The 57,671-nt window shown below is 66.9% G+C and carries 43 protein-coding genes and 5 pseudogenes (1 of these 48 running past the window's edge); 30 read left to right on the top strand and 18 right to left on the bottom strand.

Annotated features, from left to right (window positions below):
- Together QFZ47_RS00240 and deoC are read right to left on the bottom strand one after the other, a co-directional pair.
- Positions 1–100 (bottom strand): annotated as a pseudogene (locus QFZ47_RS00240) (aldehyde dehydrogenase family protein) (it extends 2,310 nt beyond the left edge of the window).
- A 4-nt stretch (positions 101–104) separates the two neighbouring features.
- The gene (gene deoC / locus QFZ47_RS00235) at positions 105–1,148 is read right to left on the bottom strand and encodes a deoxyribose-phosphate aldolase (RefSeq protein ID WP_307653704.1); all 1,044 of its coding nucleotides are present in this window, start codon (positions 1,146–1,148) and stop codon (positions 105–107) included.
- A gap of 212 nt (positions 1,149–1,360) precedes the next feature.
- Here deoC and QFZ47_RS00230 point away from each other — a divergent pair, with 212 nt between their 5' ends.
- Positions 1,361–2,149, top strand: a complete 789-nt coding sequence (locus QFZ47_RS00230) for a DeoR/GlpR family DNA-binding transcription regulator (RefSeq protein WP_307653703.1) — start codon at positions 1,361–1,363, stop codon at positions 2,147–2,149.
- 263 nt (positions 2,150–2,412) lie between these two features.
- On the opposite strand, the gene QFZ47_RS00225 is transcribed toward QFZ47_RS00230, so the two are convergent.
- On the bottom strand, positions 2,413–3,126 hold the full coding sequence (locus tag QFZ47_RS00225) for a FadR/GntR family transcriptional regulator (RefSeq protein ID WP_307653702.1): 714 nt from the start codon (positions 3,124–3,126) through the stop codon (positions 2,413–2,415).
- Positions 3,127–3,336: 210 nt separating this feature from the next.
- Here QFZ47_RS00225 and QFZ47_RS00220 point away from each other — a divergent pair, with 210 nt between their 5' ends.
- From QFZ47_RS00220 to QFZ47_RS00125, 20 genes and pseudogenes are all read left to right on the top strand, one after another.
- Positions 3,337–4,212, top strand: coding sequence for an amidohydrolase family protein (locus QFZ47_RS00220; RefSeq protein WP_307653701.1), 876 nt, complete (start codon positions 3,337–3,339; stop codon positions 4,210–4,212).
- Between the two features lie 6 nt (positions 4,213–4,218).
- A complete protein-coding gene (locus tag QFZ47_RS00215) occupies positions 4,219–5,730 on the top strand; it encodes a sugar ABC transporter ATP-binding protein (RefSeq protein WP_307653700.1) in 1,512 nt (503 codons plus the stop codon).
- Positions 5,731–5,747: 17 nt separating this feature from the next.
- Positions 5,748–6,776: an ABC transporter permease gene (locus tag QFZ47_RS00210; RefSeq protein ID WP_307653699.1), complete on the top strand. Its 1,029-nt coding sequence runs from the start codon at positions 5,748–5,750 to the stop codon at positions 6,774–6,776.
- Positions 6,777–6,806: 30 nt separating this feature from the next.
- Entirely contained in the window at positions 6,807–7,754 is a 948-nt protein-coding gene (locus tag QFZ47_RS00205; protein WP_307653698.1) for an ABC transporter substrate-binding protein, read from the top strand.
- Between the two features lie 22 nt (positions 7,755–7,776).
- Positions 7,777–9,058: pseudogene (locus QFZ47_RS00200) on the top strand (L-fuconate dehydratase).
- A gap of 29 nt (positions 9,059–9,087) precedes the next feature.
- Complete coding sequence (locus QFZ47_RS00195) at positions 9,088–9,864, top strand: SDR family oxidoreductase (RefSeq protein ID WP_307653697.1); 777 nt, start codon at positions 9,088–9,090, stop codon at positions 9,862–9,864.
- A gap of 11 nt (positions 9,865–9,875) precedes the next feature.
- A pseudogene (locus QFZ47_RS00190) lies at positions 9,876–10,206 on the top strand (L-rhamnose mutarotase).
- 205 nt (positions 10,207–10,411) lie between these two features.
- A complete protein-coding gene (locus tag QFZ47_RS00185; protein WP_307653696.1) occupies positions 10,412–11,707 on the top strand; it encodes a hypothetical protein in 1,296 nt (431 codons plus the stop codon).
- Positions 11,708–11,931: 224 nt separating this feature from the next.
- Positions 11,932–14,604, top strand: coding sequence for a pyruvate dehydrogenase (acetyl-transferring), homodimeric type (gene aceE, locus QFZ47_RS00180; RefSeq protein WP_307653695.1), 2,673 nt, complete (start codon positions 11,932–11,934; stop codon positions 14,602–14,604).
- Between the two features lie 13 nt (positions 14,605–14,617).
- Positions 14,618–16,222, top strand: coding sequence for a dihydrolipoyllysine-residue acetyltransferase (locus QFZ47_RS00175; protein WP_307653694.1), 1,605 nt, complete (start codon positions 14,618–14,620; stop codon positions 16,220–16,222).
- A 13-nt stretch (positions 16,223–16,235) separates the two neighbouring features.
- Positions 16,236–18,014, top strand: coding sequence for a dihydrolipoyl dehydrogenase (gene lpdA / locus QFZ47_RS00170; protein WP_307653693.1), 1,779 nt, complete (start codon positions 16,236–16,238; stop codon positions 18,012–18,014).
- A gap of 8 nt (positions 18,015–18,022) precedes the next feature.
- Positions 18,023–18,820, top strand: a complete 798-nt coding sequence (locus QFZ47_RS00165; RefSeq protein ID WP_307653692.1) for an alpha/beta fold hydrolase — start codon at positions 18,023–18,025, stop codon at positions 18,818–18,820.
- A gap of 17 nt (positions 18,821–18,837) precedes the next feature.
- Positions 18,838–21,123: an NADP-dependent malic enzyme gene (locus QFZ47_RS00160; RefSeq protein ID WP_307653691.1), complete on the top strand. Its 2,286-nt coding sequence runs from the start codon at positions 18,838–18,840 to the stop codon at positions 21,121–21,123.
- A gap of 40 nt (positions 21,124–21,163) precedes the next feature.
- A complete protein-coding gene (locus QFZ47_RS00155; protein WP_307654344.1) occupies positions 21,164–22,546 on the top strand; it encodes a dicarboxylate/amino acid:cation symporter in 1,383 nt (460 codons plus the stop codon).
- A gap of 35 nt (positions 22,547–22,581) precedes the next feature.
- On the top strand, positions 22,582–23,916 hold the full coding sequence (locus tag QFZ47_RS00150; RefSeq protein ID WP_307653690.1) for an NAD(P)/FAD-dependent oxidoreductase: 1,335 nt from the start codon (positions 22,582–22,584) through the stop codon (positions 23,914–23,916).
- A gap of 54 nt (positions 23,917–23,970) precedes the next feature.
- Positions 23,971–25,155, top strand: a complete 1,185-nt coding sequence (locus QFZ47_RS00145) for an acetyl-CoA C-acetyltransferase (protein ID WP_307653689.1) — start codon at positions 23,971–23,973, stop codon at positions 25,153–25,155.
- Positions 25,156–25,195: 40 nt separating this feature from the next.
- Positions 25,196–25,951, top strand: a complete 756-nt coding sequence (gene phbB, locus QFZ47_RS00140; protein ID WP_307653688.1) for an acetoacetyl-CoA reductase — start codon at positions 25,196–25,198, stop codon at positions 25,949–25,951.
- Between the two features lie 10 nt (positions 25,952–25,961).
- Positions 25,962–26,615, top strand: coding sequence for a DUF6781 family protein (locus tag QFZ47_RS00135; protein WP_307653687.1), 654 nt, complete (start codon positions 25,962–25,964; stop codon positions 26,613–26,615).
- A 172-nt stretch (positions 26,616–26,787) separates the two neighbouring features.
- Positions 26,788–28,623, top strand: a complete 1,836-nt coding sequence (locus tag QFZ47_RS00130) for a sensor histidine kinase (protein ID WP_307653686.1) — start codon at positions 26,788–26,790, stop codon at positions 28,621–28,623.
- Positions 28,620–29,987 (top strand): sigma-54-dependent transcriptional regulator, encoded by a 1,368-nt coding sequence (locus tag QFZ47_RS00125; RefSeq protein WP_307653685.1) that lies wholly within the window; start codon positions 28,620–28,622, stop codon positions 29,985–29,987. The genes QFZ47_RS00130 and QFZ47_RS00125 overlap by 4 nt, the downstream gene beginning before the upstream one ends.
- Before the next feature lie 63 nt (positions 29,988–30,050).
- On the opposite strand, the gene QFZ47_RS00120 is transcribed toward QFZ47_RS00125, so the two are convergent.
- The 4 genes from QFZ47_RS00120 to QFZ47_RS00105 form a co-directional block, all read right to left on the bottom strand.
- On the bottom strand, positions 30,051–31,268 hold the full coding sequence (locus QFZ47_RS00120; RefSeq protein ID WP_307653684.1) for an NAD(P)/FAD-dependent oxidoreductase: 1,218 nt from the start codon (positions 31,266–31,268) through the stop codon (positions 30,051–30,053).
- Positions 31,269–31,334: 66 nt separating this feature from the next.
- The gene (locus QFZ47_RS00115) at positions 31,335–31,652 is read right to left on the bottom strand and encodes a non-heme iron oxygenase ferredoxin subunit (protein ID WP_307653683.1); all 318 of its coding nucleotides are present in this window, start codon (positions 31,650–31,652) and stop codon (positions 31,335–31,337) included.
- A gap of 8 nt (positions 31,653–31,660) precedes the next feature.
- A complete protein-coding gene (locus QFZ47_RS00110; protein ID WP_307653682.1) occupies positions 31,661–32,131 on the bottom strand; it encodes an aromatic-ring-hydroxylating dioxygenase subunit beta in 471 nt (156 codons plus the stop codon).
- Position 32,132: 1 nt separating this feature from the next.
- Positions 32,133–33,401, bottom strand: coding sequence for an aromatic ring-hydroxylating dioxygenase subunit alpha (locus tag QFZ47_RS00105; protein WP_307653681.1), 1,269 nt, complete (start codon positions 33,399–33,401; stop codon positions 32,133–32,135).
- A 127-nt stretch (positions 33,402–33,528) separates the two neighbouring features.
- Here QFZ47_RS00105 and QFZ47_RS00100 point away from each other — a divergent pair, with 127 nt between their 5' ends.
- The gene (locus tag QFZ47_RS00100; protein WP_307653680.1) at positions 33,529–34,443 is read left to right on the top strand and encodes a LysR family transcriptional regulator; all 915 of its coding nucleotides are present in this window, start codon (positions 33,529–33,531) and stop codon (positions 34,441–34,443) included.
- Positions 34,444–34,501: 58 nt separating this feature from the next.
- Here QFZ47_RS00100 and QFZ47_RS00095 read toward each other — a convergent pair whose 3' ends face one another.
- Positions 34,502–36,325, bottom strand: coding sequence for an acyclic terpene utilization AtuA family protein (locus tag QFZ47_RS00095; protein ID WP_307653679.1), 1,824 nt, complete (start codon positions 36,323–36,325; stop codon positions 34,502–34,504).
- Between the two features lie 193 nt (positions 36,326–36,518).
- Between QFZ47_RS00095 and QFZ47_RS00090 the strand changes: the two genes are divergently transcribed.
- The 3 genes from QFZ47_RS00090 to QFZ47_RS00080 all read left to right on the top strand — a co-directional run bounded on the left by QFZ47_RS00090 (position 36,519) and on the right by QFZ47_RS00080 (position 40,569).
- Entirely contained in the window at positions 36,519–38,141 is a 1,623-nt protein-coding gene (locus QFZ47_RS00090; protein ID WP_307653678.1) for an acyl-CoA carboxylase subunit beta, read from the top strand.
- A 31-nt stretch (positions 38,142–38,172) separates the two neighbouring features.
- Complete coding sequence (locus QFZ47_RS00085; protein WP_307653677.1) at positions 38,173–40,173, top strand: acetyl-CoA carboxylase biotin carboxylase subunit; 2,001 nt, start codon at positions 38,173–38,175, stop codon at positions 40,171–40,173.
- Between the two features lie 69 nt (positions 40,174–40,242).
- Positions 40,243–40,569, top strand: a complete 327-nt coding sequence (locus tag QFZ47_RS00080; RefSeq protein ID WP_307653676.1) for an NIPSNAP family protein — start codon at positions 40,243–40,245, stop codon at positions 40,567–40,569.
- 39 nt (positions 40,570–40,608) lie between these two features.
- On the opposite strand, the gene QFZ47_RS00075 is transcribed toward QFZ47_RS00080, so the two are convergent.
- From QFZ47_RS00075 to QFZ47_RS00060, 4 genes are all read right to left on the bottom strand, one after another.
- Positions 40,609–41,169, bottom strand: coding sequence for a carboxymuconolactone decarboxylase family protein (locus QFZ47_RS00075; protein WP_307653675.1), 561 nt, complete (start codon positions 41,167–41,169; stop codon positions 40,609–40,611).
- Positions 41,162–42,151: a tripartite tricarboxylate transporter substrate binding protein gene (locus QFZ47_RS00070; protein WP_307653674.1), complete on the bottom strand. Its 990-nt coding sequence runs from the start codon at positions 42,149–42,151 to the stop codon at positions 41,162–41,164. Before QFZ47_RS00070 ends, QFZ47_RS00075 begins: the two co-directional genes overlap by 8 nt.
- A gap of 23 nt (positions 42,152–42,174) precedes the next feature.
- Positions 42,175–43,278, bottom strand: a complete 1,104-nt coding sequence (locus QFZ47_RS00065) for a mandelate racemase/muconate lactonizing enzyme family protein (RefSeq protein ID WP_307653673.1) — start codon at positions 43,276–43,278, stop codon at positions 42,175–42,177.
- An 81-nt stretch (positions 43,279–43,359) separates the two neighbouring features.
- Complete coding sequence (locus tag QFZ47_RS00060; protein WP_307653672.1) at positions 43,360–44,442, bottom strand: LacI family DNA-binding transcriptional regulator; 1,083 nt, start codon at positions 44,440–44,442, stop codon at positions 43,360–43,362.
- 92 nt (positions 44,443–44,534) lie between these two features.
- On the opposite strand from QFZ47_RS00060, the gene QFZ47_RS00055 reads away from it, so the two are divergent.
- Positions 44,535–45,551 carry a LacI family DNA-binding transcriptional regulator gene (locus QFZ47_RS00055; RefSeq protein WP_307653671.1) on the top strand — a complete coding sequence of 339 codons (1,017 nt, stop codon included), beginning with the start codon at positions 44,535–44,537 and terminating at the stop codon, positions 45,549–45,551.
- 24 nt (positions 45,552–45,575) lie between these two features.
- Here QFZ47_RS00055 and QFZ47_RS00050 read toward each other — a convergent pair whose 3' ends face one another.
- The 3 genes from QFZ47_RS00050 to QFZ47_RS00040 are packed head-to-tail and all read right to left on the bottom strand — an operon-like array spanning position 45,576 to position 50,594.
- Complete coding sequence (locus tag QFZ47_RS00050; RefSeq protein ID WP_307653670.1) at positions 45,576–46,421, bottom strand: tetratricopeptide repeat protein; 846 nt, start codon at positions 46,419–46,421, stop codon at positions 45,576–45,578.
- 30 nt (positions 46,422–46,451) lie between these two features.
- Entirely contained in the window at positions 46,452–48,824 is a 2,373-nt protein-coding gene (locus QFZ47_RS00045) for an MBL fold metallo-hydrolase (protein WP_307653669.1), read from the bottom strand.
- 24 nt (positions 48,825–48,848) lie between these two features.
- Entirely contained in the window at positions 48,849–50,594 is a 1,746-nt protein-coding gene (locus QFZ47_RS00040; protein ID WP_307653668.1) for a prolyl oligopeptidase family serine peptidase, read from the bottom strand.
- A gap of 291 nt (positions 50,595–50,885) precedes the next feature.
- Between QFZ47_RS00040 and kdgD the strand changes: the two genes are divergently transcribed.
- The 3 genes and pseudogenes from kdgD (at position 50,886) to gudD (ending at position 54,190) form a co-directional block, all read left to right on the top strand.
- Positions 50,886–51,797 (top strand): 5-dehydro-4-deoxyglucarate dehydratase, encoded by a 912-nt coding sequence (gene kdgD, locus QFZ47_RS00035; protein WP_307653667.1) that lies wholly within the window; start codon positions 50,886–50,888, stop codon positions 51,795–51,797.
- Positions 51,798–51,826: 29 nt separating this feature from the next.
- A complete protein-coding gene (locus tag QFZ47_RS00030) occupies positions 51,827–52,789 on the top strand; it encodes a Bug family tripartite tricarboxylate transporter substrate binding protein (protein ID WP_307653666.1) in 963 nt (320 codons plus the stop codon).
- Positions 52,790–52,833: 44 nt separating this feature from the next.
- Positions 52,834–54,190 (top strand): annotated as a pseudogene (gene gudD / locus QFZ47_RS00025) (glucarate dehydratase).
- 331 nt (positions 54,191–54,521) lie between these two features.
- Here the strand turns inward: gudD and QFZ47_RS00020 are convergent.
- Together QFZ47_RS00020 and QFZ47_RS00015 are read right to left on the bottom strand one after the other, a co-directional pair.
- The gene (locus QFZ47_RS00020; RefSeq protein WP_307653665.1) at positions 54,522–55,439 is read right to left on the bottom strand and encodes an alpha/beta fold hydrolase; all 918 of its coding nucleotides are present in this window, start codon (positions 55,437–55,439) and stop codon (positions 54,522–54,524) included.
- 128 nt (positions 55,440–55,567) lie between these two features.
- Positions 55,568–56,368 carry an SDR family NAD(P)-dependent oxidoreductase gene (locus QFZ47_RS00015; protein WP_307653664.1) on the bottom strand — a complete coding sequence of 267 codons (801 nt, stop codon included), beginning with the start codon at positions 56,366–56,368 and terminating at the stop codon, positions 55,568–55,570.
- 107 nt (positions 56,369–56,475) lie between these two features.
- On the opposite strand from QFZ47_RS00015, the gene QFZ47_RS00010 reads away from it, so the two are divergent.
- Positions 56,476–57,423: a GlxA family transcriptional regulator gene (locus tag QFZ47_RS00010; RefSeq protein ID WP_307653663.1), complete on the top strand. Its 948-nt coding sequence runs from the start codon at positions 56,476–56,478 to the stop codon at positions 57,421–57,423.
- Here QFZ47_RS00010 and QFZ47_RS28835 read toward each other — a convergent pair.
- A pseudogene (locus QFZ47_RS28835) lies at positions 57,387–57,600 on the bottom strand (integrase core domain-containing protein); the annotation flags it as partial. The gene QFZ47_RS00010 and the pseudogene QFZ47_RS28835 sit on opposite strands and share 37 nt — an antisense overlap.
- Positions 57,601–57,671: the final 71 nt, after the last annotated feature.

Raw genomic sequence — 57,671 nt, 5'->3', positions numbered from 1 at the left:
CATGGCGCGAGAGCCATTGGCGAGCGTCGGTGTCGCTCTCTGGCGCGGGGCCGTAGTCCATGGTGTCGAAATAGCGTGCGACGCTGCTGTTGCTGCTCATCGGGTCATCCGATCGGGTGGCGGTGGAAGGCCGAGTAGCGGCCCGTGACGTGGTGCTCCAGCTGGCGCTCGATGTCGGCCAGCAGGGTGGAGGCGCCGATGCGGAACAGCTCGGGCTCGAGCCAGGCGCGGCCCAGTTCTTCCTTCATGAGCACCTGGTAGTCGAGCGCGGTCTTGGCCGTGGAGACACCGCCGGCCGGCTTGTAGCCCACGCGAAAACCCGTGCGGGCTTCGTACTCGCGGATCATGCGCAGCATCACCAGCGTGACCAGCGGCGTGGCGTTCACGCCCTCCTTGCCGGTGGAGGTCTTGATGAAATCGGCGCCGGCCATCATGCAGACCATCGAGGCCTTGGCCACGTTTCGCAGCGTCTTGAGTTCGCCCGTCGCGAGGATGGCCTTCACATGTGCATCGCCAGCGGCAAGGCGGAAGTCGCGCATCTCGTCGTAGAGCTTGTGCCACTGGCCGGTGAGCACATGTTCGCGCGTGATGACGATGTCGATCTCGGCCGCGCCGTCGCGCACCGAGGCTTCGATCTCTTTCAACTTGAGCTCGTGCGGAATCAGCCCGGCCGGAAAGCCCGTGGACACCGCCGCCACCGGAATGCCGCTGCCCGCGAGCGCATCGACGGCCGTGGCCACGAAGCGGTGATAGACGCAGACCGCGCCGGCATGCAGCGTGCGGTCCGCAAAGCCCAGAGCGGCCAGCAGGTCGGGGCGCACGGGGGTCACTGCCTTGGCGCACAGCCTGCGCACGCGCTCGGCCGTGTCGTCGCCATTGAGCGTGGTCAGGTCGATGCAGCTGATGGCCTTGAGCAGCCAGCCGGCCTGCGCATCCTTCTTGACCGAGCGGCGGCCGGGCAGCGTGGCCACGCGGCGTTCGGCGGCCGAGAGATTGATGCGGATGTTGTCGAACCAGCCGGCATCGAAGGGCTGCGCGGTGTTGCGCGCGATGGCGTGCGGCTTGCTGTCGGGCGCCGCGGCGGCGACCGCCGGAACAGGGCGCGAACGCACCGCGCCGCTGGCGCGAACGAGAGAAGTGGAATTCATGGAGTGAAGAGCACCGGGGCGGGCAGGCGCCGCATGAGCGGCAGGCAGGCAATGGGCATGTCTTTGTCTCCGGTCGTTGTGCATGCCGTCGTGCGGGGCCGGCGGCATATCGGCGTTAATGTTATTTCAATAACATTTGATCGTGCAAGATGTTTTTCAAATAACATTTTTGATGCCTGATACTCGGGCTTGTGGACCAGAGGAACAACAACATGCGAAAGACCGCCGGTGCCGAGGCCCGGGCCTTGCGCCTTGCCAAGATGCAGGAACTCGTCGAGACCGGCGGACCGCTGCCGATCAAGCAGGCCGCCCAGCGGCTGGATGTGACCGAAATGACGATCCGCCGCGACCTGTCGGCGGCCATTTCGCCGCTCACCGCTCTCGGCGGCTATGTGCTCGCGGCCGCGCTGCCGGGCGGCGACCGGTACTCGCTCGACGAGGCCAGCGACCAGCATGCGGCGCACAAGCGCGTGGCTTGCCAGCGCGCCGCCGAATGGGTGGAGGCGCACGACAGCCTGTTCATCGACTGCGGCACCACCATGGTCCATTTCGCGGAAGCCTTGCCGCCCGACATGCCGCTGAGCGTGGTGTGTTACTCCACGAACATCGCGTCCATCCTGGGCCGCCGCCCGAACACGCAGTTGATGCTGATGGGCGGGCTGTACCACGCGTCGTCGGCCACCTTCTTTTCCGACGAGGGGCTGCAATATCTCAATCGATTGGGCGTGAACAAGGCTTTCATTTCAGCCGGTGGACTGGACCTGGAGCGGGGCGCGAGCTGCTCCAATTTCCACGAGGTGCCGGTGAAGCAGGCAGCGATCCGCAGCGCGTCGGAGAGCTTCCTGATCGTGGATGAAAGCAAGCTCAATCGCCTGCGGCCTGCCTTCTTCAGTCCGCTCGATGCGTTTGCGCGCATTGTGGTGGGCGGGGCGCCCGCACCGGGTTTGCGCAAGCAGTTCAAGGATCTGCCGATCGAGTTTGCGCGGCCTCCGGCTGTTTGAATCAAGGGCTTCCGTGCGCGCAGGGACGGCACGCCGGCCGCGTTCTCCCTGACACGCCATCGTTCAGCCGCGCCCGGCCTGTTTCAACGATGCGGCAACCAGCTCGACCATCCGCTTGCCGAGCACCGACGGCGCGAAGCCCTCGTGCGCGAGCGCAAAGATGCCCAGCAACGGACTGCCGACGATCGGCCGAATGTCCAGGTCGTCGCAGCGACAGGCGCGCGCCCGCGGCTCGGCGCAAGCCGCATCCGCGCAATTTCCAATCAGTCGGCTGCAGGCAACGCAGATTCCTCCGTCCACCGCGCATGCGAGGCGCTCAGGTGATGCAGCATCGCTGCCACCGCGGCCTGCGGATCCCGCGCTTCCAGCGCGCGGTAGATCGCCTCATGCTCGGCGAACGCCGCCTTCCACGCCTGCGAATTCTCGGTGCGCTCGCTCATGCGCGAGGAGATAGGGCTGTGCCGTCCATCGAAGAGTTCCCCGACCAGCCGCACGAGCACCGAGTTGCCCGTCATCTCGGCGATGGCGATGTGAAAGCGCCGGTCGTTCTCGATCTGCGCGCGGCCGTTCAGGCCGTCCTGGCGCATGCTTTCGAGCGAGGCCTTCACGCGCTCCAGGTGCTGCGGGTTCACGCGGGCCGAGGCCAGCGTGACGACCGAGCCTTCGAGCATCGCGCGCGCCTGGATCATTTCCGACGGGCTTTCGCCCACCGCCGGCGTGGCGCGCTCCGGCGCATCCTGCGACGCGCAGACATACACGCCTGAGCCCATCCGTATCTCGATGCGCCCGTCGATCTCCAGGGCGATCAGCGCTTCGCGCAGCGAAGGCCGCGACACACCCAGCTGCAGGGCCAGTTCCCGCTCCGGCGGCAAGCGCGCGCCTGCGGGCAGATCGCCGTTGCGGATGAAAGCCCGGATCTGGTCGGCGATCTGCTGGTAGAGCCGGCGGGTGTCGGCGGGTTTGGTGGGGGGAAACATGAGAAGAGCAGGCTGGCGATCTGGTCATGCCAGTTTGCCATCCCCTATGTAGTGATTGCTACTAATGAGCGGAATATTGCGGGAAAACCCGGAAAGGGTTTGTTCCGGTAGGGCCATTTTTGACGCTATGGCACAGTGGTTCCGCCAAATTGGTAAGGCCAAAAGAGATGGCAGTGTTCCATTCGACGAAACTGGAGAGTGCCAAACAGCATGAGACAACGCATCGACTCGCATCAGCACTTCTGGCGGCTCGCGCGCGGCGACTACGCGTGGCTGCGCGCCGATGTGCCCGCCCTGGCGCCGCTGGTGCGCGACTTTCTTCCCGAGCAACTCGCGCCCCTGCTGCAGGCGCACGGCGTGGAGCGGACCGTGCTGGTGCAGGCCGCCGACTCGGAAGCAGAAACCGGCTTCATGCTCGAACTGGCCAGCGCGCACGAGGTGGTGGGCGGCGTGGTCGGCTGGGTCGACCTGGGCAGTCCCCATGCCGCGGCCTCGCTCGAGCGCATGGCGCGACACCCCAAGTTCAAGGGCGTGCGGCCGATGCTGCAGGACCTGCCCGACGACGACTGGATCGCGCGCATCCCGCGCCCCGATGCCATTCAGGCGCTCCTGCGCCTGGGCCTGCGCTTCGATGCGCTGGTGAAGCCGCGGCACCTGTCCTCGCTGATCCGCTTCCTGAAACACTGGCCGGAGTTGCCCGTGGTGATCGACCATGCCGCCAAGCCGCCCGTGGGCGCGCACGGCAGCGAGGCCTTCGCGGCCTGGCGCAAGGACATGGCCGAGCTCGCCGCGCTGCCGCAGGTGTGCTGCAAGTTCTCCGGGCTTTGGGGCGAAGCGCCGCCATCGACGCATGGCGATGCCGACGCGGCGCTGCGCGCCGTGCGCCCGGTGTGGGAGCCGCTGCTCGATAGCTTCGGGCCCGCCCGCCTCATGTGGGGCAGCGACTGGCCGGTGCTCACCTTGGCCGGCGACTACGCGGGCTGGATCGCGGTCAGCGAGGCCTGCGTCGGCGGCCTGTCGGCCACCGAGCAATCGCACATCTGGCGCGGCACCGCGCAACGCTTCTACGGCATCTCGACGGACTGACCACGCATGCAACCCATCGTCACCATCCGCGACCTCTGCAAGTCCTTCGCCGGCGTGCGCGCACTCGACAAGGCGCAGTTCGACCTGCTGCCCGGCGAAGTGCATGCCCTGATGGGCGAGAACGGCGCGGGCAAGTCCACGCTCATGAAAGTGCTCGCGGGCGTCTACGAAAAGGATTCCGGTGACGTGCTGATCGACGGCCAGTCCGTGGACATCGCGAGCCCGCGCGCGGCGCAGGCGCTGGGCATCGGGATCATCCATCAGGAACTGAACCTGATGAACCACCTGAGCGCCGCGCAGAACATCTTCGTCGGCCGCGAGCCGCGCGGGCGCTTGGGCCTCTTCATCGACGAAGACGCGATGCGCGCCGAGGCCGAGCGCATCTTCGCGCGCATGAACCTGCGGCTCGATCCGCACACACCGGTCGGCGAGCTCACGGTGGCCAAGCAGCAGATGGTGGAGATCGCGAAGGCGCTCTCGTTCGACTCGCGCGTGCTCATCATGGACGAGCCCACCGCCGCGCTCAACAACGAAGAGGTGGCCGACCTGTTCCGCATCATCGGCCAGCTCAAGGCGCAGGGCGTGGCCATCGTCTACATCTCGCACAAGATGGACGAACTCAAGCGCATTGCCGACCGCGTGACCGTGATGCGCGACGGCCAGTACATCGCCACGGTGCCGATGGCCGACACGCCGATGGACATGCTGATCGCGATGATGGTGGGCCGCCAGCTCATCGAGGTGGAGAACGACTTTCCCGACACCTCGGGCAACGAGATCGTGCTCGAGGCCCGCGGCATCACGCGCGGCTCGATGGTTCGCGGCGCAAGCTTCGTGCTGCGCAAGGGCGAGATCCTGGGCTTTGCGGGGCTCATGGGCGCGGGCCGCACCGAGCTGGCGCGCGCGGTGTTCGGCGCCGATCCCATCGATGCGGGCGAGGTCCGCGTGCACGGAAAGAAGGTGTCGATCCGGTCGCCCGAAGATGCGGTGTCGCGCGGCATCGGCTACCTCTCCGAAGACCGCAAGCACTTCGGCCTGGCCACCGGCATGGACGTGGAGACCAACATCGCGCTGCCGAGCATGAAGAAGTTCCTGTCGATGGGCGTCTTCATCGACCAGGCCGCCATCGAGGCCGCGGGCGAGCGCTATGTGAAGCAGCTCGGCATCAAGACGCCTTCGGTGCGCCAGCAGGTGCGGCTGCTCTCGGGCGGCAACCAGCAGAAGATCGTCATCGCCAAGTGGCTGCTGCGCGACTGCAGCGTGCTTTTCTTCGACGAGCCCACGCGCGGCATCGACGTGGGCGCCAAGGCCGAGATCTACCGCCTGCTCAACGAACTGGCCGCGCAGGGCAAGGCCATCGTGATCATCTCTTCGGAGCTGCCCGAGATATTGCGCGTGAGCCATCGCGTGCTGGTGATGTGCGAAGGCCGCATCACCGGCGAACTGGCGGGGCGCGAAGCCTCGCAGGAAAAGATCATGCAGCTCGCCACCCTACGCGAAGCTGCCGCCGCCGCCTGACGACTGGAGACAACGCCTTGACAACCCCCACCGCTACCACCGCCTCCGCCGCACCGGGCTTCTCGCTGAAGGCGCGGCTCTTTCGTCCCGCCACGCGGCAGAAGCTGCTGGCCTTTGCCAGCCTGATCGCGCTGCTGGTGTTCTTCAGCTTCGCGTCGCCGCAGTTCCTGCAGGCCGACAACCTCGTGAGCATCCTGCAGTCCACCGCCGTGAACGGCGTGCTGGCCATTGCCTGCACCTTCGTGATCATCACCGCGGGCATCGATCTTTCGGTGGGCACGCTGATGACCTTCTGCGCCGTCATGGCCGGCGTGGTGCTCACCTACATGGGCATGCCGCTCGCGCTGGGCATCGCGGCGGCGATCTTCTTCGGTGCACTGGCCGGGTTCGTGTCGGGCGTGCTGATTGCCAAGCTCAAGATACCGCCCTTCATCGCCACGCTGGGCATGATGATGCTGCTCAAGGGCCTGTCGCTCGTGATCTCGGGCACCAAGCCGATCTACTTCAACGACACGCCGGACTTTTCGGCCATCTCGCAGGATTCGCTGATCGGCTACTTCGTTCCGTCGCTGCCGATTCCCAACGCGGTGCTGATCCTCTTCCTGGTGGCGGTGGCCGCGAGCATCGTGCTCAACAAGACCATTCTCGGGCGCTACACCTTCGCGCTCGGCAGCAACGAGGAGGCCGTGCGCCTGTCGGGCGTGAACACCGATTTCTGGAAGATCGTGGTCTACACGGTGAGCGGCGGCATCTGCGGCATCGCGGGCCTCCTGATTGCCTCGCGCCTGAACTCCGCGCAGCCGGCACTGGGACAAGGGTACGAACTCGACGCGATTGCCGCGGTGGTCATCGGCGGCACCTCGCTCAGCGGCGGCACCGGCACCATCGTGGGCACGATCATCGGCGCCTTCATCATGAGCGTGCTGACCAACGGCCTGCGCATTCTCTCGGTGGCGCAGGAATGGCAGACGGTGGTCACGGGCGTGATCATCATCCTGGCCGTGTACGCGGACATCCTGCGGCGCCGCAGCAGCAGTACGCATTGAGCCGATTTCCACAACCCAAGGAGACTTTGCATGATTCAAAGAAGAGCAGCCACCACCGCGCTGGCCGCGGCCCTCATCGGCCTGCCGGCTTTCGCCCAGGCACAGCAAGAGATCTACATTCCGCTCGTGTCCAAGGGCTTTCAGCACCAGTTCTGGCAGGCGGTGAAGTCCGGTGCCGAGCAGGCCGCGAAGGACCTCAAGGTGAAGGTCACTTTCGAAGGCCCTGAAACCGAGGCGATGGTCGACAAGCAGATCGACATGCTCTCGGCCGCGCTCGCCAAGAAGCCGCAGGCCATCGGCTTTGCCGCACTCGACAGCCAGGCCGCCATTCCGCTGCTGAAGAAGGCGCAGGCCGCGAAGATTCCCGTGGTGGCCTTCGACTCGGGCGTGGACAGCGACATTCCCGTGACCACCACCACCACCGACAACAAGGCGGCCGCGGCGCTCGCCGCCGACAAGATGGCCGAGATGATCGGCAAGTCGGGCGAGGTCGCGCTGGTGGTGCACGACCAGACCAGCCGCACCGGCGTGGACCGGCGCGACGGTTTCGTGAACCGCATCAAGTCGACCTACCCGAACATCAAGATCGTGAGCGTGCAGTACGGCGGCGGCGACCAGCTGAAGTCGACCGAAATCACCAAGTCGATCCTGCAGGCCTCGCCCAACCTCAAGGGCATCTTCGGCGCCAACGAGGGCTCCGCCATCGGCGTGGTCAACGGCGTGAAGGAGATGAAGCGCAACCGCAAGGTCGTGATCATCGGCTACGACTCCGGCAAGCAGCAGAAGAACGCCATCATCGACGGCAGCATGGCCGGCGCCATCACGCAGAACCCCGTGGGCATGGGCTACAAGACGGTGGAGATGGCGGTGAAGGCGATCAAGGGCGAGAAGCTGCCCAAGGTGGTCGATACGGGCTTCTTCTGGTACGACAAGACCAACATCGCAGACCCGAAGATCGCATCGGTTCTGTACGACTGATTCTTCTTCGAAGGCCTCGCTCATGACCATCGTTCGATCCATGCGCGTCCTGGACGTGCGCTTTCCCACGTCGCAGCAGCTCGACGGCTCCGATGCGATGAACCCCGACCCGGACTATTCCGCGGCGTACGTCGTGCTGGAGACCGACCAGCCGGGGCTCGAAGGCCACGGCCTGACCTTCACCATCGGCCGCGGCAACGAGATCTGCTGCGCGGCCATCGAGGCGATGCGCCACCTGGTCGTCGGGCTCGACCTGCAGTGGGTGGCCGAGGACATGGGCCGCTTCTGGCGGCATGTCACGTCCGACAGCCAGCTGCGCTGGATCGGACCCGACAAGGGCGCCATCCACCTCGCGACCGGCGCGGTGGTCAATGCGATGTGGGACCTGTGGGCCAAGTCCGAAGGCAAGCCGGTGTGGGCAGCTGGTGGCGGACATGAGCCCCGAGGAGCTGGTGCGCTGCATCGACTTTCGCTACCTCACGGACTGCATCACGCCCGAGGACGCGCTCGCGATGCTACGCAATGCAGCCGCCGGCAAGGCCGAACGCATCGCCACGCTGCAGGCCGAAGGCTACCCCTGCTACACCACCTCGGCCGGCTGGCTCGGCTACTCCGACGAGAAGCTGCGGCGGCTCGCGCAGGAGGCGGTCGATGCGGGCTTCAATCACATCAAGCTCAAGGTGGGGCGCGACCTGCAGGACGACATCCGCCGGCTGACCGTGGCGCGCGAAGTGCTCGGGCCCGATCGCCACCTGATGATCGACGCCAACCAGGTCTGGGAGGTCGACCAGGCCATCGACTGGGTGCGGCAGCTCGCGTTCGCCAAGCCCTGGTTCATCGAGGAGCCGACGAGCCCCGACGACGTCGAAGGCCATCGCAAGATCCGCGAAGGCATCGCGCCGGCGGTGAAGGTGGCCACGGGCGAAATGTGCCAGAACCGCATCATGTTCAAGCAGTTCATCATGCGCGGCGCCATCGATGTGGTGCAGATCGATTCATGCCGGCTCGGCGGCGTGAACGAGATCCTGGCGGTGATGCTGATGGCCGCAAAGTACCAGCTGCCCGTGTGCCCGCATGCCGGTGGCGTGGGGCTGTGCGAGTACGTGCAGCATCTATCGATGATCGACTACCTGTGCATCTCCGGGACGCGGGAAGGGCGGGTGATCGAGTATGTGGACCATCTGCATGAACACTTCGCCGAGCCTTGCGTGATCCGCGATGCGGCGTACATGCCGCCCACGGCCCCGGGGTTCTCGATCACGATGAAACCCGAGTCGCTCGAGCGCTATCGCTTCCGCGGGTAGATGGATCAACAGAAAGGCATCGTGCGCTCATGGACCTGAATCTGAAAGACAAGGTGGTGCTCGTCACCGGCGGCGGCAGCGGCATTGGCGCGGCCATTTCGCTCACGCTGGCACGCGAGGGGGCGGTGCCGGTGATCTGCGGCAAGAACCCGCTGGATGCAGCGTTCGAGCAGGAACTGCGCGGGCTGCAGCCGCGGGCGCGGTTTCTCCAGTTCGAATTGATGGAAGAGGCCGCCTGCGGCAAGGCCGTCGAGAGCACGGTCGCGGCGTTCGGCCGCATCGACGGACTGGTCAACAACGCGGGCGTAAACGACAGCGTGGGGCTCGAAGCGGGGCGCGAGGCATTTATCGCATCGCTGGAGCGGAACCTCGTTCACTACTATGTGATGGCGCATTTCTGCCTGCCGCACCTGAAGGCCAGCCGCGGCGCGATCGTGAACATCTCGTCGAAGACGGCGCTCACGGGACAGGGCAATACCAGCGGCTACACCGCGGCCAAGGGCGCGCAGCTGTCGCTGACGCGCGAGTGGGCGGCTTCCTTGCTGGAGGAGGGCGTGCGCGTCAACGCGGTGATTCCCGCCGAGGTGATGACGCCGCTGTACCAGCGCTGGATATCGGCCTTCGACGAACCCGACCGCAAGCTCGCGGCCATCACCGACAAGATCCCCCTCGGCCGCCGCATGACCACGCCGCAGGAGATTGCGAACACCGCGGTGTTCCTGCTCTCCGAACGGGCCTCCCACACGACAGGGCAGTGGGTGTTCGTGGATGGCGGCTACACGCACCTGGACCGGGCGCTGACCTGATCGCTTCCCCCATGCGCCACTGCCTTGCCCTTGACCTGAAAGACGACCCGGCGCTGATCGCCGAGTACGAGGCCTACCACCGCGACATCTGGCCGGAGGTGCGCGCGCATCTGCATGCGCATGGCGTGACGGGAATGGAGATCTATCGGCTCGGGACGCGGATGGTGATGCTGATGGAAACGGACGACGCGCGCTACGACGCCGAGGCGATGGCGGCTGCGACGCGCAGCGATCCGAAGATTCGCGCGTGGGAAGAGCTGATGTGGAAGTTCCAGGCGCCTACGCCGTGGACTCCGGAAGGCGAGAAAGTGGCTGGAGATGGATCGGATATTCAAGCTGTAGGTGCTTGCGGCGGCTTCGACATTCCTTTTTTGTCAGCCGCAACTCGAAGGCCGGCCATGGCTGTCGCAGGTCGATCCCCGAAGCGACGCTTCATGTCACTTTCCGCGTTGATTCATGCGCTCCTTTCCGGGCAGGGGGCGTGGGTATGAATCGTGCACCCGGTGCCGCGGCGTCTGATTCCCCTTCAATCTCAAATAGTTTTTTCATGATCATGTTTTCCCGGCGATGCGTTTCCGCACTGATGCTTTCGGCGTTCCTGTTCGGCTGCGGTGGCGGTGGCGGTGGCGGTAGTCAAGGGGGCGGCTTGGCCGCGCCGATCGGCCTGGCCGGCAGCAACAGCGCCAGCCAGGGCAGTACTGGCGGCAGCCAGGGTGGCGATGGCCAAAGCGGCGGCGGTACGGGTGGCACAAGTGGCACGGGCGGCACGGGTGGAGGCGTTTCACCCACCCCGGCGACCACCGCGTTGGCGACCAGGCTCGGCAAGCCCGCGCGGGTGCTGCTCGGACTCGGCGCGGGCAACCCCCTCGCGCAGATGAAAAGCCAGGACATCCACCCCGACATCGTCGACACCTACCTCGTAGGCGTTGGCGCAGGCGCCTGGCCCACCTGGAACAGCCCGGAAGGTGCGTACATCACCTACACCGCGCAGGACATCCAGGCTTACGGCGCGGTCCCGATGTTCACGCTCTACCAGATGGCAACGAGCGGCGAGGGCAACTTGAGCATCCTCAACGACGCGACCTTCATGAACAGCTACTGGGCGCAGGTGCGGCTGATGTACCAGCGCATTGCAGCCCTCGGCACGCCCGTCCTGGTCAATCTGGAGCCGGACTTCTGGGGCTTCGTCGCGGCGCAGGCGCCGTCTCGCGACGCGACGCGGGTGGTGGCCCTGGTGAACAGCCAGTCCGAATGCAGCGGCTTGCCGAACACCGCCGCCGGCCTGGGCCAGTGCCTGGTGCAGATGGGCAGGCAGATCGCGCCCAAGGCGCTGCTGGGATTCCCGCCCGCGTTCTGGAACGGCACCGCTGCCGAGGTCGGCGCGCAGATGCGTTCCGTGGGGGCGCAGCAGGCGGACTTCATCGTCGCCCAGACCACCGACCGCGACGCGGGCTGCAGGGAAGTTGCATCGCCGCCCGCGGAATGCACGGGGCGAAGCGGCCCGTTCTACTGGGACGAAAGCAACGTCGCCAGCCCGAACTTCCACGAGTCCCAGCGCCAGATCTCGGACTACCGCGCGGCGCTGGGCAACGGGCTGCCGATCCTGTGGTGGCAGACGCCGATGGGCGTGCCGTCCGCCACGCCGGGCGGCACCGATCTGCACTATCGCGACAACCATGTCGACTACATGCTGCGCAACGCCCAGGAGTACGGCGACACCTATGCCTTCGCGATCGTCTTCAGTGCGGGCGGGTCCGTCCAGACCTCCATCAGCACCGATGGCGGCCAGTTCGCCCGCCTGTCGGCGCAGTACCTCGCACGGGGCGGCGCTGCTTTGAAGTAGCGTCAGGGTTCACCCCAATCACCGGTCCGGCGATTCGGACGGCCTCATCGCCGCGCATCCGGATCGTCGGCAGACCATCCGTTTCATGCTTGCCTCGTTCCCCATGAAATCAACGACTTAGCGTGCCTTGCGCGCCACGCGCCGCGTGGCACATCGATTGCTCTGTACCAAGGCCGGCCGCATCGCCCGATGCAGGTCCCGGCCATGACACAGGAGACAAACCGATGAGCACCATGGGTGATCTTGACCCCACGGAAACCGGCGAGTGGGTGGACGCGTTCGGCGCGGTTCAACAACACCGCGGCAGCGAGCGCGCCAACTTTCTGCTGAATCGCCTCGTCGACGAGGGCCGCCGCGAGGGCGTGTACGTGCCCCGCTCGCTGAACACGGCCTACAAGAACACCATCCCGCCCGAGAAGGAAGAAAAGTCTCCCGGCAACCGCGAGATCGAGCACCGCCTGCGCTCGATCATCCGCTGGAACGCGATGGCGATCATCCTGCGCGCCAACAAGGACTCGTCCGAACTCGGCGGCCACATCGCGAGCTTCCAGTCGGCGGCCACGCTCTACGACATCGGCTTCGGCCATTTCTGGCATGCGGCCACCGACACCCACGGCGGCGACCTGCTCTTCATCCAGGGCCACAGCTCGCCCGGCATCTATGCGCGCGCTTTCCTCGAAGGGCGCCTGAGCGAGCAGCAGCTGCTCAACTACCGCCAGGAGTCCGAGGGCAACGGCATCCCGTCGTACCCGCATCCGTGGCTCATGCCCGACTTCTGGCAGTTCCCCACCGTGTCGATGGGCCTGGGCCCGCTGATGGCGATCTACCAGGCGCGCTTTCTCAAGTACCTGCATGGCCGGGGCCTCGCCGACACGGCGCCGCGCAAGGTCTGGGCCTTCATGGGCGACGGCGAAATGGACGAGCCCGAATCGCTGGGCGCCATCTCGCTCGCGGGCCGCGAGAGCCTGGACAACCTCGTGTTCGTCATCAACTGCAACCTGCAGCGCCTGGACGGCCCGGTGCGCGGCAACGGCAAGATCGTGCAGGAGCTCGAGAGCGTATTCCGCGGGGCCGGATGGAACGTCATCAAGGTGCTCTGGGGCAGCGGCTGGGACCAGCTGCTCGCCAAAGACAAGAGCGGCAAGCTGCTGCAGCGCATGGAAGAGTGCGTGGACGGCGAGTACCAGGACTTCAAGAGCAAGAGCGGCGCCTACGTGCGCGAGCATTTCTTCGGCAAGTACGACGAGACCCGCGCGCTGGTCGCCGGCATGAGCGACGACGAGATCTGGGGCCTCACGCGCGGCGGCCACGACCCCGAGAAGGTGTTCGCCGCCTATGCCGCGGCCGTCAAGCACAAGGGCCAGCCCACGCTGATCCTGCCGAAAACCGTGAAGGGCTACGGCATGGGCGAATCGGGCGAAGGCCAGATGATCGCGCACCAGGCCAAGAAGATGACGCAGGACGCGCTGCGCGGTTTCCGCGATCGCTTCCAGATCCCGGTGTCGGACGAAGAGCTGCCCAATGTGCCCTTCATCCGGCTGGCCGAAGACAGCCCCGAGATGAAGTACCTGCGCGAGCGCCGCGCCGCGCTCGGCGGCTACCTGCCGCAGCGCCGCCGCAAGTCGACCGCGCTCGAGATTCCGCCGCTGGCCACCTTCGAGCGCCTGCTCAAGGACACCGGCGAGCGCGAAATCTCCACCACCATGGCCTTCGTGCAGATGCTCGGCACGCTGGTGCGCGACAAGCAGATCGGCAAGCACGTGGTGCCCATCGTGCCCGACGAGTCGCGCACCTTCGGCATGGAAGGCATGTTCCGCCAGCTCGGCATCTGGTCCTCGCTGGGCCAGCTCTACAAGCCGCAGGACGCCGACCAGCTCATGTACTACCGCGAGTCGAAGGACGGGCAGGTGCTGCAGGAAGGCATCAACGAGGGCGGCGCGATGTCCAGCTGGATCGTCGCGGCCACCTCGTACAGCACCAACAACGTGCCGATGATCCCGTTCTACATCTACTACTCGATGTTCGGCCTGCAGCGCGTGGGCGACCTGGCCTGGCTGGCCGGCGACATGCGCGCGCGCGGCTTCCTGCTGGGCGGCACCGCGGGGCGCACCACGCTCAACGGCGAAGGCCTGCAGCACGAGGACGGCCACAGCCACATCCTGGCCGGCACCATTCCCAACTGCGTTTCGTACGACCCGACCTTTGCCTACGAGGTGGTGGCCATCGTGCGCGATGGCATGCGCCGCATGTACGCCGAGCAGGAAGATGTGTATTACTACATCACCCTCATGAACGAGAACTACGCCCACCCCGGCATGCCCGAGGGCAGCGAGGCGGGCATTCTCAAGGGGCTCTACCAGCTCAGCGACGGCGGCAAGACCCCGAAGAAAGGCCACCGCGTGCAGCTGATGGGCAGCGGCACCATCCTGCGCGAAGTGATGTTCGCGGCCGAGCTGCTGAAGGCCGACTTCGGCATTGCCGCCGACGTGTGGAGCGCCACCAGCTACAACGAACTGCGCCGCGACGGCATGGTCGCCGAGCGCTGGAGCCGGCTGCATCCGACCGAGCCCGCGCGCAAGAGCCATGTCGAGCAGTGCCTCGAAGGCCACGACGGCCCGGTCATCGCGGCCACCGACTACATGCGCAACTACGCCGACCAGGTGCGCGAGTACGTGCAGGCCGCGGGCCGGCGCTACACCGTGCTGGGCACCGACGGGTTCGGCCGCAGCGACTACCGCCGCAAGCTGCGCCGCTTCTTCGAGGTCGACCGCTGGCACGTGGCCGTGGCCGCGCTCAAGGCGCTGGCCGACGACGGCGTGATCAAGCACGCCGTGGTGGCCGAGGCCATCGAGAAGTATGGGCTCGATGCCGAGCGCGCCGCCCCCTGGACCGTCTGAGGCAAGGCATAGCATGAGCAACGCAATCGACATCCAGGTTCCGGACATCGGCGACTTCAGCGATGTGCCGGTCATCGAGATCTTCGTGAAGCCGGGCGACACGGTGAAGGCCGAGGACCCGCTGGTTTCGCTCGAGTCCGACAAGGCGACGATGGACGTGCCCGCGCCGCGCGGTGGCGTGGTGGAGTCCATCGCCGTGAAGCTGGGCGACAAGGTCAGTGAAGGCAGCGTCATCATGACGTTCAAGGCGGAGATCGGTGCTGCCGCGGCCGCACCGGCCGAAGCCGCCAAGCCCAGCGTGAGCGCCGCGCCGTCGGCCACCAGCGCGCCGGCCGGCGTGGCCGAGGTGCGCGTGCCCGACATCGGCGACTTCAAGGACGTGCCGGTCATCGAGATCTTCGTGAAGGTCGGCGACACGGTGAAGGCCGAGGACCCGATCGTCTCGCTCGAATCGGACAAGGCCACGATGGACGTGCCCGCGCCGCTGTCGGGCGTGGTGACGGCCATCGGCATCAAGATCGGGGACAAGGTCAGTGAAGGGTCGGTGATTCTGTCGCTTTCTACGGGCGATGCGCCCGTGGTGGGGGCCGCACCCTCACCCCAGCCCTCTCCCGCGAGCGGGAGAGGGAGTGAAGCCGCGGCGGTGGCGCTGCCTGCCGGCAATGCGGAGGTCGAAGCGGGCTTTGCACTCGCCTACGCCGGTCCTGCCGTGCGCAAGCTCGCACGCGAACTCGGCGTGGACCTCGGCAAGGTCAAGGGCACCGGCGACCACGGGCGCATCGTGCGTGCGGACGTCGAGGCCTTCGCGAAGGGGGGCGGTGCATCTGCTGCACCGGCCGTCGGCAAGGCTGCCGCCGCCCCTGCAGGCGGTGGCGTCGGCGGCATCGACCTGCTGCCCTGGCCCAAGGTCGACTTCGCCAAGTTCGGCCCGACCGAACGCCGGGAACTGCCCCGCATCAAGAAGATCAGCGCCGCCAACCTGCACCGCAACTGGGTCGTCATTCCGCATGTGACGACGCACGACGAGGCCGACATCACCGACCTCGAACAGTTCCGCTTGCAGATGAACAAGGAGCTGGAGAAGTCGGGCGTGAAGATCAGCATGCTGCCTTTCATGATGAAGGCGGCCGTGGCCGCGCTGAAGAAGTTTCCCGAATTCAACGCCAGCCTCGACGGCGACGCGCTGGTGCTCAAGAACTACTGGCACATCGGCTTCGCGGCCGACACGCCCAACGGGCTCATGGTGCCGGTGATCCGCGACGTCGACCAGAAGACCGTGCCCGACATCGCGAAGGAGATGGGCGAGCTCGCCAAGCTCGCGCGCGAGGGCAAGCTCAAGCCCGACCAGATGTCGGGCGGCACCTTCACCATCAGCTCGCTGGGCGGCATCGGCGGCATCTACTTCACGCCGATCATCAACGCGCCCGAGGTCGCCATCATGGGCGTCTGCAAGAGCTACTGGAAGCAGCACTCTTCCGACGGCAAGACCTACGCCTCGCGCCTCACGCTGCCGCTCTCGCTGTCGTGGGACCACCGTGTGATCGACGGCGCTGCCGCCGCGCGCTTCAACGTCCATTTCGCCAACGTGCTCGCCGATCTGCGGCGCGTGCTGTTCTGAAGGAAGCCCCCAAATGGCACACATGGTGGAAGTCAAGGTCCCGGACATCGGCGAATTCAAGGATGTCGCGGTCATCGAACTGCTGGCCAAGCCGGGCGAGGTGATTGCGGTCGACACCGGGTTGATCATGGTGGAGTCGGACAAGGCTTCGATGGAGATTCCGTCTAGCCATGCGGGGACCGTGAAGGAGCTGAAGGTCGCGCTCGGCGACAAGGTGAGCGAAGGCTCGGTGATCCTGGTCATCGAAACGGCTGCCGCTGCCTCCCCTCTCCCGCCTGCGGGAGAGGGGCCGGGGGTGAGGGCAACGGCCCCACCCTCACCCCAGCCCTCTCCCGCAGGCGGGAGAGGGAGTGAAGCGGCCGGCTACGCCGGCAAAGTAGATCTGGAGTGCGAAGTGCTCGTGCTCGGCGCCGGCCCCGGCGGCTACTCGGCCGCCTTCCGCAGCGCGGACCTCGGCATGAAGACCGTGCTGGTCGAACGCTACGCCACGCTCGGCGGTGTGTGCCTCAACGTCGGCTGCATCCCGTCGAAGGCACTGCTGCACACGGCCGGCGTGATGGACGAGGTGAAGCTGCTCGCCAGGCACGGCATCAAGTACACCGCGCCCGAAGTCGACATCGACGCGCTGCGCGGCTTCAAGGACGGCGTCATCAAGAAGCTCACCGGCGGCCTCACGGGCATGGCGAAGGCGCGCAAGGTCGAGGTGGTCACCGGCGTCGGCAGCTTCCTCGATGCGCACCACGTCGAGGTGGCGGGCGAGGGCGGTGCGAAGAAGGTGGTGAAGTTCGCCAAGGCCATCATCGCCGCGGGCTCGCAGGCCGTGAAGCTGCCCTTCATGCCCGAGGACGAGCGCGTCGTCGACTCCACCGGCGCGCTGCTGCTCAAGAGCATTCCCAAGCGCATGCTGGTCGTCGGCGGCGGCATCATCGGCCTGGAGATGGCCACGGTGTACTCGACGCTGGGCACGCGCATCGACGTGGTCGAGATGCTCGATGGCCTCATGCAGGGCGCCGACCGCGACCTCGTGAAGGTATGGGAGAAGTTCAACGCGCCGCGCTTCGACAACGTCATGCTGAAGACCAAGACGGTCGGTGCCAAAGCCACCCAGGCCGGCATCGAAGTGAGCTTCGAGGGCGAGAAGGCACCGAAGGGGCCGCAGGTCTACGACCTCGTGCTCGTGGCCGTGGGCCGCAGCCCGAACGGCAAGAAGATCGGCGCCGACAAGGCCGGCGTGGCCGTCACCGACCGCGGCTTCATCGAAGTCGACAAGCAGATGCGCACCAATGTGCCGCACATCTTCGCCATCGGCGACATCGTCGGTCAGCCGATGCTCGCGCACAAGGCCGTGCATGAAGCGCACGTGGCGGCCGAAGTGGCGCACGGCGAGGCGTCGTACTTCGACGCGCGGCAGATCCCCTCGGTGGCCTATACCGACCCCGAGGTGGCCTGGGCCGGCAAGACCGAGGAGCAGTGCAAGGCCGAAGGCCTGAAGGTCGGCAAGGCGGTGTTCCCCTGGGCCGCATCGGGCCGCGCCATTGCCAACGGGCGCGACGAGGGCTTCACCAAGCTGCTGTTCGACGAGGCCACGCATCGCATCGTCGGTGGCGGCATCGTCGGCACGCATGCGGGCGACCTGATCAGCGAGCTGTGCCTGGCTATCGAGATGGGCTGCGAGCCCGCCGACATCGGAAAGACCATCCACCCGCATCCGACGCTCGGCGAATCCATCGGCATGGCGGCCGAGGTCTTCGAAGGGCATTGCACCGACCTGCCCCCGGTGAAGAAGAAGTAGGCGCCGCCATGCCGCTCGCACTGGCTTTCGAGGCGCTGGGATCGGGGCCCCCGGTGGTGATCCTGCACGGCCTGTTCGGCGCGGGGCGCAACTGGACGCAGGTTGCGCAGGTGCTGGCCGCGGACCACCGCGTCTACCTGCCCGATGCCCGCAACCATGGCGCCTCGCCCTGGGCCGAGTCCATGTCGTACGCCGAGATGGCGGACGACGTGCTGGCGCTGATCGCGCGCGAGCAGCTGCAGCGGCCGTTCGTGATCGGCCACAGCATGGGCGGCAAGACGGCGATGGCCCTCGCGCTGTCGCACCCGCTGGCCATCGGCGGCGTGGCGGTGATCGACATCGCTCCCGAGAGCTACGCCGACCAGTTCTCGTCGTACGTGTCGACCATGCGCAGCTTCGACGCGGCCAGTGCGGCCAGCCGCCGCGAGATCCATCAGGCGCTGGCCGACAGTCTCGGCGCGGAGGCCCCGGTCGACTTCGTGATGCAGAACCTGCGCCGGCAGCACGACCGCTTCGACTGGCGGCTCAACCTGCTCGCCACCGGGCTGTGCATGCACGAGCTCTGCGGCTTTCCCGACGCGCTGCGCGACGCGCGCTACGACGGCCCGGCGCTCTTTGTCCACGGCGCGGAGTCCGCCTACGTGCCGCCTTCGTCGCTCGCGGGCATCCGCGCGCTGTTCCCGCACGCGCAGACCGAGCGCATCGCCGACGCCGGCCACTGGGTGCACGCCGACCAGCCCGCGGCGCTGCTGTACGGCCTGCGGCACTGGCTGGCCGGTGCGGGTACGCCCACGGCCCCTCTTTGACATTCCACGGAGACACCATGTCCGACGACAAACTGCGCGAAGCCGCCCTCGACTACCACCGCTTCCCCACGCCCGGCAAGATCTCGGTGAACCCGACCAAGCCGATGGCCACGCAGCGCGACCTCGCGCTCGCCTACTCGCCCGGCGTGGCCGAGGCCTGCATGGAAATCGTGCGCGACCCGGCCGAGGCGATGAACCTCACCTCGCGCGCGAACCTCGTGGCCGTCATCACCAACGGCACGGCCGTGCTGGGCCTGGGCAACATCGGTGCGCTGGCCGGCAAACCGGTGATGGAAGGCAAGGCCTGCCTGTTCAAGAAGTTCGCCGGCATCGACGTGTTCGACATCGAGCTCGACGAGAACGACCCCGACGCGCTGATCGACACCATCGCGCGCATGGAGCCCACCTTCGGCGGCATCAACCTGGAGGACATCAAGGCGCCCGAGTGCTTCTACATCGAGAAGAAGCTGCGCGAACGCATGAAGATCCCGGTGTTCCACGACGACCAGCACGGCACCGCCATCGTCGCGGCCGCCGCCATCCTCAATGCGCTGCGGCATGTGAAGAAGGACATCCGCGAAGTGAAGCTGGTGGCCTCGGGCGCCGGCGCGGCGGCGCTGGCCTGCCTCGATTTGATCGTGAGCCTGGGCCTGCCGATGAAGAACATCCACGTGTCCGACAGCGCGGGCGTGGTCTACACCGGCCGCAAGGAGCAGATGGACCCGAACAAGGCCCGCTATGCGCAGGACACCTCGGCGCGCAAGCTGGCCGACGTGATAGCCGGCGCGGACATCTTCCTCGGCCTCTCGGCCGGCGGCGTGCTCAAGCCCGAGATGGTCAAGGAGATGGCGCGCGATCCGATCATCCTTGCCATGGCCAACCCGGCACCGGAGATCCTGCCGGAGGACGCGCTGGCCGTGCGCCCCGATGCGATCCTGGGCACCGGCCGGTCGGACTATCCGAACCAGGTCAACAACGTGCTGTGTTTCCCGTTCATCTTCCGCGGCGCGCTCGACGTGGGCGCGACCACGATCAACGAGGAGATGAAGCTCGCCGCGGTGCGCGCCATCGCCGAACTCGCGCATGCCGAGATTCCCGAGGTGGTGGCGCAGGCCTATGGCGCCGTCGGCCTGCGCTTCGGCCGCGACTACCTGATCCCCAAGCCCTTCGACCCGCGCCTGATCGAGGCGGTTGCGCCCGCGGTGGCACAGGCCGCGGTCGACAGCGGCGTGGCGACGCGGCCGATCGCCGACATGAAGGCCTACCGCCAGCGCCTGTCGCAGTTCGTCTACCAGTCGGGCAGCAGCATGCAGCCGCTGTTCGCCGCCGCCAAGCAGTCGCCCAAGCGCGTGGTCTACGCCGAGGGCGAGGATGAGCGCGTGCTGCGCGCCGCGCAGGTGGTGGTCGATGAAGGCCTGGCGCGTCCGCTGCTGCTGGGCCGCCCCGAGGTGATTGCCGAGCGCATCGCGCAGTACGGCCTGCGCCTTTCGCTGGGCACCGACTGCGAAGTGGTCGACCTGCTCGATCCGGCCGTGCACGGCGACGCGGCCGAGGCCTACTACCAGCTCAAGCGCCGCGAGGGCGTCTCGCGCCTGGTGGCGCAGACCGAGATGCGCAGCCGCGGCACGCTGCTCGCGGCCATGCTGGTGCGCCAGGGACGCGCCGACGCCATGCTGTGCGGCACGCTGGGCGGCTACGGCGACCACCTGCGCCATGTGCGCGACGTGATCGGCCTGCGCGCGGGCACCAAGACCATGGCCGCCATGCAGATGCTGATGCTGCCGGGGCGCCAGCTCTTCATCTGCGACACGCACGTCAACCGCGACCCCGACGCGGCGCAGATCGCCGAGATCGCGCTGCTCGCGGCCGAGGAGGTGCGCCGCTTCGGCGTGACGCCGAGCGTGGCGCTCTTGTCGCACTCGAACTTCGGCGGCTCGGACGCGGCCTCGGCCGTGAAGATGCGCGAGGCGCTCGCGCTCATCAAGGCGGCCGATCCGCAGCTCGCGGTGGAAGGCGAGATGCGCGGCGACGCGGCGCTGTCGAAGACCATCCTCGACCACGAGTTTCCGGACTCGGCGCTCCAGACCGAAGCCAACGTGCTCGTCATGCCCAACGTCGATGCGGCCAACATCTCGTACAACCTGCTGCGCATGGCGGCCGGCAGCGGCATCACGGTGGGCGGCATCCTGCTGGGCGCGGCGCGCTCGGTGCACATCCTCACGCCGTCGTCCACGGTACGCCGCATCGTCAACATGACGGCGCTGGCGGTGGTCGATGCCAACTCGCACCGCAACGCGGCCTGACGAGGGTGCGGCCATGACCTTGCCCAAGACCGGCGGGCGCATGCCGCCGGCGTCTGAAATTTTCCAGGAGATTCCCGTGGACCAACCATCCGTCACACCCAAGCCCTTTTACAAATCGCTCTACTTCCAGGTCATCACCGCCATCGTGCTCGGGGTGCTGCTGGGGCATTTCTATCCCGACACCGGCGCGTCGATGAAGCCGCTGGGCGACGGCTTCATCAAGCTCATCAAGATGATCATCGCGCCGATCATCTTCTGCACGGTGGTGGTCGGCATCGCCGGCATGGAAGACATGAAGAAGGTCGGCAAGACCGGTGGCCTGGCGCTGTTGTACTTCGAGATCGTGAGCAGCATCGCGCTGGTGGTGGGCCTCGTCATCATCAACATCGTGCGGCCCGGCGCCGGCATGAACGTCGACGTGAGCCAGCTCGACACCAAGGGCATCGCGGCCTACACCGGTCCCGGAAAGATGCAGAGCACCACCGACTTCCTGCTCAACGTGATCCCGAACACGGTGGTCGATGCCTTCGCCAAGGGCGAGATCCTGCAGGTGCTGCTGATCGCGGTGATGTTCGGCTTTGCGCTGCACAAGTTCGGCGGGCGCGGCACGCTGGTGTTCGACGTGATCGAGAAGGGCTCGCACGTGCTGTTCGTGATCGTGGGCTACATCATGAAGGTCGCACCCATCGGCGCCTTCGGCGCGATGGCCTTCACCATCGGCAAGTACGGCGTGAGCTCGCTGCTGCAGCTGGGCCAGCTGATGGCCACGTTCTACCTGACCTGCCTGCTGTTCATCTTCGTGGTGCTGGGAGGGATCGCGCGGTTCCACGGCTTCAGCATCTGGAAGTTCATCAAGTACATCAAGGAAGAGCTGCTGATCGTGCTGGGCACGTCGTCGAGCGAATCGGTGCTGCCGCGCATGATGGCCAAGCTGGAGAACCTGGGCGCGAAGAAGTCGGTGGTCGGCCTGGTGGTGCCCACGGGCTACTCGTTCAACCTCGACGGCACCTCGATCTACCTGACGATGGCGGCGGTGTTCATCGCGCAGGCGACCAACACCGACATGACGCTCACCCAGCAATTCACGCTGCTGGCCGTGCTGCTGCTCACCTCGAAGGGCGCGGCAGGCGTCACGGGCAGCGGCTTCATCGTGCTGGCGGCCACGCTGTCGGCCGTGGGGCACGTGCCGGTGGCCGGCCTGGCGCTGATCCTGGGCATCGATCGTTTCATGTCGGAAGCCCGCGCGCTCACCAACCTGATCGGCAACGGCGTGGCCACGCTGGTGGTGGCCAAGTGGACCGGTGACCTGGACACCGTGCGCATGCACCAGCACCTGAACCAGGAAAGCGCGGCAGAAGCCGACGAGCCCGAACGCGTGCTCGATGCCACCGAGGCGCACGTGCCCGCGGGTTCGGGCCGCTGAGCGAGTCCGCCGAGTCCACCCCGCACCGCCGCCCCATGAGCACCCCTGAATCGAAGCACCGCGTCGTCGTCGTCGGCGGCGGTGCCGGTGGCCTGGAGCTGGCCACGCGGCTCGGCGACACCCTGGGCAAACGCGGCATGGCGGACATCACGCTGGTCGACAAGCACCGCACCCATGTGTGGAAGCCCAAGCTGCACGAGATTGCCTCCGGCAGCATGGACATGAGCGCGCACGAGGTCGACTACCTCGCGCAGGCGCACTGGCACGGCTTCCGCTTCCGGCTCGGCGAGCTCACCGGCATCGACCGCGAGCGGCGCGAGGTGCAGGTCGCGCCGTATCTTGACGACGAAGGCCGGCTGGTCACGCCCGAACGCGCCTTCGGCTACGACACGCTGGTGGTCGCCATCGGCAGCCTCAGCAACGACTTCGGCACGCCCGGCGTGCGCGAGCATGCGCTGCGGCTCGAATCGAAGACGGATGCGCAGCGCTTTCACCAGCGCATGGTCAACGCCTGCATCCGCGCGCATGCGCAGGCCACGCCGCTGCGGCCCGAGCAGCTGCATGTGGCGATCATCGGCGCGGGCGCCACGGGCGTGGAGTTGGCGGCCGAGCTGCATCGCACCACGCGCGAAGTGGTGGCCTACGGGCTGGACCGCGTCGATGCCGAGAAGGACATCCAGGTCAGCGTGATCGAAGCCGCCGATCGCGTGCTGCCCGCATTGCCTGCGCGCATGTCGGCCGCCACCGAAGCGCTGCTGCGCAAGCTGGGCGTGGACGTGCACACCTCGGCCAAGGTGGCCGAGGTGCTGCCCGAGGGCGTGCGGCTGGCCGATGGCCGCGTATTGCCGGCCGAGCTGGTGGTGTGGGCGGCGGGCGTGAAGGCGGCCGATTTCATGAAGGACATCGCGGGGCTGGAGACCAACCGCAGCAACCAGCTCGAGGTGCTGCCGACCTTGCAGACCACGCGCGATGAGCACATCTTCGCCATCGGCGACTGCGCGGCCTGCGACTGGCCCGAGGCCAACGGCGGCAAGGGCGGCCTGGTGCCGCCGCGCGCGCAGGCGGCGCACCAGCAGGCCTCGCACGTCGCGGCGCAGATCCGCCGCCGCCTGGGCGGAAAGACGCTCGAGCCCTACCGCTACCGCGACTTCGGCTCTCTGGTGTCGCTGGGCGAATTCAGCACCGTCGGCAACATGATGGGCGGGCGGGGCGGCGGCAGCCTGATGATCGAAGGCCGCTTCGCGCGGCTCATGTACGTGTCGCTCTACAAGATGCACGAGCTGGCGCTGCACGGCGTCGTCAAGGTCTCGCTCGACACGCTCGCGCGCCTCATCACGCGGCGCACCGAACCCCACGTCAAGCTGCATTGAGCAGCCAAGGGCAATGACTCGACCTTCTTTCGCACCAACCTCAAGGAGATTCTCATGTCAGACGATATCGTGATCGTGGCCGCGCAACGCACGGCGGTCGGCAAATTCGGCGGCGCGCTGGCCGGCACGCCTGCGCCGGAGCTGGGCGCGCATGTGGTGAAGGGGCTGCTCGAAAAGGCCGGCGTGCCGGGCGATGCGGTGTCCGAGGTCATCATGGGCCAGGTGCTTGCGGCCGGCGCGGGCCAGAACCCGGCTCGGCAGACGGTCATCAAGGCCGGCCTGCCGATCGGCGTGCCGGGCCTCACCATCAACAAGGTCTGCGGCTCGGGCCTGAAAGCCGTGATGCTCGCGGCGCAGGCCGTGAAGTGCGGCGATGCCGAGATCGTGGTGGCCGGCGGCCAGGAGAACATGAGCGCCGCGCCGCACGTGCTGCCCAACTCGCGCAACGGCCAGCGCATGGGCGACTGGAAGCTGGTCGACACGATGATCGTGGACGGCCTGTGGGACGTCTACAACCAGTACCACATGGGCACCACGGCCGAGAACGTGGCCAAGAAGTACGGCATCACGCGCGAGATGCAGGACGCGCTGGCGCTCGCCTCGCAGCAGAAGGCCGCGGCCGCGCAGGACGCGGGGCGTTTCAATGACGAAATCCTGCCCTTCAGCATTGCGCAGAAGAAGGGCGACCCGGTCGTGTTCTCGGCCGACGAGTTCGTGAACCGCAAGACCAGTGCCGATGCACTCGCCAGCCTGCGCCCGGCCTTCGACAAGGCCGGCTCGGTGACCGCCGGCAACGCCTCGGGCCTGAACGACGGCGCGGCCGCGGTGCTGGTGATGTCGGCCTCTCGCGCCGCCGCGCTCGGCCTGCAACCGCTGGCCGTGATCCGCGCCTATGCGAGCGCGGGCCTGGACCCGTCGCTCATGGGCATGGGCCCGGTGCCCGCTTCGCAGCTGGCACTGAAGAAGGCGGGCTGGAAGGCGCAGGACCTCGACCTGATGGAGATCAACGAAGCCTTCGCGGCGCAGGCCTGCGCGGTCAACCGCGAGATGGAATGGGACACGAGCCGCATCAACGTGAACGGCGGCGCCATCGCCATCGGCCACCCCATCGGCGCTTCGGGCTGCCGCGTGCTGGTGACGCTGCTGCACGAGATGCGCCGCCGCGGCGCCAACAAGGGCCTGGCCTCGCTGTGCATCGGCGGCGGCATGGGCGTGGCGCTCGCGGTTGAACGCGCCTGACCGATTTTCTTTGTCACACAACGCACCAAGGAGAAAGCAGATGAGCGAAAGCAAGCAGCAACACGTGGTCCTGGTCACCGGCGGCATGGGCGGCTTGGGCGAGACGATCTCCACCAAGATGGTCGATGCGGGCTACAAGCTCGCGGTGACCTATTCGCCGGGCAACAAGTCGCATGCGGACTGGGTGGCGCAGATGGCGCAGCGCGGCTACGAGATCCTGGCCGTGCCCTGCGACGTGGCCGACTACGACTCCTGCGCGCGCGCCGTGAGCCAGGTGCAGGAGGCCCTGGGTCCGGTCGATGTGCTGGTCAACAACGCCGGCATCACGCGCGACATGACCTTCAAGAAGATGGACCAGATCAACTGGAACGCCGTGCTGCGCACCAACCTCGACAGCCTGTTCAACATGAGCAAGCAGGTGGCCGACGGCATGGTGGACCGGGGCTGGGGCCGCATCATCAATGTGTCGTCGGTGAACGGCTCGAAGGGCGCGTTCGGCCAGACCAACTACTCGGCCGCCAAGGCCGGCGTGCACGGCTTCACCAAGGCGCTGGCGCTGGAGGTAGCGAAGAAGGGCGTGACGGTCAACACCATCTCGCCCGGCTACATCGGCACGAAGATGGTCACGGCCATCCCGAAGGAAGTGCTCGACAGCAAGATCCTGCCGCACATCCCCGTGGGCCGTCTCGGCAAGCCCGAGGAAGTGGCGGGCCTGATCATCTACCTCGCCTCGGAAGAGGCGGCGTTCGTGACGGGCGCCAACATCGCCATCAATGGCGGCCAGCACATGCAATGAACGCACGATCATGATTCTCAAAAATGGCATCGATCAGGCCGCGCTGATCAACAAGTTCACCGACGCCTCCGCCAGGCAGGGCGAAACCATCCGCCGTGCCGTGCACGAGGCCACGCTCAAGGCGCTGCAGGGCCGCGAGCTCACGCTCGCGAATATCCGGCAGGTGCTGGGCACGGTCACCAAGGCAGCCTCGGCCGGCGCGGAGGGCAGCAAGCTGCCCGCGCCAGACGTGGAGGCGCTGCTGGCCAAGGCCTTCGCCGGCATGGACGGCGCGCTGGAGCAGGCGGTGCTGGCCAACCAGCGTGCGCTGCAGCAGCTGGTCGACCAGGGCGTGAGCCTGCGCGAGACGCAGCTCAAGAAAGCGCTCGCCGACGTCGAGAAGATGGAAGACACGCTGTTGGCCGCGGTGCGCAAGGCGGCGCCGGCCGACGGCCCTTGGCGTGGAGTCTTCCAGGCCATGCAGGGCAAGGGCACCGGCACCGGCGCGCGCGCCACCGTGGCGCTCGAACAGCTCATGGAAGACACGCACAAGAACCTGCGCGATGGCCGTGCGCTGAGCCTGCGCGCCTCGCAGGCGATGCTTGACAGCTATGCCACGCTGGTGAGCGGCGTGCTGATCGGCATGTCCGAAGCCCTGAAGCAGGGCGGACCGGCGAAGCGATGACCCTCGCCGGCGATCATGGCCCGCACCGTGTTCTCCTGTCGGGTCATTCGCGGCAGGGCCGGCGAACTGCGCCATGCCTGACTGGACGCCTACTCTGAACGAAATGTTGCAGGACGCACGCCACCGGGCAGCCACTGATGCGGCGTTCACGGCCTTGTGCAATAACGGGTTCATGATTTCACGGGAGCCGGCCCGGCGCTTCGATCTGCCTTCTCAACGCTCCAGGCGATGGCGCGGCCTGCTGCGCTGGTGCGGCGCACTGGCGCTGGTGGCCGCGGCCGCCTTCGCCGGCCATCACTTCGCCATGCAGAACGGCCTCGCGCGGCTGCGCGAGGCGGCCGACCACCGGCTCGACATGCTCGCCACGGGGCTCGATGCCGACCTGGCCCGTTTCGAGTATTTGCCCGCGCTGCTGGAGATGACGCCCATCGTCCCCGCGCTGCTCGGTGCGCCCTCGGATGCGCCGCTGCGCGATGCGGTCAACCGCTACCTCGACGGCGTGAACGCCACCGCGGGCGCCGAGATGCTCTATGTGCTGGACGCCACCGGCACCTCGCTCGCGGCTTCCGACTGGAACCGGCCCGGCACCACTGTCGGCCAGGACCTGTCGTTCCGGCCCTACGTGATCGATGCGCTGGGGCAGGGCAGGGGCCGCTTCTACGGCGTCGGCATCACCAGCCGCAAGCCAGGCTACTACCTCTCGTACGCCTTGCGCCGCGGCCAGCCCACGCGCGGCGTGGTGGCCGTCAAAGTCAACCTGGAGGAGACCGAACGCGCCTGGCGCAAGCTGCCGGGCGACGTGGCGCTGGTCGACCAGCGCGGCGTGGTGATCCTCTCCACCCGCGAAGACCTGAAGTTCCGGCCGATGCTGCCGCTCGACGTTTCGCAGCGGGCCGAGGTGCAGCGCTCGCGCCCCTACGGCGAGGCCGGCCTGCAGCCGCTGCAGTGGACGCTGAAGGAGACGCTGGCGCGCGACGCAAGGATCATCGCGCTCGACGGCGTCGACCAGCTGGCCTCCACGCGCTCGCTGCGCGGCGCGCCATGGCAGCTGATGGCGCTCGACGGCCTGGCGCCGGTGCGCGTGGCCGCGCGCAATGCCGCCATCACCGCGAGCCTCGCCATGGCGGTGCTGCTGCTGATCGCCGTCGCGCTGTGGCAGCGCCGCCGCGCCGTGCGGCAGAAGCTGGCCAACCAGGCTGCGCTGCAGGCCGCGCACGACACCCTCGAGTCGACCGTGGTGGCGCGCACCGCGCAGCTGCGCGCTGCCCAGGGCGAGCTGGTGCATGCAGGCAAGATGGCGGCACTGGGCCAGATGTCGGCCGGCGTGGCACACGAACTGAACCAGCCGCTCACCGCGATGCGCACGCTCTCGGAGAGCGCCGCCATCCTGCTCGACAAGAATCGATTCGACGACGTGCGCGGCAACCTGCAGCGCATCCGGGGCATGGTCGACCGCCTGGCGCGCCTGACCTCGCAACTCAAGACCTTCGCGCACAAGAGCGAACTTCCGCTCGCGGCGGTGCCGATGGCGCGCGCCGTGGCCGACGCGCAGGCCATCGTGGCCGAGGCCACGAAGAAGAACGGTGTTGCCGTCGAGGTCGACGTGCAGCCCCCAAACCTGAGCGCCATGGCCGAAGAGGCCGCGCTGGGCAGCGTGCTCGTCAACCTGATGCGCAATGCCATCGACGCCATGCAGGCCTCGCCCCGGCGCACGCTGCGGCTCGAGGCGCGGCCGCAAGAGGGCAGGGTGATCCTGCGCGTGAGCGACACCGGCCCTGGCATTCCACCCGACATCCTGCCGCGCCTGTTCGAGCCCTTCGTCTCCAGCAAGCCGGCGGGCACCGGCCTCGGGCTCGGGCTCGCGATCTCGGCACAATTGGTGCGGGCCATGGACGGCACGCTGCATGCGGCCAACCTTCCGCAAGGCGGCGCCTCGTTCGTCGCCGACCTGCCGGCCGCCGTCCAGGCCATTCTTATTTCCACCCCCACAGGAGTGATCAACAAGTGAGCGAAGCCCCTGCCATCCGGGTGATGCTGGTCGAGGACGACGAAGACGTCCGCCTCAGCACGACCCAGGTGCTGACCCTGGCCGGTTTCGAGGTCGAAGCCTTCGCGAACGTCGAGCGCGCACGCGGCCACATCAACTTCGGCGTGCCGGCCATCGTGATCTGCGACGTGCGCCTGCCGGGCCTGAGCGGCGCCGAATGGCTGCCCGAACTGCACGGCATCGACACTGAGCTGCCCGTGATCCTGGTCACCGGCCACGGCCATATCGCGATGGCGGTGCAGGCCATGCGCGAAGGCGCCTACGACTTCATCGAGAAACCCTTCAGCTCCGAGCGGCTGGTGGCCATCGTGCGCCACGCCGTCGAGCGCCGGCAGCTGTCGCTGCAGGTGCGCGCGCTGCGCGATGCGCTGGAAAACTGGCACGGCATCCAGTCGGTGCTGATCGGCCGCTCGGCCCAGATGCAGCTGGTGCGCCGCACCGTGATGACGCTGGCCGAGACCTCGGCCGACGTGCTGATCTACGGCGAGACCGGCACCGGCAAGGAACTCGTCGCGCGCTGCCTGCACGACCACAGCGAGCGCCGCCGCCAGCATTTCGTTCCGCTCAACTGCGGCGGCTTGCCCGAGGCGCTGGCCGAGAGCGAGCTGTTCGGCCACGAGGCCGGCGCCTTCACCAGCGCCAACCGCGTGCGCGTGGGCAAGTTCGAGTACGCCAACGGCGGCACGCTCTTTCTCGACGAGATCGAGAGCATGCCGATGGCCGTGCAGATCAAGCTTTTGCGCGCGCTGCAGGAGCGCAGCATCGAGCGCATCGGCTCCAACAAGGCCATTCCCTTCGACTGCCGCGTGGTGGCGGCAAGCAAGGACGACCTGAAGGAGATGAGTGACCGCCAGAAGTTCAGGGCCGACCTGTACTACCGGCTGGGCGTCGCCTTCATCGAGCTGCCGCCGCTGCGCGAGCGGCGCGAAGACATTCCGCTGCTGTTCGAGCACTTCTCGCTGCTGGCCGCGAGCCGCTACGAGCGTGCGGCACCGCTGCCCACCAATGCCCAGCTGGCCGACCTGATGGCTTACGCATGGCCGGGCAACGTGCGCGAGCTGCGCAACGTGGCCGACCGCTTCGTGCTGGGCCTGCTCGGCGAGCGCCTGACGCAGACGCGCGGCACCGGCGAGGGCTCGCCAGCCCTGCCGCGCGCGCTGCCGCAGCAGGTCGAATCCTTCGAGCGCGCGGTGATCGTCGAGGCGCTACGCAAGCACCAGGGCGACCAGCCGGCCACGGCCGCCGCGCTCGCCATCGCGCGGCAGACGCTGCACGACAAGCTACGCAAGCTCGGCATTGCAGCGGAAGAATTCAAGTCCCAGTGACCCGCAGGCGGGCTCGTGCTTTGACAAGCTCGATCGCTTGGCAAAGGTCCCGCAACCGCTGTCTCAAAGCTTGGCGAGCGGCACCTGGAGGTCGACGAGCTGCGCCGCGTCGACGCTGGTGCGGCGCTCGATCAGGCGCCGCGCAAGGCGCAGGTCGCGCGCGGCGTTGGGGCCCAGCGCCGCAACGACCTTGTCGGCGTCGAGGAAGAACATCACGAAGCTGTTGGCGCTTCGGTCGCCGCGCAACACCACGCGGTGCGCGGGCGTGGGCATGCCGAAGATCTGCAGGTTGACGCCGTACTGGTCCGACCAGAACCAGGGCAGCGGCTGATGGTTCACCGCGATACCGAGCGCGGCGCGCGCGGCGGCGATCCCTTGTTCCTGGGCGTTCTGCCACGATTCGAGCCGCATCCGCCGGCCCGCCCATTCGCAATGCCATGTGGCCACGTCGCCCGCGGCCAGGATGTCGGGATCGGACGAGCGGCATTGCGAATCGACCAGCACGCCACCCTCGCACGCCAGACCCGCCTCGCGTGCGAGCTCGTCGTTGGGGACCAGGCCGATACCGACGAGGACCGCGTCGCAGTCGAGCGCGCGCCCATCGCCGAGCGAGGCCGTGAGGCCGCCTCGCGCGTTCTGCGCCAGGCGTTCGATGCCGGTGCCGAGCCGGACATCGACGCCATGGGCGGCGTGGAGCTGCAGCAGGTAGCCGGAAATTTCCGGTGGCACGGTGCGCTCGCACAGCCGGCCCATCGCTTCAACGACGGTCACGTCCAGGCCCTTCGTCCGGGCCGTCGCGGCCACCTCGAGCCCGATCCAGCCGCCCCCGGCAACGAGCAGCCGCTTGCCGGAAGACAGCGCGGCACCGAGTGCCGCCGCATCCTCGATGCTGCGCAGGCTGAAGACGCCAGGCAGATCGGCACCTGGAATATTCAGGCGGCGTGCCCGGCCGCCGTTGCAGAGAATCAGCTTGTCGTATGAAACCTGCGCTCCCTGCGTCAGGTGGAGTTGCTTCGCCGCGCGGTCGATGAAGGTCGCGCCGACGTTCGGCCGCCAATCGATGCCGAGCGCATCGAAGGCTTCCGGCTTCAGCAGCTGGGTCGTGTCCGCATGGGCGTCCCCGGAGAGCACCGCCTTGGACAGCGGCGGGCGTTCGTAGGGGCGATGGGGCTCGTCGCCGATCAGAATGATGCGGCCCGCGAAACCCTCGCTGCGCAGCGTCTGCGCGGCCCAGCCGCCGGCCTGGCCGGCGCCCACGATGGCGATGGTTTCGATGCTCATAGGGCGGCAACCTCCGCGCTGCGCGCTGCGGTATTCGCCTTGGGAGCGGCCCGGCGGCTCATGGCTTCAACCGAGCGAGAGAAACACCCGGCCCGCATCGATCTTCACGGGATACGAGCGGATTGCCTCGGTCACCGGCGCGCAGGTCGGCTTTCCGTCGCGCACGTCGAACTTGCCCTGGTGCAGCGGACACTCGATCTCGTGTCCTTCGAGGAAGCCATCGCACAGGCGCGCATGGCCGTGGGTGCACACGTTGTCGGTCGCGTAGATCTGGCCGTCCACGTTGTACAGCGCGATGTCGCGCCCGCCGACCTGCATGCCGACGACATCGTCGATGGGCACCTCGTCGACGGGTGCGGCATCGGTCCATTGGAAATCGCTCATGGCTGGCCTCAGAGGGGATAGATGACGGAGTTGGGGATCATCTCGCTGTCGTAGATGACCTGGCGCGAGGCGAACTTCAGCCCCTCGGCGGTGCGCACGACCACATCGATGGTGCGGCCTACGCTGAACACGCTCGAGAGTTCCGAGAGCTTGGTGCGGAACACCGCGTAGTTGGCCTCGCACTCGAAGCGGTCCGCTTCGGCCTTCAGCACGAGCGGCGTGCCGACGACGTGGCGCTGGTAGTAGGGGTCGTGGAACAGGGTCTCGCGGATGCCGTAGACGCGGTCCTTCAGCATGCCCTTGCTCTCGAACGACAGCGTCGCGAGCGGAAAGCCGCGTTCGTGGTTCTCGCGCGGCTGCAGGCGGTAGCTGCAGTCGTCCGTGAAGAATTCCGGCCAGAGTTCCCATTGGCCGGAGCTCACTGCCTGGGCGTAGCGGGCGTAGAGCTGGGTCAGGTCGAAGTAGTCCTGGAAGTTCATCTCAAGCCTCCATGACCTTGCGCCAGTATTCGTACATGCCCCGGATCAGTGTCTCCGTGACCATGTGGTCCGTGTCGCCGACCTCGCGTCCGCCGAGCTCGGCGAGCGTGCGGTGGAAGGGCTTCTGCTCGAAGCCCTTCTGCGAAAGCTCGATCACCTCGCCGTCGTCGGCCGAAACAAAGCCTGCCGGCCCGAAGAGGTTGGCCTGGCGCAGCCGCCGCAGCGTCATCGCCTCGTCGTCGTCCTCGAAGCCGAAGTGCGTCCAGACGAAATCGAAGGCGCCGGGCCCGCTCGGCTGGATGTGCCGGGTCGACACGCTGTTGACCTGCTGCTGGAAGATCACGCTCGGGAACAGCGTCATCATCACCGCCGTCGGGCCGTGCCACCATGGCTCGGGCACGATGTCCAGGAAGCGGTCGTCGTTGAGCTTCATGCTTTCCTTGAAGCTCGACACCTGGGTGACCTGGTCCGCCTTGCCGCTGGCGCCGCGCGTCGAGATCATCGCGGCATGCCGGTGATGGCGGTCCATCTTCAGCTCCGACTTGTTGTCCGCACGCCAGAGCCCGAAGGTGACGAACCAGGTGTGCAGCAGGCCCGGGTGGTACGGGTCCTTGATGTTCTCCTGCATCAGCTTCCAGTTGCCGGGAATGCGCTGCCGGTTGTAGCCGAGGATCGTCAGCTTGCGGCCGTTGAAGAGCCGGTCGAAGTAGCCCAGGATTTCCGGGCCCATGAAGTCCTCGAGCGATTCCACCTGCGCATCAAAGGACGCGAACACGACGCCGCCGCGCGTGGCGACCTTGAGCTTGTTGAGGCCGTGGTCGGCCGGCTTGAAGTCGGCCGGCATCCCGCCGTTGACCTTGCCGTCCTGCTTCACGCCGCGGCGAAAGGGCACCCCCTGCAGGTCGCCGCCCAGCGAGTAGTTCCACTGGTGGTAGGGACAGGTGAACCCGCCGGCCTTGCGGTTGCCGTGCCGCTCGCGGCAGAACTGCATGCCCCGGTGTGCGCACACGTTTTCCACGACGCTGATGGAAGCTTCCGCATCGCGCATCATGATCACCGAGCGCTCGCCGATCACCGTGCGCTTGAAATCGCCAACCTCCGGAACCTCGGCCTCCAGGCCCACGTAGCACCAGTGGCCCCGGTAGAAAAGGCGCTCGAGTTCACGCCGGTGCTGGTCGGCATCGGTGTAGGCCATGAAGGGGATGCGGCTCGTGCCTTTGTCTTCCCAGCGGATCTGCTGCGGAAAGACTGCTGCTGATGTGTCATCCATTTTTGTCTCCTGTGCGGCTGCGTCGCGTGGGCCGCTCGTCTCGTGGTTCCCGATGATCGGCAGTTCAGGCCTATCGTTCAATAGAATGTGCGAAATAGTTCATATAGATTTCGCGAATGGGGACGCCGTGGAGCTCAAGGACATCGACCTCAACCTGCTGGTGGTGTTCAACCAGCTGCTCATCGACCGGCGGGTGTCGAAGGTGGCGGCGAATCTCGGCCTTTCGCAGCCGGGCGTGAGCAATGCGCTGGCGCGCCTGCGCAAGCTGACCGACGACCCGCTGTTTCTTCGAACACCCAAGGGCATGGAGCCCACGCCTTTCGCCGAGCAACTGGCCGGGCCGACCGCGAGCGCGCTGCAGACGATCCATGCCGCCATCAACCAGCGGACCTCGTTCGACGCGGCCACGTCGACGCGCGCCTTCACCATCGGCATGACCGACATCGGCGAGATCTATTTCCTGCCCAAGCTGATGAAGGCGCTGGCGCGCGTGGCGCCCGGCCTCTCGATCAGCACCGTTCGCAACACGGCGGTCAATCTTCAGGACGAGATGGAATCCGGCCACGTCAGCCTGGCCATCGGCCTGCTGCCGCAGCTCAAGAGCGGCTATTTCCAGCGGCGGCTGTTCAAGCAGCACTACGTCTGCATGTTTCGCCAGGGGCACGCGCTGGACAAGCGGCAGATCTCCCTGGCTGAGTTCTCAAAGGCCGAGCACGTGGTCGTGATCTCCGAGGGAACCGGCCACGGCAAGGCGGACGAGCTGCTCGGCCGCAAGAAGATCGTGCGCAAGGTTGTCCTGACGGTGCCGCACTATGTGGCGGTCGGCCATATCCTGCACGGCTCCGACCTGGTGGCGACAGTGCCCGAGCGGCTTGCCCAGGCCCTGGCCGGGCCGTTCGGCCTGTCCTATGTCCGCCATCCGGCCAGGCTGCCCGAGATTGCGATCAGCCTGTTCTGGCACGGCCGGTATCACCGGGACCCCGCCGTCGCCTGGCTGCGGGCCTTGATCATCGAGCTCCACGGGGAAGGCGCAAACGGTTGAAGCTTCGCCGACATGCGCGAGGAGATCGGGCTGTGCCCTCCATCGAAAAGTTCCCCGATCAGCCGCGCGGATGGCCTTTTCTTGCCTGTACTGCGATGCGTCGCGGGACAAGGATCCCGATGTCCAGCAGCATCTGCGCCATGCCCTTGCCCAAGGGATCCATCCGCATCGAAGATGGGCCGCCACCATCCAGTGCATCGTGGACGAGAAGGTTCATCGAAGCGGTTCCGGGCAGATAGAAGCGACTGACCTTGCCTGCTGGAAGATGCTTGAAGTAGCCCTCGACGACTTCGGGTTGCAGCCTTTTCCAGAGCAATGGCAGCCATTCCGCACGCCGGGCAATGAGCCCGATGTTGGAGATGTTTCCCTTGTCGCCGCTACGGCCGTAGGCCAATTCGATGAGGCGGACCTCCTCTTGTGGCTCGTTGGCATCGACCCAGTCTTCGGGGAAGCGGGGCGGCGGCGACTGCGGATCTCTTGTACCGGCCGCGATATCGACCGCATGCCGCGAGCCATCGAGAACGAAGGTCGGCTGCACCGCTGTCTTGTCCAGGAGGAGGGAAAACGGCTTGATCAGCGGTGACACCGAAGGGCGCCCTCCGCCCGGGCTGGTGGTTCCTGGAGCCCAGGATGTGCCCGCGGGCGCAATCTCGCGTCCGAACATCGCCAGGGCCGCCTTCTGCGGGTGGTTGGCCACCACGCGCATCATGACTTCACGCACCTGGCGGGTGCGCGCATGCGGCCCGTACAGAGTTTCGGAGCCAATGACTTCAATGTAGGTCGAGGTGAAGGGGGGCAGGTTGCTCTGACGCAGGATTTCGCTGGTTCGCTCGATGATGGCTTCGGCTGTGCGGCGAGCCTTCTTCTCGGCATCGATGCCGATGATCACCATGCTCCCGGCGCAGCGGAAGCCATCCAGCTGAGTGGCCGATACCTTGTATTGCGATGTCGGCGCGCGGCCCTTGGCGGCGCTCACGCGCACGCGATTCTCTTCTTGCTGTTCGATCGTCACGTCCCGGAAATCGCAACTCACGTCGGGCAGCAGGTAGGCTCCGGGATCGCCGATCTCGTAGAGCATCTGTTCCGCCACATTGGCGCGGATCACTTTCCCGCCCGTGCCTTCAGGCTTGGTCACGATGAAGCTGCCATCGGCATGGCACTCCACGATGGGGTAACCGATGTGTGCCCAGTCGGGAATGTCTTCCCAATCGGTGTGCAGGCCACCCGTGGCCTGGCAACCGCATTCGATGATGTGGCCTGCCAGGCTTCCCGAGGCCAGCAGGTCGTAGTCGTCGACCTGCCATCCGAACTCGTGCATCAGCGGCCCCAGCGTTACAGCGCTGTCCACACAACGGCCAGTGATCACCACCTCCGCACCGGCTGCCAGTGCGGCGGCGATCGGAGCTGCGCCCAGATAGGCGTTGGCACTGAGTACCTTGTCCGGCAGCGCCTCGTTGGTGAACATGTCACGCGTGCCGCGCTTGCGCAGTCCCGGCATCAGGGCGCTCACGTCGTCGCCTTCGACCACGGCGATGCGCAGCATGATGCCCTGCGCATCTGCCAGCGCCTTCAGGGCGGCAGCGCAACCGTGCGGATTGATGCCGCCCGCATTGCTCACAACCTTGATGCCCTGTTGCTTGACCTCTGCCAGGACGGACTTCATCGCGATGTCCACAAAGTCCGTCGCGTAGCCCATGTCAGGGTTCTTGGCGCGTGCCGAGGCCAAGATGGCCATCGTCGTCTCGGCCAAGTAGTCGAAGACCAGATAATCGAGCCGTCCGCTCTGCACCAGTTGCGGCGCCGCGACCATGCTGTCGCCCCAGAAGCCGGATGCGCCACCGATGCGGACGGTGCGGGCCGTTGTGCCGGGAGTGCCTGTCATTGGGTGTCCTCTGCTCGGGCCAGCTTAGCGAAGCCTTCGCCGCGGCGCTTGTGTCGAGTGGCTGCACGGCCGCCGGAATGAAGCGCGGGCCGCAGCCAGTTCGCGCAAGACCGGTCCTGGAGCTTTTCCTAAGCTGGCACCCATACGACAGTCCGCGAACCCAACGCCAACCGGCACCTGCAGCACCACAGCGATGGCAATCATCGAGTCGAACGTTGTCCCTGGCAGCGAGGCCTTCGAGGCCAATCGCGCCGGCATGCTGGCCCTGATCGACCGCGTACGCGGCTACGAGAAGCGCAGCATTGCCACATCGGGCAAGTCCCGCGAGCGTTTCGAGAAGCGCGGGCAGCTGCTGCCGCGTGAGCGGCTGTCGCTGCTGCTCGACCCGGGTACGCCCTTCCTCGAGATCGGCTCGCTGGCCGGGCTCGGGCTGGACAATCCCGACCTGGAGAAGAGCGTGCCGGGCGGCGGGGTGATCGGCGGCATCGGCTGGGTCTCGGGCGTGCGCGTGATGGTCAACGCCTCCGACTCGGGCATCGATGCCGGCGCGCTGCAGCCCATGGGCATTCCCAAGCAACTGCGCATGCAGGAGCTGGCGCTGGAGAACAAGCTGCCCTATGTGCAACTGGTCGAGAGCGCGGGCGCGAACCTCATGACCTACAAGGTCGAGGAATTCGTCACCGGCGGCAACCTGTTCCGCAACATTGCGCGCATCTCGGCCGCGGGCTTGCCCGTGGTCACGGTCACGCACGGCTCGTCCACTGCGGGCGGCGCCTACCAGACGGGCCTGTCCGACTACATCATCATGGTGCGGGGCCGCTCACGGGCCTTCCTCGCGGGACCGCCGCTGCTCAAGGCCGCGACCGGCGAGATCGCGACCGAAGAGGAGCTGGGCGGCGCGCTGATGCATACCTCGATCTCGGGCCTTGGCGACTACCTGGCCGAGGACGACCGCGACGCGATCCGGCTGGCGCGCGAGATCCTGGCCAACATCGACTGGCAGCGCGGCATGCCCGCCGAGCCCGAACGCAGCTTCAAGCCGCCGCGCTACGACGCGGAAGAGCTGCTGGGCGTGATGCCCATGGATCACAAGCGCCCGGTCGACATGAAGCAGGTCATCGCGCGCATTGCCGATGACTCCGAGTTCCTCGAGTTCGGCGAGAACTACGGCGGCGCGACCGTGGTCGGCCACATCAAGATCGAAGGCATGCCGCTGGGCGTGATCACCAACAACGGGCCGATCGACCCGGCCGGCGCGACCAAGGCCACGCACTTCATCCAGGCCTGCTGCCAGTCGAAGACACCGATCCTCTACCTCAACAACACGACCGGCTTCATGGTCGGCAAGGATCACGAGGAGGCCGGCATCATCAAGCACGGCTCCAAGATGATCCAGGCCGTGACCAATGCCACCGTGCCGCAGATCACCATCTACTGCGGCGCCTCCTTCGGGGCCGGCAACTACGGCATGTGCGGACGCGGTTTCCATCCGCGCTTCTGCTTCTCCTGGCCCAACGCCAAGACAGCGGTGATGGGCGGCGAGCAGGCCGCGCAGACCATGATCAACGTGACCGAGGCCGCGATGAAGCGCAAGGGCGGCGAGGTCGACCGCGAGAAGCTCGCCGAGATGGAGCGCCGCATCATCGACCGCTTCGACAGCCAGATGAGCGTCTTCACCACCAGCGCGCACCTGCTCGACGACGGCGTGATCGACCCGCGCGACACGCGTGCGGTGCTGAGCAAGGTGCTGTCGATCTGCCGCGATGCCGAACAGCGCGCGCCGCAGAAGATGCAGTTCTCCGTGGCGCGGCCCTGAGCCGAAGAAAAAGAAGCGAGACGCACGCTCCATGGCCGCCTCGGCCTCCCCCCTCACTCCCTTCCGCAAGATCCTGATCGCCAACCGCGGCGAGATCGCCTTGCGCATCATCCGCAGCGCGCGTGCGCTCGGCTACCGCACGGTCGCCGTGTACTCCACGGCCGATGCCGGCGCGCGCCACGTGCGCGAGGCCGACCAGGCCGTGTGCATCGGCGAACCGCTGCCCGCGCAGTCCTACCTGCGCATTCCCGCGATCATCGAGGCGGCGAAGCTCAGCGGTGCCGACGCGGTGCACCCGGGCTATGGCTTCCTTGCCGAGAACGAGGACTTCGCGCGGGCCTGCCAGGACGCGGGCCTGGTGTTCATCGGTCCGTCGGCCGAAGCCATCGTGTCGATGGGCAACAAGGCCGGCGCCAAGACGCTGATGCAGGCGGCCGGCGTGCCCTGCATCCCCGGCTACCAGGGCGGCGACCAGAGCGAGGAGCGGCTCGCGGCCGAGGCCGTGCGCATCGGCTTCCCGGTGATGATCAAGGCCACGGGCGGCGGTGGCGGGCGCGGCATGCGGCTGGTGCCTTCGGCCAAGGAATTCCCCGAGCTGCTGCGCAGCGCGCGCTCCGAGGCGCAGAGCGCCTTCGGCGACCCCGAGGTGATCCTGGAGCGCGCCATCGTCGAGCCGCGCCACATCGAGATCCAGGTCTTCGCCGACCGCCATGGCAATGCGATCCACCTGGGCGAGCGCGACTGCTCGGTGCAGCGCCGCCACCAGAAGCTGATCGAGGAAGCGCCATCGCCAGCCGTCGACGCCGAGCTGCGCGCACGCATGGGCGCCACCGCGGTGGCCGCGGTCAAGGCCATCCGCTACGAAGGCGCTGGCACGCTCGAGTTCCTGCTCGACGCCGAGGGCAACTACTACTTCATGGAAATGAACACCCGGCTGCAGGTCGAGCATCCGGTGACCGAAGCCATCACCGGCCTCGACCTCGTCGCGCTGCAACTGCGTGTGGCCGGCGGCGAAGCGCTGCCGATCACGCAGGAGCAGGTGAACTTCCAAGGCCATGCGATCGAAGTGCGGCTGTGCGCCGAAGACGCCGACAAGGGCTTCATGCCGCAGAGCGGCACCATGGCGCTGTGGGAGATGCCGGCCCAGCTGCGGGTGGAGCACGCCTTGCGCTCCGGCGGCGAAATTCCGTCGTACTACGACTCGATGATCGCCAAGGTCATCAGCCACGGCGACACGCGCGAGGCCGCGCGGCGGCAACTGATGGCCGGCCTCGAGGATGCGGTGGCGCTGGGCGTGACCACCAACCAGGCCTTCCTGCACCGCTGCCTGGGCCATGCGGTCTTCGCGGCCGGCGGCGCCACCACCGCCTTCATCGCGCAGAACCAGGAGGCGCTGCTCGCGCCCGACACCGAGGCGCGCGCGCGCGCCGCCGCCATCGCGGCCGTGCTGCTCTACGAGACCACCGGTGCGCGCCGCGCGCCGTCGACCGGCCGGCGCATGACGCACAACCTGCCGATCTCGCTGCGCTTCGAGGTCGAGGACACCGCGGTGAGCGCAAGCGTCGTGCTGCAGCAGCAGCGCCATTTCGAGGTGTCGATCGGCGATGCCGCCTATGGTGTCGAGCTGGCCGAGATCGGCGAGCACGCCGCGCGCTTCGTGTGCGACGGCCTCTACGAAAGCGCGGCCTTCCACCGGGACGGCGCCACGCTGCTGCTGCATTACCGCGGAGTTCCGGTGCGCATCGAGGACAAGACCCGGGCCGCCACCGCGCGCCAGGGCGAGGCCGGCGGCGACGGCAAGGTGCGCGCCTCGATGAACGGCCGTGTGGTCGCGGTGATGGCAGCGGTCGGCGACATGGTCCAGGCGGGCCAGCCGCTCGTCACGCTCGAGGCCATGAAGATGGAACACATCCACGCAGCGCCGGTGGCCGGCAAGGTGATCGCGCTGCACGTGAAGACCGGCGACCAGGTCGCGGCCGGCCGTGTGCTGGTCGAGATCGAGGTGGCCGCCAAGGACGCAGCCGCGTCCTAGCACAATGTGAGCCTGGCGGTCACGCCCGCCACCCCGTCAACTCGCAACAATCTTTCAGGACTGATGTCGATGATCTACGAACTACGCGTCTATACCGCAATGCCTGGCCGGCTACCCGACGTTCTTGCCAGATTTCGCGATCACACCGTGGGCATCTGGAACCGGCTGGGAATTCGTCAACTCGGATATTGGACGACTGCAGTCGGACCTGACAGCAACGCGCTTACCTACATGCTTGTCTGGGAGAGCCTGGCCGATCGTGAGGTCAAGTGGGGCAAGTTTGTCGTCGATCCCGAATGGGTCGAGATCAGAAAGGCGAGCGAGGCAGCCGGACCGATTGTTGCGAAGATGGACAACTCGTTCTTGGCGCCAACCTCTTTCTCGCCTGCGAAATAGTCTCTTCTGCGGCGGACGACCGTCAGTCATTGACGGATCTCAGGTCGGGCTGGCCGGTGCGTGAGGCAACTGCACATTCAAGAGCAGGGCGACGGTTCCGGCCAGTCCGCAGAATGCAACCAGTTCGGCCGTGCCGCGTTCTCCGAAGTGCCGCTGTACTTGCTCGAACACGTCGTCCGCGACGCAATGGTGTTCGGTGAGCGCCAGGAAGAACCGCCCGGCTGCTTCCACCGATCCGCCATCCTCCGGAATCTTGCCGGCCGCAATTGCTTCAACCATCTCCAGCGAAAGCCCGGCCGACAAGGCCTTGGGTGCGTGAGTCTTCCATTGGTGGCGGCATTGCTGCCTGTGCGCAGCCATGAGGAAGACGGCTTCCAGCACCCGCTGCGGCAGTGTGCCGGTCCAAAGCTCGGTCGAGAGTTGTTCCAGAAGATCGGCGATTCGGGGGCTCCCCAGCAGGGGCAGGTAGGGGGCCGGCACGCGGCCGCGCCGCCGTGCGATCAGGTCGTAGGCCGCGCGCTGTTCTGCGGAGCGCAAGGCCTCGGCCGTCGCAGGGAAACGAGTGGCTGCATGTGGGCTTGCGGGCGTCGTCTCAGGCATTGGGCTTGATGTTGCCAGCCTTGACGACCGCCGCCCATTTCTCGATCTCCTGGCGGATGCGGGTCCTGAACTCCTCGGCGCTGCTGCCGACCGGCACGAAGCCGAGTTCGACGAGCTTCTGATGCAGCGGGCCCGCCCGCACGGCTTGCGCGGCGGTGGACGACAGCCGGGACACGGTGTCCGGCGCCAATCTGGCAGGGCCGATCAAACCGAAGATCGGCGTGGCGTCGACGCTGGGCAGCCCAGCCTCTTGCATCGTCGGCGTGTCGGGCAGTTGCGCGGCCCGGCGCGTCCCGGTGACTGCCAAGGCGCGGACGGTGCCCGCGCGGATGTGGTCGATCATCGTGGGGACCGTGGTGAACCCGAACTGGACGTGGCCCGCGAGCAGGTCGTTCAGTACGGTGCCGCCGCCGCGGTACGGCACGTGGTTGATGTCGATCGCGGCGGCCGTGCGCAACTGCTCGCCGGCCAGATGTGGCGCACTGCCGACGCCGGCCGATCCGTAGTTGAGACTGCCCGGCTTTGCCTTGGCAAGGGCGACGAACTCCTTCAGCGTCGCTGCGGGAACCGCGCTGTGCACGATCAGCACCAGCGGCGCCGATGCCATGAGCGAAATTGGCGCGAAGTCCTTCTCCGTGTCGTACGGCAGCGCGCTGCCGAAAAGCCCGGGGTTGATCACGAATGCCGTGTCGACGAAGCCGAGCGTGCGGCCGTCCGGTGCCGCCGTGGCGACGGCGCGCGTGCCGATCTGCGTGCCGGCACCTCCCCGGTTGTCGACAATCACCGGCGCCGCGACGGCGGGCTCCAATGCCTGCGCCATCAGGCGGCCGAGCGTGTCCGTGGCGGCACCCGGGGGGTAGGGCACGATGAGGCGGACCGCCGTCTTCGTGTCCGCGAGCGCGAGGCGCCCCGCGCCGAGAGACCCCACCAAGGAAAGCGCGGCGCCTCCGAGGATCAGCGATCGCCTTTTGTGCATGGGCATTTTTTGTCTCCTGAAAATAAGGTCTAGATGCAGCGCACGAAGCCGCTGTCGAGCAGCGCTGCTTCCGGGTCGGCGCCCAGCCCGGGCCGGTCCGTCAGCTGAAAGGCGCCGTCGACGCAGGGCACCGCGTCGCCGTAAGGCGTGAAGCCGAGATCGCAGAAGAGTCGCTCCACATGCACTTCGTCTTCCTGCGCTGCCAGCACATGCAGCGTGGCCAGCAACCCGGGGCCGAAGAAGGCCGACTGCGGGGCGCAATGCACGGCGCTGCCGGCGCACTCGCGCGAGAGCCGCAGCAGCGTGGTGACGCCGCCCGATTTGATCGCGCTCGGCTGCAGGTAATCGACGGCCTGGGCTCTCGCCATGGCGCTCAGTTCATGCACGCTGCTGGCGTTCTCGCCGGCTGCGGTCGGCACGCCGGTTCGCACGCGCAATGCACCAAGTGCCTCGATGTCCTCCGGCGGCCAGAGCGGCTCCTCGATCCAGTGCAGGCCGAAGGCCGCCATCCTGGCCACGACCTCGTCGGCCTGATCGACCGTCCAGGCGCAGTTCGCGTCGACCATCAGCGGCATGTCCGGGCCCATCACGCTGCGCGCGGCGGCCACGGCCTCGGGAGTCTTCTCGTGCAGCTTCACCTGTGTGAAGCCGGCTGCCAGCGCACGCTCCACATTCCTTTCCACCAGCGCCGTGTCGCCGTAGTACTGAAGCAGCGACGCGTACGCGGGCAGGCGGGTGCGTCTCGCTCCGCCGAGCAGGACATGCAGCGGCACGCCGGCGATCTTCGCCCTCAGGTCCCAGATCGCGATGTCCAGGCCGCTCAACGCATGCAGCACCGGCCCCGAGCGGCCCATGTTGTGCAGCGTGCGTTCAAGCGAAGCCATGAGCTCGGGGTCGGCCGCGTCCCGGCCAGCCGCGAGGGGGGCGACCCGGCTGCGAAAGATCGCCGAGAGAGCGTCGAGTTCGGCGCCATACGATTCGCCCCAGCCGACCAGGCCGTTATCGAGCTCGACGCGGACAAGGCCGCTGTCCAGCGTGGTTCTCGGCCGTCCGGCGAACAGGGGTGCCGGCGCGCCGTGGTCGAAGGGCAATCGAAGCTGGAGGCAGTCGATCGATCGAATGGTGGTGGACATCTGGCTTTCTGCGATGATTTGGTAGCGCTACCAAAAGCCCATGTTACGGCCATATGCGGGCCCGCGTGTGCGGGTTTCTATCTAGGCGCTCTCGCGCGAAACGATGGAGAAGCCGACGTCGACCTTTGCTTCTTCGACCTCGAGGCCTTCGCTTCGGCTCACGATGAACCGAGCCGCGAGCTGGCCGATGCGCGTGCTGTCGATGCGCACGGTGGTGAGCGAAGGCGAGACGTCCGCCGCGAAATCGAGGTCGCCGAAGCCGACCACGGCGATGTCCTGCGGCACGCGCAGGCCGCGCGCCGCGGCCTCGGTGACGACGCCGAGCGCCAGCACGTCCGAGCTGCAGAAGATGGCGTCGGTCTCGGGCTGATGCCGCAGCATCTCGCCCAGCGCCTGGCGGCCGCTGCGCACGGTTGCCGGTGCAACCACGGTCTCGACCTGCACAGCGACCGCGCGCTCGCGCGCCGGGCCGTGGAGCGCGGAGTCGACGAAAGCACTGGCCCGACGGGCCGCGCGCTCGTGATTGCCGCCGATGAACCCCAGGTGGCGACGGCCGCGCTCGATCAGGAACGTGGCCACGGCGGTCGCGATGGCCTCGTGCGAGAAGCCGACCAGCATGTCGATCGGGTCCTGCACCATGTCCCACGTCTCCACCACGGGAATGCCCGAGGCCACAAGTTGCCGCCGGCCGGCCGGAGAGGGCACGACCCCGCCCAGCACGATGCCGTCGGGCCGACGTCCGATGATGGCTTCGAGCAGCGCGTCCTCCTTCTGCGTGCCATAGCCGCTCTGGCCCAGCATCAACTGGTGGTCGCGGGCCGCGAGTTCGGCGATGAGGGACTGCACCATTTCCTGGAACACCGGCCCGGCAATCGAAGGAACGACAGCCGCGACCAGGCGGCTTCGCTGGGAGGCCAGGCTTCCGGCCACCCGGTTGGCGACGTAGCCCGTCGACTCGACCGCCGCGCGAACCTTCGCGAGGATGGCGGCCGAAACCTGCTCGGGCGTGTTCAGCGCGCGCGACACGCTCATCGCGGAAACCCCCGCCAGGCGAGCGACTTCGAGCAGGGTGATGCCGCCGGCAACTCTTCCGCGGCGCGGCGGCAGAGGCGAGGGCGCGGAACGTCCTGCTGCGGCAGGTTGTTTGTTCGAAGAGGTCGGCATGGACGGTGGCAAGGGGCGCGAAAAGCTTAACCGGATTCGCGGTGCGGGCCTCGGAAGGCGCCGGCCCCGGCCGTTATAGTCCGCTTCCAACCATGACAGATCGTCCTTTGCAGCCTCGCCATCTGAGCGTCACCGTGATGGACGTCGCCAAGCTCGCGGGCGTGTCGGCGATGACGGTGTCGCGGGTCTTCAATGCGCCCCACTCGGTCAACGCCAAGACGCTCGCCAAGGTGCAGGCGGCCGTGGCGGCCACGGGCTACGTGCCGAATCGTGGCGCGGGGGGGCTGCGCTCCGCCAAGACACGCCTGGTGTCGGCGGTGGTGCCGACCCTGTCGGGGCCCGTCTTCCTGGACACCATCGAGGCGCTGAATTCCCGGCTCCAGCAGCACGGCTACCAACTCATGGTGGGGCAGAGCGGATACAGCACGTCGACGGAGGACGACCTCGTGCGCGACATCATCGGGCGTCGGCCCGACGGCATCGTGCTCACCGGCGTCGTGCACAGCGAGCTCGGGCGCCAGCGGCTCCTTGCGGCGGGCATTCCGATCGTCGAGACCTGGGATGTGGCGCTCGATCCGATCGACATGCTGGTCGGCTTCTCGCACGAGGCCGTCGGCCGCAGCGTCGCGGAATACCTGCTCCAGAAGGGCCGCAGGCGGCTCGCCCTGATCGGCGGCGACGATCCCCGGTCGGTGCGCCGGGCCGAAGCGTTCACCGCCATGGCGCAGGCACAGGGTGCCGTGGCCCCGATCGTGCATCTCGTCCCCGCGCCGACCAAGCTCAGCGACGGGCGGCGCGCCCTGCGCTCGATCCTGCAGTCCAACCTGCCGGTCGACGGGGTCTTCTGCAGTTCCGACATGCTGGCGCTGGGCGTGCTGACCGAAGCGCGTGCCGCCGGCCTCGGCGTTCCCGCCGATCTTTCGGTCGTCGGTTTCGGCGACCTGAACTTTGCGGCGGACCTGGACCCGGCGCTGACCACCGTGCGGATCGATGGGCGGCGCATCGGCCAGATCGCGGCCGACTGCATCGTCGAGCGGGCCGCAGGACGGCGTCCGCCGGAGCTGATCGTCGATGTGGGCTTCACGATCGTTCGTCGGGCGAGCGCCTAGCGTGCTGGGCCTTCCTGGCGCGCGTCAGTGGGCGTGCCCCGGGACGGGGACGCGCCCTGGCTTCGGTTCGTCCTCGTGCTCATGGTCGTGCTCGTGGTCATCGTGCGGTGCGACCCCTTCGCGGGATTTTTTGAGCCACGTGCGCGCGAGCACCGGGTTGCGCTCGAGGCCAACACCGTTCTCATAAGCCAGGCCCAGGGCGCGTTGAGCCTGGGGATTGTCGGCTTTCGCTGCGCGCTTCAACCAGGCCATGGCCGTCGGCAGGTCCTTGCGGACACCGCTGCCCGACGCATAGCTTGCGTACAGCTCATATTGAGACTTCGCGGCGCATCGGTCGGCGCGGGTCGCGGTCAGCCGGTACCACTTGAATGCCTCGCGAGGGTTACGCTCGACGCCGCCCAGCCCTTGCTTGTAGAAGTCGGCCACCATGCATTGCGCGATCACCTCGCCGCCGTCCGCGGCGCGCTTGAACCAGTGGAATGATTTCGCGAGGTCCTTGGGCGTGCTGCCGTCTCCGTTGAAGTAAACGAAGCCCATGTCGGCCTGGGCTGGTGCGTACCCGTGCCGCGCCGACCTTTCGAGATGGCTGGATGCCACGTCCAGGTCCAGCGCCCGGCCCGTCCGGCCGCGGTAGTGGTTGGCGAGCTCATATTCCGCCTTCGCAAAGCCCTGGGCGGCGGACGCGGCGTAGAGCTTGAATGCCTGTCCCCTGTCCATCGGCACCCCCGCGCCGCTGCTGTATCGCCGTGCCAGCTCGTATTGCGCTTCGGGATCATCCGATTGCGCCGCCGCGGAAGAACCAGGAACGGCGAGGCAGAGCGCGAGGAGGGCAGGAAGAAGGCGAGCGGCCTTTGGATGATCTTGCGCCATCGAAGGATTTCCTCGCACAGCGGCCCCACCTCATTGGAAGGTCTGGGTCACGATGGCCGGCACGACGATCTCGCTCGCCCGGGTGAGCGAGATGGTCTTGGTCTGCCCCTTGGCGATGGTGGCGAGCACGGCCTGCGCATCGGCCAGCGAGCCCAGGCGCTGCGTGCGCAGGTACTCCGGCGGATGGAAGGTGCCTTTGTCCGCATGGACGGACTCGACGGGGCCGCCCTTGTAGGTGATGGTGGCGCCCAGGCCCGGACTGAACTGCGTGAAGCCCTCGGGGATGTAGCCCTTGTAGACCGTGTCCTGCACGTCGATGGCGACCTGCACGTAGTAGCCGCCCGGATCGTTCACGTACTGGTCCGTCGACGTCGTGATGCCGTTCGCCAGCAGGGGGAGCTTCGGGTTCTTGTTCTGCGGACCCACGAAGCCCTGGATGATTTTCCCGTCGTCCAGGATCCTGGCTGACACGGAGGTCAGGCCGGCTTCGCGCCCAGGCTTGAAGGGACCGGAGGTCGCGATGCTCTTGTACGTCGCATTCGCAGCGTCGCTCGCTGCGTAGGATGCCACCGAGCGGCGCTTCTCCAACTGGTTGGAGAACTCGCCGGTGATGTTCACGCCGCCGACGGCCGGCGAGTCGAACACCTTCGAGCGCATCGCATCGAGCATGGTCAGCGGGACACCCGCGTTCGCCGGGTCGCGGTTGTAGGCCTTCAGCGCCTGGTAGACCTCGACGATGGGAAACTGGTTGGTGTGCTGCGGTGCCACGAAGTCCACATCGAGCGTGTTCTGCAGATAGCTGAAGCCATGCTGGAACGACAGGCGCAGCCAGCCGTTGGCGGCGGTCGGGCTGTTGAGGCCATTGAAGCCGTAGCCCCCGTGATAGCCGAAGGTGTAGAACTTGCCGTCGTCCGGATTCTTCACCTTGAACAGCATGTTGGTGCTGCCGGGTGTGTGGCCCGGCGACCAGATCACCATGATCTTCACGTTGCCGTAGTCGTACCACTTGTCGTATTCGTACGAATGCGAGACGCGCTCGCGGATCACGGTCTCGCTGGCCGGGAGCGCACCCGTGATGTTCCAGACGTTGCCCTGCAGGTCGGACGTGACGCCCGTGGCGTCTTCCTTCGACGCCCAGAGCGCGATCGGCTTGCCGGCGTTGTCCATCATCCTGAGTTGCTCGACGACCGTGCCGTAATGGTCGCTGTGGCCATGCGTCAGCCAGATATCGGTGACCGATCGCGGGTCGGCGCCGACGAGCTCCAGGTTCCTCCAGTACTGGTAGCCGCTGCTGGGCCATCCGGCATCGACCTTGATCACTTTGTCGTCCGACGGATCGTTGGGCGTCCCCATGTCGGCCTTGAGCAGATACGAGGCAACTTCGTTGTCGCCCACGTAGTACATCGTGTTCTTCACCATCTCGAACGGCTCGGTGCTGCGGGAGTACGGCGCCGACGAGGGCGAGGTCGCGTTGATCTTGTTGTAGGGCTGGCCGGAGACAGGATCGCTGCCCTTGTCGTCCAGCATGGTGCTGAGCGTCGGCACGTCCCACACCGGCTTGCCGTCGGTGGTCGATTGCGGCGTGAAGTACCAGATCGCGACCACCTTGGCTTTGTCGGCCGCGAGGTAGTTGTTGTCGAAAAGCAGATAGGCGCTTTGGCGCGATGTGGTGCTGTGGTCGTAGCTGGCGGTGACCGGAATCGACGCGAAGTCGGAAGCGGCGCTCTTCGCATAGTCGGCGGTGTTGACGTTGAACACCTTCACATCGGGCGAGACCGCATAGGTTTCCTCGTAGCGCCTGATCGGCTGCGCATAGGGCCGACCGGCTTGGTCCGCCGTCAGGTTGTGGCCGTCACCCACGGTGATGGTGGCCCCCGTCTTGTCGTAGACCCAGCCCGCCGCGACCATCGGGCCGGGCGCGTTGTCGTTCCGGCTCACGGCCGCGCCGTACTTCTTGAGGTTGAACTGGGCGGCGGTCGATTTGCCCTTGGCGAGGATGACGTTGAAGATTGGCGCGGCGTCGACCGGAACGGCCACCGTGCCGGCATCGCTGCCGGGTATCCAATCCACCAGGTTGCCCGGCACAAGGTTGGCGAGGAGGGCGGCCGTCTTCGCAGTGGGAACGGCGAGCGACAAGCTCCTTGCGCCGCTCTGCGTGAGCACCGGGATGCTCACGGTGTCGTTGCCCTTGTCGTCCGAGATTGCAGCCGGCGTCCCGTACACCAGGCCCGCGGCCCTGAAGACCGGTGCGGCGGGTTGCACAGGCGGAGCCTCCGGGCTGCCGCCTGCGCCAGGGACCCAAAACCCTCCGCTGCCGCTCGAGTCGTCTCCTCCGCAGCCGAGCACCAGCATGGATGCGAGCAGCGCAGGAAAGATGCGCCGGTGATTCAGGACTGTCTTCATGATGGATCTCCAATGCCACGGGCTTCAAAGGTGTTGCAAGGAGCCATCGGGGTTGCGTCGATAGCGCTTGAGCATCTCGTCCCACATCTTTCGGGCCTGGCCCGGATGCCACGCATGGCCGATGTCCGACGTGATCTGCCAGCGGTACTCCGCGCGCCCGCTGTTCCAGATCTCGGTCGTGCGCCGCCCGTCGATCGCAATGGCCGGCGAGGAGAAGTTCTGGTTGACGGTTTCACGCCAGAACGTCCTCGCGGCCGTTTCGCCCGCGGTGCCCCCGGGGAATTCGGTCGGCAGTTCCTGCTCCCCCCGGCATTGCCACACCGGCAGCGCGATGTCGGTTCGCACAATGGCGTTCGCATAGCTGGCGGCCGAGAGGTGCCCCGAGTAGCAAGGCGCGATCGCTGCGAACAGTTGCGGGTGTTGGACCGCGATGCGGTTCGTGAGCGCGGTACCCTGCGACGATCCGTTCAGGAAGACACGGCCATCGTCGATCTGGTAGGTCTTCTTCATCTCCGCGAGCAGGTCGAGGAAGAACTGGACGTCGGGATTGTCTGCATCGATCGATGTCGTCCAGGTCGCCTTGAGACCATGCGGATACACAACGATGAAGCCTTCGTCGCGCGCAACGTCGTGCCACTCCGAGATCTGCGCCTGGAAGCGAGCCGACCCATTGCGGCCGTGAAACGAGAACAGCAGCGGAAGCTTCTTTCCTTCCGCCACCAGCTTCTGATATTGCGGAGGGACATACGTCAACCAGCGCCGCGGCTCGCCCGGGCGCAGGCTCTTGATCGTTTCCGTGAGCCCCATGTCCGCGATGCTTTTTTCCGCATGCAGCGTTCCGTTGTAGGACTTGTTGTCCGGGAAGCGCACCACCTTGCCGAACAGCTCTTCCCAGACCAGCCTCGAGATCGCGGCCGACTCCGCCGGACGGTCGAGCCGTGACAGCCTGACTTGCTGGACCGGGTTGTCCTTCACGAAATCCGTCACCGTCGGAAGGTCGCCAACTGCCTGCTGGTTTTGTGCATCCGTCGCATTCGCCTGCCGCCAGAAGCCCGTCTGCTTGGCAAATGGGTCGGCGCCGCACTGGAACTGCCAGACGGCCATGGCGGTCTTGGGCAGACTTTCCGCGGAGAGATTGAGCGTTGCCGGTTCGGCGGCGGCGCCGAACGACGCGACGCCGGTGGCCATGACGCCGAGCTCGCGCATGGCAAGCTCTTGCGCCATCGCGCCGCCGGATCCTGCGCCGGTCAGGAAAGTGGACATCGTCGACGGAAGCCCGTGGCGCGTGCGCACGGCTGCGGCCGCTGCGACGATGAACGCGTGGTCGTCGGATCGGGCCGTGTCCTTGGCCGTGTTCCAGCCTGTTGGCTTGGCCACCGGAAAGATCGCGACGAAGCCCTTCTCTTCGGCGAGCGTGGGCCAGCCGGTGAGACGGGCGTTGTCTTCCGCGGATTGCCCCGCCCGATGCAACGAGACGACCACTTCCACACCTCTGGCATCCTGGTCGCGAAGGGCGGCGACGTCGCGGGGCGCGTACTCGTAATACTGCCGATCCTCGCCATTGACGTTGATTGTCTGCAGGACCAGTGGAAGTGCTGCTGAGGAAGGGGCGGCTGTCGCGCCCGGCAAGGCGGCGCAGTCGTCGGTCACCGTCGCCTGGGCTGGCGGAGGTGCCGCAGGGGCAGGAATGAAGGCGTATCCGTTCGACCCGCCACCACCGCATCCTGAGAGCACGACCGATGCAGCCGCAAGCATCGTGAATTTCTTCATTCCTTGTCTCCTGTTGATTGCCCGCCGCCGATGCGGGGAAGTTATCGTTAACAAATTGAATTGTTAGCGCAACCAAATTGGGCGTTCATTCGGATAAACCCGGCAGCGAGGAATTCTTTTCCCAGCGGGAAGCGAGGGCAGGGCGCCCACTTGGCGCTCGCCAGGCAGATTGGGGTTAGCCCCAAGAAGAAATTTGAATGTTAACGTTAACATGTGGCGTGCAGATCGCATGGCAACCGCCGCGCGAGGTTCTCCTGTCAGGCACATTCAGCTCCGTTTGGAGCCATCCTCATGAACCCTCAAGAACTCAAATCCATCATGGGCTCCGGCCTGCTCTCGTTCCCGTTGACCGACTTCAACGCGAACGGCGACTTCCACAAGAAGGGCTACGAGCAGCGTCTCGAGTGGCTTGCTCCCTACGGCGCGAGCGCGCTGTTCGCGGCCGGCGGCACCGGTGAATTCTTCTCGCTGACCGGCGACGAATACCCCGGCATCATCCAGACCGCGGTCGACACCTGCCGCGGCGTGGTGCCGATCATTGCCGGCGCCGGCGGCCCCACGCGCTTTGCGATCCAGTGCGCACAGGCGGCCGAGAAGGCCGGCGCCCACGGCATCCTGCTGCTGCCGCACTACCTGACCGAAGCCGGCCAGGAAGGCCTGGCCGCGCACGTGGAAGCCGTGTGCAAGAGCGTGAAGTTCGGCGTGATCGTCTACAACCGCGCCAGCAGCCGCCTCCAGCCCGACACGCTGGCCGGCCTGGCCGAGCGCAACCCCAACCTGGTGGGCTTCAAGGACGGCGTGGGCGACATCGAGGCCATGGTGGCCATCTACCAGCGCATGGGCGAGCGCTTCGCCTACCTGGGCGGCCTGCCCACGGCCGAGGTCTATGCCGCGGCCTACAAGGCGATGGGCACGCCCGTGTACTCGTCGGCGGTCTTCAACTTCATTCCGAAGACGGCGATGGACTTCTATCATGCGGTCGCGAACGACGACCTGCCCACGCAGCACCGCCTGCTGAAGAACTTCTTCATGCCCTACCTCGAACTGCGCAACCGCGTGCCCGGCTATGCCGTGAGCATCGTCAAGGCCGGCGCCAAGATCGTCGGCCACGACGCCGGCCCGGTGCGCGCACCGCTGACCGATCTGAAGCCCGCCGAGATGGAACAGCTCAAGGCGCTGATCGACGCGCTCGGCCCGCAGTAATTCCCCTCCATCCATCCAACGGAGACATCATGAAAAAACTCTTGATTGCATTGGCCTGCTCGGTTTCGATGGCCGCTTTTGCGCAGACGGCGAACTGGCCTGAAAAGCCCGTGACCATCGTCGTGCCATTCCCGGCCGGCGGATCGACCGACATGGTGGCGCGCGCGATGGCATTGCAGATGCAGACCAAGTTCGGGCAGACCTTCCTTGTCGACAACAAGCCGGGCGCCACGGGCACGATCGGCGCCGGTTTCGTGAAGCGCGCGGCGCCGGACGGCTACACCTTGCTGGTCTCTTCGCTCGGTGCCTTCGTCGTGACGCCGCACCTGCAAAAGAGCGTGCCATACGACGCGACCAAGGATTTCGACTACATCAGCGTCCCGGTCCAGGCGCCGAACGTGCTGGTCGCCAGCCCCGGACAGAAGGCGCGCACCGTGGCCGAAGTGATTGCCGAGTTGAAGGCGAACCCGGGCAAGGTGAGCTTCGCGAGTTCGGGCAACGGTTCGTCGGACCATCTGTCGGCCGAGGTCTTCTGGCAGCAGACCCAGACCGAGGGACTCCACATTCCCTACAAGGGCGGCGCGCCTGCGATCAACGACCTGCTGGGCAACCAGGTGAACTTCTCGTTCCAGAACGTCAATGCCGTGCTCCAGCACATCAAGGCCGGCAAACTCCACGCGATCGCCGTGACAGGCGACAAGCGCTCCCCCGTCCTGCCCAATGTGCCGACGCTGGCCGAGGCCGGTGTAAAGGGGGCCGAGGTCTATTCCTGGCAAGGTCTCGCGGCGCCGAAGGGCTTGCCGCCGGCCGTCAAGGAGAAGCTCGCCGCGGCCGCCATTGCCGCCATCAACGACCCGGAGGTGAAGAAGCGCATGGTGGAGCAGGGCCTGGAGATCGTCGCCAGCACGCCGGCCGAGTTCACGGCCTTCCAGGCCCGGGAATGGACCCGCTGGAAGACGCTCATCGAGACACGCAAGATCACCGCCGATTGACAGCCACGGGTCCACGCTGCGGACCCTTCTCCTTCACTGAACCCATGACGACACTTCAGTCCTCCTCTCTTTCGTTCTCCAGCCCCGTCGTCACCGGCATGCGCGTGGTGCCCGTCGCGGGCCACGACAGCATGCTGATGAACCTCAGCGGCGCGCACGGCCCGTTCTTCACGCGCAACCTGCTGATCCTGACCGACAGCGCGGGCCACACCGGTGTCGGCGAAGTGCCGGGCGGCGAGAAGATCCGCCAGACGCTCGAAGATGCGCGCGGCCTCATCGTGGGCCAGCCCATCGGCCGCCACAACGCCGTGCTCAACAGCCTGCGCAGCGCGTTTGCCAACCGCGACAGCGGCGGCCGCGGCCAGCAGACCTTCGACCTGCGCGTGACCATCCATGCGGTCACCGCCGTCGAGGCGGCGCTGCTCGACCTGCTGGGCCAGCATCTCGAGGTGCCGGTGGCGGCCCTGCTCGGCGAAGGCCAGCAGCGCGATGCGGTGCAGATGCTCGGCTACCTGTTCTATGTGGGCGACCGCACCAAGACCGATCTGCCCTACGAGAGCGATCCGGGCGCCGGCGACGACTGGTTTCGCCTGCGCCATGAAGAAGCCATGACGCCCGAGGCCATCGTGCGCCTGGCCGAGGCCACGCATGCGCGCTACGGTTTTACCGACTTCAAGCTCAAGGGCGGCGTGCTGCGCGGCGAGGAAGAGGTCGAAGCCATCCGTGCGCTGCACGAGCGCTTTCCCAAGGCGCGTGTCACGCTCGACCCGAACGGCGGCTGGCTGCTGCAGGACGCCATCCGTCTCTGCCGCGACCTGCATGGCGTCATGGCCTATGCCGAAGACCCCTGCGGCGCCGAAGGCGTGTTCTCGGGCCGCGAGGGTGATGGCCGAGTTCCGCCGCGCCACGGGTCTTCCGACCGCCACCAACATGGTCGCGACCGACTGGCGCGAGATGGTGCACAGCCTTTCACTGCAGTCGGTCGACATTCCGCTGGCCGATCCGCACTTCTGGACGATGCAGGGCTCGGTGCGCGTGGCGCAGCTGTGCCAGGCCTGGGGCCTGACCTGGGGCTCGCATTCGAACAACCACTTCGACGTGTCGCTGGCCATGTTCACGCATGTGGCCGCTGCGGCACCCGGCAAGGTCACGGCCATCGACACCCACTGGATCTGGCAGGACGGCCAGCGCCTGACCAAGGCGCCGCTGCAGATCGAGGGCGGCTTCGTGAAGGTGCCGACGCGCGGCGGCCTGGGCGTGGAGCTCGACATGGACGAGGTCGAGAAGGCGCACCAGCTGTACCTGAAGCATGGCCTGGGCGCGCGCAACGATGCGCAGGCGATGCAATACCTGATCCCGGGGTGGGCATTCGATAACAAGCGTCCCTGCATGGTGCGCTGAGGCCATACACAGGTCTCGTGCGCATCACATACAAGTTGGCGAGCAACACGGACCGGAGCACCAACTGGTCGTGGCGGCCGATATTTGCGGCGACGGAGGAAGAGGGGGAGGGGTGATCGAACACTGGGCGGCTGCCGACTACAGCCGGCCCGCTCAGCCGCTCGTAGCGGCCTTGCGCTTCTTTACGGCGACTGCACTAAATGGGGCTGTGCGATTGCGGTCCACTCGCTCGTCACCCGACTGCCGATGTCGATGTCGATGAACTGCCCGAGGCCGAGTGTCGAGCATGTTGCGCCTCGGGTTGAGGAAGGGGATTTCGCGTCGAGCGGCATCAGGCTGCGGCCTTCGGAACGCTCTCGAGTCGCATCGCGTCGTTCAACACCTTGGCGGGCACGTCCGGCCTCTCGAGAACAATGAAGTGACCGGCGCCAGGCACCTGGACAAAGCCGGCCGCGGGGAGGAGATGCTTGTTGGCTTGTCGGTCGGAAGGTCGTGACCAATCCTTCTCTCCGTAGATGAGATGAACGGGTGCGCTGACCTCGGGGTAGCGGGCGCGGGCCGCGATGAGGCTGGGCAGGTTGCCGTACACCGCGCGGGCGACGACCGGATAGCCGGACCGACGTCCGACCTTCAACAGTTCATCGAGGTAGTCATCTCGCAGGGCGGCCGTGTTGCCGAGGCCCCCGCGGAGCACGGCGCGTACGATCGGCTTGGGTTCGACGCCCGCGATGGTCTGGCCGATACCCGGCGCCAGCGCGCCGGTCACGATGAACCGGGCCAGCAGGCTGGACCGCGCGATGCCGCCCGCGTAGTCGTAGGCATTGATCGCCACGACACGCCGCACTCTCTCGGGCAGATCGGCCGCGGTGGTGAGGGCGAGCGTCGCGCCCATCGACTCGCCGAGCAGTGTTACGTCGCGCAGGTCGAGTCGAGTGATGAGGCTCTTGACCGCCTCGCGCATGGCCGGCTCCTCATAGGAGGCGCCCGGCACGATCTGCGAGTAGCCCATGCCTGGGAGATCGAGCGCATACACCGTGTACCGCTCCCGGACCAGCGGGATGAGGTGACGGAAGTGCTCGGCCTGGGTGCGCACGGTGTGCAGCAGGACCAATGGTGGCCCCATTCCGCCCGAGAGATAGCGCAATCGCCCCAGGCTTCCCCCGTTTGATCCGAGCAGATCCAGAAAGTGTTCCCCGGTTCCGGGAATCCTGATGTCGGAGGAAAGTGGATCATTGCTGGTTGGTGGCACGGTGGGATTTCCTTGAATTTTCAGAGGGCGTGGCCCCGGGGCCATGGATGGATGCATGCTTACTGGCGCACTCAACGCGCCTTCATGCTGATGCCAGAGCGGGCGCGGTTCGAATGCGATACGGCCACTCAGCGCAAGGGCTGGTAGCGCGATGCCGCTTCGTTGCTGGAGAGGTGGGGCGCCATCGCCTTGCGCGCGCCTTCGTAGGCGTCCCAGAGGGCGCCGTCATGCAGCGCAGGAAGCGTCACCGACTCGCCGCGCTCGAAGCCCTGCAAGGCGGCGTCCACCAGGTCTTCGGCACGCATCACGATCTGCGCCGGCAGGTGCTCCACGGGAAGGCCGCCGCGTGCCCAGAACTCGGTGGCCGTCGCACCCGGCAGCACGGCTTGCACCCGTACGCCCTTGCCGGCCAGTTCGTGCTGCAGCGATTGACTGAAGGCCAGCACGAAAGCCTTGCTGCCGCCATACACGCCATTCAAGGTTTCCGGCGAGACGGCCGCGATGGAGGCGATGTTGATCAACGCACCGTTGCCGCGTGCCACGAAGCCTGGCACCGCCGCGTAGCTCAGCCGGGTGAGCGCCGTCACGTTGAGGTCGATCATGCGCACCATCTGGTCCACGTCGCTCTCCAGCAGCGACGTGTGTGTGCCCATGCCGGCGTTGTTGACCAGCAGGGTGATGCTCGCATCGTCCTTGAGCTTGTTTTCCACGCTGCGCAGCGCCACCGGGTCGTTCAGGTCGGCGGGAAAGACCTCCACCGCGCGGCCGTGGCGGTTGCTGATCTCCCCGGCCAACGGGTTCAAACGCTCGCGGCTGCGGGCAACGAGGATGAGGTCGTAGCCGCGACTCGCCAGGCGGTCGGCGTAGAGGGCGCCGATGCCGGAGGAGGCTCCGGTGATGAGGGCGGTGCCTGGGTTCGTCTGCGTCATGGTGGTGTTCCGTTCGTGATTGCGATGGAGCGTATGTTGCGCCGTCTGGCGAATGGCGTAAATGACGCGTATAGTCACTTTTTATGCCATACCCCTGGAGATAAAAAATGCACAAAATCGGCTACGTCCTGCCGGCCGGCTTTCAGGTGATGGCGCTGGCCACGCAGGCGGTCTTCGAGTTCGCCAACGTCGTGGCGGGCGAGCCCTTCTACGAGGTGACTTGCCACTCGATGCCTGGCGGCAGCGTGAAGGCTTCGCTGGGCATGGCCCTGCAGACGCGTCCCTTCACCGCACGCAGCACGGCCGACACCTGGATGGTGGTGGGCGTGCTCGACCCGTTGGCCACCCCCTCGCCACCCGAGCTGCTGCATGCGTTGCGAAAGTGCAGCGCTCGCGCGCGTCGGACCGTGGGGCTGTGCACCGGAGCTTTCGTTCTGGCCGAGGCCGGCTTGCTGGCAGGGCGACGCGCCACGACGCACTGGGCTTATGCGGACGCACTGCAACGGCGGCATCCCGACGTCCAGGTCGAGCCGGACCGCATCTTCATCGCCGATGACCCGATCTGGACCTCGGCCGGCATGACGGCGGAACTGGACCTGGCGCTCGGCCTCGTCGAAAAGGACCTCGGCGACGACGTCGCGCGATCGGTGGCACACAGGCTGGTCATGCATCAGCGCCGTTCGGGCGGCCAGTCGCAGCATTCGGAGATCCTGAATCTCGCGCCGCGCTCGGACCGCATCGCGCGGGCGCTGGAGCATGCCCGCCGCCACTTGGCGCAGTCGCTGAGCGTGGAAGAACTCGCTGCGGCCGCGAATCTCAGCCCGCGCCAGTTCAGCCGTGTGTTCACGGCCGAGACCGGCCAGTCGCCAGCCAGGGCGGTAGAGCGTCTGCGCGTGGAGGCAGCGCGCTTGATGATCGAGCGCAGCCGCCATCCGCTGGAGGTGGTCGCACGCGAAACGGGTTTTCGCGATCGGCGCCATCTTCGCGAGGCGTTCGTGCGGGGCTTCAACAAGCCGCCTCAGTCACTCAGGCGCGACGCCCGCCTGGGGTCCTGAAGCGTGTCGAGATGACGGTGACAGTCTTGCCATGCGTCGTGCAGGGCGGCCAGGCGTTGCTCTGAACTCTCATAAGGTCTGGCATAGGCCCACTCCCTGGGACGTCTGAACGAAGCGCTCGGCTTTGCCGTTGGCCTTGGGCGTGTAGGGGCGGGTTCGGATGTGACGGATGCCCAGTGGCAAATCGCTCGTTCAATTTAACATAACATACATTGTGTTCATTTCAGTTGTGGGAGGCTCCGAGGCAT

The organism is Variovorax paradoxus (genome assembly GCF_030815975.1).
GTDB lineage: Bacteria > Pseudomonadota > Gammaproteobacteria > Burkholderiales > Burkholderiaceae_C > Variovorax > Variovorax paradoxus_N.
Note: the sequence above shows the minus strand (reverse complement) of the source record. Positions and strands in the feature narration are given on the sequence as shown.

Excerpts from the sequence above, each read along its gene's own strand:
- QFZ47_RS00045 (WP_307653669.1), bottom strand. The coding sequence starts at position 48,824 with ATGAAGACAGTCCTGAATCACCGGCGCATCTTTCCTGCGCTGCTCGCA.
- QFZ47_RS00215 (WP_307653700.1), top strand. The coding sequence starts at position 4,219 with ATGCAACCCATCGTCACCATCCGCGACCTCTGCAAGTCCTTCGCCGGC.
- QFZ47_RS00185 (WP_307653696.1), top strand. The coding sequence starts at position 10,412 with ATGATCATGTTTTCCCGGCGATGCGTTTCCGCACTGATGCTTTCGGCG.
- phbB (WP_307653688.1), top strand. The coding sequence starts at position 25,196 with ATGAGCGAAAGCAAGCAGCAACACGTGGTCCTGGTCACCGGCGGCATG.
- QFZ47_RS00115 (WP_307653683.1), bottom strand. The coding sequence starts at position 31,652 with ATGAGCGATTTCCAATGGACCGATGCCGCACCCGTCGACGAGGTGCCC.
- QFZ47_RS00050 (WP_307653670.1), bottom strand. The coding sequence starts at position 46,421 with ATGGCGCAAGATCATCCAAAGGCCGCTCGCCTTCTTCCTGCCCTCCTC.
- QFZ47_RS00130 (WP_307653686.1), top strand. The coding sequence starts at position 26,788 with ATGATTTCACGGGAGCCGGCCCGGCGCTTCGATCTGCCTTCTCAACGC.
- kdgD (WP_307653667.1), top strand. The coding sequence starts at position 50,886 with ATGAACCCTCAAGAACTCAAATCCATCATGGGCTCCGGCCTGCTCTCG.
- QFZ47_RS00075 (WP_307653675.1), bottom strand. The coding sequence starts at position 41,169 with ATGCCTGAGACGACGCCCGCAAGCCCACATGCAGCCACTCGTTTCCCT.
- QFZ47_RS00070 (WP_307653674.1), bottom strand. The coding sequence starts at position 42,151 with ATGCCCATGCACAAAAGGCGATCGCTGATCCTCGGAGGCGCCGCGCTT.
- QFZ47_RS00110 (WP_307653682.1), bottom strand. The coding sequence starts at position 32,131 with ATGAACTTCCAGGACTACTTCGACCTGACCCAGCTCTACGCCCGCTAC.
- QFZ47_RS00220 (WP_307653701.1), top strand. The coding sequence starts at position 3,337 with ATGAGACAACGCATCGACTCGCATCAGCACTTCTGGCGGCTCGCGCGC.
- QFZ47_RS00155 (WP_307654344.1), top strand. The coding sequence starts at position 21,164 with ATGCCGCCGGCGTCTGAAATTTTCCAGGAGATTCCCGTGGACCAACCA.
- QFZ47_RS00165 (WP_307653692.1), top strand. The coding sequence starts at position 18,023 with ATGCCGCTCGCACTGGCTTTCGAGGCGCTGGGATCGGGGCCCCCGGTG.
- deoC (WP_307653704.1), bottom strand. The coding sequence starts at position 1,148 with ATGAATTCCACTTCTCTCGTTCGCGCCAGCGGCGCGGTGCGTTCGCGC.
- QFZ47_RS00145 (WP_307653689.1), top strand. The coding sequence starts at position 23,971 with ATGTCAGACGATATCGTGATCGTGGCCGCGCAACGCACGGCGGTCGGC.
- QFZ47_RS00150 (WP_307653690.1), top strand. The coding sequence starts at position 22,582 with ATGAGCACCCCTGAATCGAAGCACCGCGTCGTCGTCGTCGGCGGCGGT.
- QFZ47_RS00225 (WP_307653702.1), bottom strand. The coding sequence starts at position 3,126 with ATGTTTCCCCCCACCAAACCCGCCGACACCCGCCGGCTCTACCAGCAG.
- QFZ47_RS00135 (WP_307653687.1), top strand. The coding sequence starts at position 25,962 with ATGATTCTCAAAAATGGCATCGATCAGGCCGCGCTGATCAACAAGTTC.
- aceE (WP_307653695.1), top strand. The coding sequence starts at position 11,932 with ATGAGCACCATGGGTGATCTTGACCCCACGGAAACCGGCGAGTGGGTG.
- QFZ47_RS00205 (WP_307653698.1), top strand. The coding sequence starts at position 6,807 with ATGATTCAAAGAAGAGCAGCCACCACCGCGCTGGCCGCGGCCCTCATC.
- QFZ47_RS00055 (WP_307653671.1), top strand. The coding sequence starts at position 44,535 with ATGACAGATCGTCCTTTGCAGCCTCGCCATCTGAGCGTCACCGTGATG.
- QFZ47_RS00120 (WP_307653684.1), bottom strand. The coding sequence starts at position 31,268 with ATGAGCATCGAAACCATCGCCATCGTGGGCGCCGGCCAGGCCGGCGGC.
- QFZ47_RS00065 (WP_307653673.1), bottom strand. The coding sequence starts at position 43,278 with ATGTCCACCACCATTCGATCGATCGACTGCCTCCAGCTTCGATTGCCC.
- QFZ47_RS00085 (WP_307653677.1), top strand. The coding sequence starts at position 38,173 with ATGGCCGCCTCGGCCTCCCCCCTCACTCCCTTCCGCAAGATCCTGATC.
- QFZ47_RS00230 (WP_307653703.1), top strand. The coding sequence starts at position 1,361 with ATGCGAAAGACCGCCGGTGCCGAGGCCCGGGCCTTGCGCCTTGCCAAG.
- QFZ47_RS00160 (WP_307653691.1), top strand. The coding sequence starts at position 18,838 with ATGTCCGACGACAAACTGCGCGAAGCCGCCCTCGACTACCACCGCTTC.
- QFZ47_RS00080 (WP_307653676.1), top strand. The coding sequence starts at position 40,243 with ATGATCTACGAACTACGCGTCTATACCGCAATGCCTGGCCGGCTACCC.
- lpdA (WP_307653693.1), top strand. The coding sequence starts at position 16,236 with ATGGCACACATGGTGGAAGTCAAGGTCCCGGACATCGGCGAATTCAAG.
- QFZ47_RS00175 (WP_307653694.1), top strand. The coding sequence starts at position 14,618 with ATGAGCAACGCAATCGACATCCAGGTTCCGGACATCGGCGACTTCAGC.
- QFZ47_RS00090 (WP_307653678.1), top strand. The coding sequence starts at position 36,519 with ATGGCAATCATCGAGTCGAACGTTGTCCCTGGCAGCGAGGCCTTCGAG.
- QFZ47_RS00105 (WP_307653681.1), bottom strand. The coding sequence starts at position 33,401 with ATGGATGACACATCAGCAGCAGTCTTTCCGCAGCAGATCCGCTGGGAA.
- QFZ47_RS00015 (WP_307653664.1), bottom strand. The coding sequence starts at position 56,368 with ATGACGCAGACGAACCCAGGCACCGCCCTCATCACCGGAGCCTCCTCC.
- QFZ47_RS00095 (WP_307653679.1), bottom strand. The coding sequence starts at position 36,325 with ATGACAGGCACTCCCGGCACAACGGCCCGCACCGTCCGCATCGGTGGC.
- QFZ47_RS00040 (WP_307653668.1), bottom strand. The coding sequence starts at position 50,594 with ATGAAGAAATTCACGATGCTTGCGGCTGCATCGGTCGTGCTCTCAGGA.
- QFZ47_RS00060 (WP_307653672.1), bottom strand. The coding sequence starts at position 44,442 with ATGCCGACCTCTTCGAACAAACAACCTGCCGCAGCAGGACGTTCCGCG.
- QFZ47_RS00195 (WP_307653697.1), top strand. The coding sequence starts at position 9,088 with ATGGACCTGAATCTGAAAGACAAGGTGGTGCTCGTCACCGGCGGCGGC.
- QFZ47_RS00010 (WP_307653663.1), top strand. The coding sequence starts at position 56,476 with ATGCACAAAATCGGCTACGTCCTGCCGGCCGGCTTTCAGGTGATGGCG.
- QFZ47_RS00030 (WP_307653666.1), top strand. The coding sequence starts at position 51,827 with ATGAAAAAACTCTTGATTGCATTGGCCTGCTCGGTTTCGATGGCCGCT.